We start from the raw sequence: 56,631 nt of genomic DNA, 5'->3' as shown, positions 1-56,631 counted from the left end.
TCGCGCAGGGCGGCGACGATGTCGGCCAGCTCCAGATCCCGGGCCTCGGCGGCGTCCTCCAGCAGGTGCCTGGCCCGGGTGGGCCGCAGGAGCGTCAGCGCCGACGTGGCGGCCTTCCGGTCCACCAGCGGCAGCGGGCACTGGAAGTGGTTGGAGTGGGTGATCAGCCCGTCCCGCGGCAGCAGCGTCCCGAACACGTCGGGCGCCACCTCCAGGTCGATCGCCTCGCCCCCGGCGTCCGCGATGAGCAGGTTGCCGGAGGAGATCCGCGGCACGTCCAGCGCCTTGCGGTGCGCCTGGCTCATCGTCCTGGACTGCAGGACGCCGCGCAGCAGGTAGTGGTACGGCACGCCGGGGCCGCCGGTGTCGCGGTCGGAGACCAGGAGGTTCGCGCACACGCCCAGGCCCGCCGAGTTGAGCCCCGACTTGGCCAGCATGCCCGCCTCGGCCAGCGTGAGCACCGCGAAGCCCTCGGTGTCCCTGGTCGCCAGCAGGAACGTGACCGGGCCCTGCTCGGGATGCCAGTCCCAGTTCTGGGCCAGCAGCGTGTGGCGCGTCCTGGTGTGCCTGGGCAGCACGGCGACCGAGGTGCAGCCCTCGTCGCGGTAGCCGGTGCCGTACAACATCTCGGTGCGGGCGTTCAGCGCGGTGATGTGCTCGACCGGCTGTCCGGCGCCCGCCGCGAGCCCTTCGAGCATGGCGGCGATGCTCGCGTCGTAGCCCCTGGCCACGTCGAGGTAGGTCGCGCCCCAGCGGCGCACGTCCGCGCCGGTCAGCCCGGCCTGGTCCCGGAAGCGGCGCAGGTACGTCTCCACGCTGCGTGCGACCAGCTCGCTCGTGCGGCGGCCCAGCTCGGCGCCCATCTCCTCGTACGTGCCCTCGACCGCGATCAGCATGTCGGTCCGCTCCTCTCTAGCCCAGGCTCCGGTGCGCGCTCTCCTTCATGCCGAGCAGCACCAGGAGCGTCACCGCCGCGGACACGATCGGCAGCAGGGCCGTCGCCATGCCCGAGCCGGTGAGCTGCACCAGGCCCGTGGCGACGAACGGGGCCGTGCCGCCGAAGGCCATGACCGCGAAGTTGTACCCGATGGACATCGTCGAATAGCGCAGCTTGGTGGGGAACAGCTCGGACAGCGCGGCCGGCCCCGGACCCGAGAACATCGCCAGGATCACCCCGATCACGATCTGCCCCAGGAACACCCCCGCCACCCCGCCGTTCTGGATCAGCGCCATGACGGGCCAGCTCAGCACCAGGAAGCCCACGGCGGCGGACAGCAGCAGCGGCTTGCGCCCGATCCGGTCCGACAGCGCGCCGAACGCCGCGATGCACACGGTCAGCGTCACGAGGCCGACGAGGTTCGAGGCGCGCGCCACGCCCGCGTCCACGCCCGCCACGTCGGTGAGCCAGGTGGGCAGGTAGGTGAGGAAGAAGAAGTACGCGACCGTCCACAACATCGTGAACCCGAAGCCGCGGGCGATGCCGGGGAACTGGGTGCGCAGGCCCTCGCGCAGCGGGCTCTTCGCGGTCGTGCCCTTGGCCCGCTCCTCGGTGAACGCCGGGGTCTCGGCCAGGCCGTACCTGAGCCAGAGCGCCGCCACCGCCGTCAGCGCCGACAGCAGGAACGGCACCCGCCAGGCCCAGTCGGTGACCTGCTGCTCGGTGAAGATCGTGTTGTTGAGCGCGACGACGCCCGACGCCAGCAGGAACCCGGCCGCCGTCGACACCTGGTTGAAGCTGCCGAAGAAGCCGCGCCTGCGCTCCGGGGCGTACTCGACCAGGAACGCCGCCGAGCCCGCCCACTCGCCGGCCACCGAGAAGCCCTGCACCATCCGCAGGATCACCAGCAGCAGCGGGGCCAGCACGCCGATGCTCTCGTACGTGGGCAGCAGGCCGATCAGGGTCGTGGCCGCGCCCATCAGCAGCACGCTGACGACCAGCGCGATCCGGCGGCCGAACTTGTCGCCGACGTGGCCGAACGTGATCGCGCCGAGCGGGCGCATGAGGAAGCCGACGGCGAACACGGCGAAGGTGTACAGGGTGCCGACGATGCCGTCCGACTCCGGGAAGAACAGTTTGCCCAGCGTGGCCGCCGTGTAGGCGTACACGAGGTTGTCGTAGTTCTCCATGACGTTGCCGAAGCTGCCCGCCACGACGGCGCGCAGGTTGGAGCTTCGGGGGGTGCTGACGGTGGATGCTGTGGCGCTGTCGCCGCTCATCGCGACCTCTCACTCATGGGGGGTTTCGGGGCATTCACGACGCGGTGTAGCCGCCGTCGACCGGCAGCAGCACGCCGGTCACGAACGACGCTTCGGGGGAGGCCAGGTAGGCGACGGCCGCGGCCACGTCGGCGGGGTCGCCGGGCCTGCCCATGGGGGCGCGCTCTATCCGCGGGCGCAGTTGCTCGCCGGACAGCTCCTGGAGCAGCGGGGTGACGAACACGCCCGGCAGCACGCTGTTGACCCGGATGCCCTTGGGGGCGAGCTCCACCGCCGCGGTCCTGGTCAGCATGTGCAGGCCGGCCTTGCTGACCTGGTAGGCGACCGAAGACGGGGGTGAGGGCGGCGGCGGGGGCGGGATGTGGCCGTAGATGGAGCCGATGTTGACGACGGAGGCGTGCGGGCTGCGGGTGAGGTCCTCGACGAACGTGCGGATGCCCGTCCAGGGGGCCCACAGGTTGGTGCGCAGGACGCGGTCCCAGTCGTCGTCCGTGGTGTCGAGCAGGTTCTTGCGGGCGCTCACGCCGGCGTTGTTGACGAGGATGTCGAGGCGGCCGTACGTGGTGCGGACCCGGGCCGCCAGGTCCTGCCAGGAATGCCGGTCACGGACGTCCAGCGGGTGGTGGAGCGTACGGTCCTGGGGGAACCCGGCGGATTCGGCGTCGCGGTCGCGCAGGTCGCCGTAGACGACGTGCGCGCCGCGGGAGGCCAGGCGGCCGACGATGGCGGCGCCGAGACCGGAGGCGCCGCCGGTGACGACGGCGACCAGCCCGTCCAGCTCCATGGACATCTCCTCTCGGGCCTGCCCTACCGGCGTAAGCGCTGGTAGAGCCCTTGAGGACCATCCTGGAACGGCGGGCCGGCCGCCACCTCCGTCAAATGACGGAGGCGCGCCTTACCGGAGGCGGTGTTCGGCGGCCTCCACGACGTTGGACAGGAGCAGAGCGCGGGTCATGGGCCCGACGCCACCCGGGTTGGGGGTGAGGTATCCGGCGACTTCCTCCACGTCCAGCGCCACGTCCCCCGCGATCTTGCCCTCGACGCGGGAGACCCCCACGTCGAGCACCGCCGCGCCCGGCTTGACCATGTCGCGGGTGATGAGCTCGGGCACGCCGGCCGCCGCCACCACGATGTCGGCGCGGCGCACGTGGGCGGCCAGGTCGTGGGTGCCGGTGTGGCAGAGGGTGACGGTGGCGTTCTCGCTGCGGCGGGTCAGCAGGAGGCCCAGCGAGCGGCCCACCGTGATGCCGCGACCCACCACGGCCACCTCGGCGCCCTTGATCGGCACGCCGTATTCCTGCAGGAGCAGCACGATGCCGTGCGGCGTGCACGGAAGGGGGGCGTCGACCATGTGGACGAGCCGCCCGAGGTTGACCGGGTGCAGGCCGTCGGCGTCCTTGGCCGGGTCGATGCGCTCGAGCAGGGCCATCGTGTCGAGGTGCTTGGGCAGCGGGAGCTGCACGATGTAGCCGGTGCACGCCGGGGAGGCGTTGAGCTCGTCGATGGCCGCCTCGACGTCGGTCTGGGTGGCGGTCGCCGGCAGGTCGACGCGGATGGAGGCGATGCCCACCTCGGCGCAGTCGCGGTGCTTGCCGGCGACGTAGATCTGGCTGCCCGGGTCGTCGCCCACGAGCACGGTGCCCAGGCCGGGCACGACCCCGCGTTCCTTGAGCGCGGCCACCCGCTTCTTGAGGTCTGCCTTGATCTTGGCGGCGGTCGCCTTGCCATCGAGTTTCACTGCGCTCATGCCGCAATCCTTCCATGCCTGCCCGGCAGGCCCGCCCACCACCCGCCGATCCCTTCCCGTCCCCCTTGACCGCCGATCCCCGGCACTCTTCCTCGGCCAGGATCGCGAAGTTATCCACAGACGCCAGGCAGTCAACCCGGGTTATCCACAGCCAGTCGTTGACATCGTTGTCATTGATCTTGGAAGGGCTTAGTGTTACGGGCGCCAGCAACAAGTGCACGGAGGTCCCCCTTGCCTTTCCGCCTGTTGTCCGCCGAGTCGACCGACCTCTTCGTGGGCTCGCGTGACGAGCCCCGCCAGGTCCTGCGCGTCACCGTCGCCGAGGGAGAGCACGAGTCGTCGCTGGAGCTGCGCGGCGACGGCGTGCGCCTGGCCGGCCCGGTCACCGTTCCCCCGGCCGCCGGAGTGCTCGAGGTCCCCTTGTCCGTGTCGGCGCCGCCGGGCACCACCGTGCCGTGCCTGCTCACCCTGGCCGGCGACGAGGGGTCCCTGGAGGTGGGCGTCACGGTCGAGGAGCCGGGCTGGACGATGTTCATGGTGTCCCACTTCCACTACGACCCGGTGTGGTGGAACACGCAGGCCGCCTACACCAGCCCGTGGGAGCTGCTCTCCGCCGACGCCACGACCAGGCCGCTCTGGGAGCGCAATGCGTTCGCGCTGGTCGAGGCGCACATCGAGCTGGCCCTGCGCGATCCCGACTACCGTTTCGTGCTGGCCGAGGTCGACTATCTCAAGCCGTTCTTCGACACCCACCCCGAGCGCCGCGCCGACCTGCGCGCCCTCATGGCCGAGGGCCGGGTCGAGCTGGTCGGCGGCACCTACAACGAGCCCAACACCAACCTGACCGGCGCCGAGACCACGATCCGCAACCTCGTCTACGGCATCGGCTACCAGCGCGACATCCTCGGCGGCGACCCGCGCACCGCGTGGCAGCTCGACGTGTTCGGCCACGATCCGCAGTTCCCGGGCTATCTCGCGGCGGCCGGGCTGACCGGCAGCGCGTGGGCGCGCGGGCCGTTCCACCAGTGGGGTCCGATCAGCAAGAACTTCAAGAAGGCCAAGAACGACGCGGCGCTGATGCAGTTCCCCAGCGAGTTCGAGTGGATCTCGCCGTCGGGGCAGGGCGTGCTGACCCACTACATGCCCGCCCACTACTCGGCCGGATGGTGGACGGACTCCTCGCCGTCCCTGGAGGAGGCGTGCCGGGCGGTCCACGACCTCTACCGCTCGCTCAAGCCCGTGGCCGCGACCAAGAACATCCTGCTCCCGGTCGGCACCGACTACACCCCGCCCAACAAGTGGGTGACCGACATCCACCGCACGTGGGCCTCCCGCTACGTCTGGCCCAGGTTCGTCTGTGCCACCCCACGAGACTTCCTCGATGCCGTACGCGCTGACATGTCGTCCTTCAGCCCCCAGACGCGCGACATGAACCCCGTCTACACCGGCAAGGACGTCTCCTACATCGACACCAAGCAGGCCCAGCGCGCCGCCGAGGTGGCCGCCCTCGACGCCGAACGCCTGTCGACGTTCGCGTCCGTGCTGGGCCTGGGCGGCTATCCGCACACGGCGCTCGACAAGGTGTGGCGGCAGCTCGCCTACGGCGCCCACCACGACGCCATCACCGGCTCGGAGTCCGACCAGGTCTACATCGACCTGCTCACCGGCTGGCGAGAGGCCTACGACCTGGCCACGGAGGCCCGCGACAACGCCCTCGCGGCGCTGACCACCCGGATCGCGCTCGACGGGCGAAGCGTCGTGGTCACCAACACCCTGCCCTTCGCCCGCGACGGCCTGGCCAAGATCGTGCTCCCGGCCGGCCACACCCTGGCCGACCCGGCCGGCAGCCCGGTCCCCGCCGTCGCGGAGGGCGGCACCCTCACGTTCCTCGCCCACGACGTCCCGTCCATGGGCTGGCGCACCTACCGGATCGTCCCCGGCGTCCCCGAGACCTGGCACCGCTCCCCCGCCCCGGAAGAGCCGGCCCCCGCCACGATCGACAACGACCGCTGGCAGATCACCGCCGACCCCTCACTCGGCGGCGCCCTGACCTCGATCCTCGACCGCGCCTCCGGCAGGGAGCTCCTCACCGGCCCGGGCAACGAGCTGCGCCTCTACGACGAATACCCGCAACACCCCGACATGGGCGAGGGCCCGTGGCATCTCATCCCCACCGGCCACGTCGTGGGCTCGGCCGAGACCCGCGCGGCGACCACGACCACGGAGACGAGCCCGATCGGCCGGCGGCTGACCGTCACCGGGCAGGTCGGCGAGATCACCTACGAGCAGACCGTCACGCTGCTGACCGGCTCCGACCGCATCGACTTCACCACCCGCGTCCTCGACCACACCGGCGCCGACCGCCTGCTGCGGGTCCGGTTCCCCGCCGGCGTCGAGGGAGCGCTGCCGGTGTCCGACGTCTCGGGCGCCGTCGTGGGGCGCGGCTTCGCGCTGCCCGACGTGGACACGGCCGAGCACCCGTGGACCCTGGACAACCCGGCCAACACCTGGTTCGGCCTGTCGGCCACCGCGAAGGTCGATCTCGGCGAGGCGGGCGCGCGGGCGCTGGGCGTGGCCGAGGTGGTGGTGCCCGCGCTGGAGGACGCCCCGCAGGCCCGCGACCTCGTGGTGGCGCTGGCCCGCGCCGGGGTCACCGCCACGACGTCCGCCGCCCACGGCACCCGGTACGGCTGGCTCGACGTCGACTCCAACCTTCCCGACGTACGCATCGTGCTGGGCGGCCCCGACACCAATCCGCTGGCCGCCGAGCTCCTCGCCCGCGCCGACGTGTCCTACCTGGAGGCCCTGAAGTCGGGCGCGACCCGGGTCTGGGTCCCCGCAGAGCGCCCGCTGCCGGAGGTCTGGCAGCCCAGCGCCGACCTGCGCGATCTGCGCGCCCTTCCGGCCCTGATCGTCACCGACCCCATCGCCGACCTGGTGGCCGACCTGTCCGACGCCACCATCGAGGCCGTCTGCCCCCTGGGCGCCGAACACCTGGAAAACCGCACGGTCGCCCTCCTCGCCTACGGCCTTCCCGGCTTCGCGGTCGACCCGTCCGGCGCGCTCCACCTGTCGCTCATGCGCTCGTGCACCGGCTGGCCCTCCGGCATCTGGCTGGACCCGCCCCACCGCACGACCCCTGACGGCTCGGGCTTCCAGCTCCAGCACTGGACCCACGAGTTCTCCTACTCCCTGGTGGCCGGCGAAGGCGACTGGCGCGCCCTGCGCCTGCCGTCCACGGCCCAGGAGCACATCACCCCGCTGCTCCCCCGCCTCGTGGAAACCCCGCAACCGGGCAACCTCCCCGAGGTCCACTCCCTCCTCACGATCGCCCCGGCCCGAGACGTCCTCCTGGGCACCCTGAAGTCCACCGGCAACCCCCACGCCCACGGCCGCACCGGCGACCACCCGTCCCAGCAGGACCCGGCGGTGACGATCCGCCTGGTCGAATCCACGGGGCTGGGCTCCAGAGCCGAGCTGACCTCACCCGTCCTCACCCTGCACACCCTGACCCGCTCCGACCTCCTGGAACGCCGCACCACCCCGCCCGCAGCCCCAACCGCACCCGCCTCCCTCGAAGGGGCCAACCCCGGCCTCGACCTCACCGGCTTCGAGATCGCCACCTACCTCGCCGCCGTCCCACCCTCACCTCCCCAGCCGGAGCTGGCCTCCACCACCGAGCCGGCCCAGCCCGTCTACAGCCGCTACTGGCTCCACAACAAGGGCCCCGCCCCTCTGGGCTACCTCCCGGTCTCCATCGCCATCACCCCAGGCCTGATCACTCACCAGGAGGGCCCCTTCGAGGCGGAGGTCGTGCTCTCCTCCCACCTCACGGACGAACCCCACGAGGGCGTGGTGGACCTCCTCGTCCCGGACGGCTGGACCGCCACCCCCGCCCAGCGCCCCTTCCGCCTCCCCCCGGGCGGCCACCTCCGCTTCCCGGTCACGGTGACGCCCGCCCCCTCACCGTCCGGGCCCGGGCTGCACTTCGTCTCCGCCCGCACCCTCGCAGCCGGCCAGCTCATCGAGGACATCACCACCGTGGCCATCGGCGACGCCCCCGAGCTCCCCGCCGACGGCCCACCGCCGCAGTCCGGCACCGCCGTCCGGGGCACCAAGTCGGCCGAGGCCCGCTCCACCGGCCTGGCCGTCGCCACGGTCGCGGACACCGTCTCCCTCCACCCCGGCGACCGCACGGCTCTCACGCTGAGACTCACCAACACCACGTCGGACGAGATCCGTGGCGAGGCCCAGCTGGCCTCCCCGTGGGGCACCTGGGCCATGCTGCCGCGGGTCATCCAGGGCTTCACCGTCCCGGCAGGCGAGACGATCGAGGTGTCCTTCGCCGTGGAGGTGCCGCAGGACCAGCCGACCGGCCATGCCTGGGCCCTGGCCAAGGTCATGTGGTTCGGCCGCTGCCAATACTCCCCGGCGATGCGCCTGGAGGTTGCCCGATGACCACCGCGATCGGCTGGATCGACGACCGTCCGGTCCCCCGCGAGCTCCTGGACCGGCGCATCGCCGACCTCCGCAACGGCCCGCTCAGCTCGGCCCTCCCGGTGCCGGGCAGCTCGGAGGACCGCCAGCTCGCCCGCTGGCTGACCCAGGTCATCCTCACCGAAGCCCTCTGCGAGTCCACCGCCACCACCCTCGGCCTGTCCCCCCACCAACCCGACCCATCCACCCCAGCCCGACCACACCCACCCACCTCACCCCGACCCCGACCAGACCGACCCTCACCGCACGAGACCACCGCCGGCAAAGCCCTCCCCGACCGGCCCGCCCCCGCTCCGACCGCCCTCAGCAGCACCCTCCCGAACCCCGCACCCCTCGATCGCCCCACCCCCGACCACGCCCCCCTCGAACCCAGCGCCCTCGACCAGACCGATGTCCGTCCAGAGGTGCTCGATCGGGTGGCCGCTGTGGAACTCGGCTCGATCAACGCCGCCGCCTACAACGGCAGCCCATGGGTTCGAGCCGTGTTCCAGCACGTCACCGCCGCGGTGACCGTTCCTCCGGAGTGGCGACGGCCGCCGTCCCCCGAGCGCACCCCTCGCCACCTCGTACGCCACCGCCTGTTCACCGACCCCGAACTGGCACGCGAGGCCACCGAAGCGGACCTGGAGCGGCTCGGCCCGGTCGAGCTCGACTCGTTGCCCGGCACGATCGCCGAAGCCCTCCGAAGCCACCCGTACGACACGCTCGTCGGCCCCGTCGAGGACGCCCTCGGCTGGCACGTCGCGGTCGCGACCCCCGAACCGGACCCCCAGCAGACCACCACCACGGCCTCCCGGCTGACGCCCACCCCCGGCGCGTACCAGCCGGCGCCCGCACCCGACCCCAGGACGTACGCACCAATGCCCACGCCCACCGTCCAACAGGCTCCACCCACCGACCCACGGACGCCCCCACCCGAGAGCGCCGGCCGGCAGGCGCCCGATCACAGACCACACGCCGACGAAACCCACGACCCCCACCTCGTCGCGGCAGCACGTCGGCAGGCCTTCGCGCGGTGGCTCGACGACATGCGCGCCAAGAAGGTAAGACTCGTCCCCGGCCTGGAGCACCCTGGCGATCCCCGCCAGCCCGACAACCACCACAAACACTGATGAACTGCGTACTTGCCATTGACATCGGAGGAACCAAGCTCGCCGCCGCACTGGTGGACGAGGCCGGTTCCATCCTGCGTTCCGCTACCCGGCCGACGCCTCGTACAGAGGTCATGTCCGCCCTCGCGGCCCTGATCGCGGAGGTCACGGACGGCGGCCCGCCGCCCCAAGCGGTCGGCATCGGCTGTGCCGGCCCGCTGGACCTCGCCTCGGGAACCGTGAGCCCGGTGAACATGCCGAGCTGGCGGGGGTTCCCGCTGCGGGAGGAGGTGCGGAGGCTGACCGGACTCCCCACCATGCTCGCGGGCGACGCGCAGTGCTTCGCACTCGGCGAGCACTGGCTGGGAGCAGGGCGCGGATGCACGTCGCTGCTCGGCGTGGTCGTGTCGACCGGAATCGGCGGCGGCCTGGTCATCGACGGCGCCCCGCTCCTGGGCCCCACCGGAAACGCCGGACATGTCGGCCACATGAGCATCGACCCCTACGGCGAACGTTGCGAGTGCGGCGGCCGTGGATGCGTGGAGCACTACTCCAGTGGTCCGAACATGGTCCGCTGGGCTCTCGAGAACGGCTGGTCCCCCACCACCGCTCCCCCCGATCAGGACACCACCGCCGACCACACCGGGGCACCGGCTGGCGCGGGCTCCGGACGAGCCCCCCTCACCGACGGCTCCGAGTCGCATGCCGCCGTACGCGTCACCGACCCGGCGGGCGGAGCACCCGGACCCGGCGGGCAGCTCGCCGACGGTGCGGGGCAGGCGACCGTTGCGCGCTCCGACGACGCGGCGAGCGGTGTGACGAGCGGACCTGCCGGAGCGGGGACGGTCCTTCGCGACGGCGACGGGGACGGGGACGGGGACGGCGATCCAGATGCTGGTGGTGGTGGTGCTGGTGCTGGTGCTGGTGCTGGTGCTGGTGCTGGTGCTGGTGCGATCAGTGAGGTCACAGTCCCTTCCAGGGAGGGGGTTGGGCTCCGGGTTCACGACGGCGCCGGAAGTGGTGGGGACGCGGTTGCGGGTTCGCGGGGAGGGACGGTGAATCGCGTTCAAGAGATGGCGGACGTCGGACATGGCGGTGGTGGCATCCCTGCTCAAGAGCAGGCTGACGTTGGCCGTACCGGTGAGAAGGGGAACGTCGACCGGACTGATGCAGTCCGTACGGGCGTCCGTGCTGGTGTGAAGGCGGATGCCGGTCGTATTGACGACGACGCGGACGCCGTCGGTACGGGTGTGAAGGCGGATGCGCGGGCGCTCGCGCGTGATGCCGCCGCCGGGCATCCGGTCGCGGTGGCGGCGTTCGAGCGCGGCGCCAGGGCGCTGGCCGCCATGGTTGCGTCCACGGCCGCTGTCGCCGAGGTCACGACCGTGGTGATCGGGGGCGGTGTGTCCGCGGCGGGCGCCGTCCTGTTCGACCCGCTGGAGCGGGCGCTCGACGACGTGGCCGGGCTCGCCTTCGTCAGGGCGGTCCAGGTGAAGCAGAGCACCCTGGTGGGACGCGCCGGGCTGGCGGGTGCGGCGAATCTGGCCTGGCAGGCTGTCCGCTCAACCGCCTGAGTCCTCGTTCGAGCCCCAGACGGTCGTTGGCCTCTGGGGCTCGTTCGCCCAAGGGCCCGGGAACCCGGCCACCAGACCCGGCCCCTGGCGGGCTGCGGCACCACTGCCTGGCACCACCGCCCCGGCACCACCGCCTCGGCACCACCTGAACCGCGCATCCGGGATGAGGTTGCGCAGGCACTCGGGGTTCCGCACGCACGCCCGACGCCACTGGGCGACGGCACCCCGCCGGAGCCCCGAACAACCTTGCACGGCGGCCTTCCCCGCACGCACGCCCGACGCCGCTGGGCGACGGCACCCCCGCCGGAGCCCCAGCCGACCTCGCACGGCGGCCTTCCCCGCACGCACGCCCGACGCCGCTGGGCGACAGCGCCCCCGCCGGGGTCCTGGACAAACCTCGCGCGGTGGCCTCCCCGCACGGACGCCGGACGACCCGGGCGGGGTGCGTCCTGGGAAGGAGTCGGCGGCCCGGGCGGGGTGCGTCCTGGGAAGGAGTTGGCGGGCCGGGGTGTCCTGAGGCCGTAGGAGGGGGTTCCGGTGTGGAGGGGTCAGGTGAGGTCGAGGCCGGGGTAGAGGGGGTGGGCGGTGAGGAGTTCGGCTGCGGCGGCGCGGGTCTTGGCGGCGGTGTCGGCGGGCAACGTGTAGGCGGCCTTGGAGGTGCGGCCGTCGGGCGCGGACGCGGGGGTGGTGGCGGAGAGGACGTCCACGATCAGTTCCGCGATCCGGTCGAACTCGTCGGCGCGGAAGCCGCGGGAGGTGAGCGCGGGCGTGCCGACGCGTACGCCCGAGGTGTACCAGGCGCCGTGGGGGTCGCGCGGGATCGCGTTGCGGTTGGTGACGATGCCGGAATCCAGCAGCGCCGACTCGGCCTGCCGGCCGGTCAGGCCGAAGCCGGTCACGTCCAGCAGGACCAGGTGGTTGTCGGTGCCGCCGGTGACCAGCCGGACTCCCCGTCGAAGCAGCCCTTCGGCCAGGGCGGACGCGTTGTCCACGACCGCGCGGGCATAGGCGGCGAAGGCGGGCTGGCGGGCCTCGGCGAGGGCGACGGCCTTGGCGGCCATCACGTTCCCCAGCGGGCCGCCCAGCACCATCGGGCAGCCGCGGTCGATCGCGTCGGCGAACTCCCGCCGGCACAGCACCAGGCCGCCGCGCGGACCGCGCAGCGACTTGTGCGTGGTGGTGGTCGTGATGTGGGCGTACGGCACCGGGTCGTGGTCGCCGGTGAAGACCTTGCCCGCGACCAGGCCGGCGAAGTGGGCCATGTCCACCAGGAGGGTGGCGCCGACCTCGTCGGCGATCTCCCGCAGGGCCGCGAAGTCCACGCGGCGCGGATAGGCCGAGTATCCGGCGATCAGGATCAGGGGCTTGAACTCGCGGGCCAGGTCGCGCAGCGCGGCGTAGTCGAGCAGGCCGGTTTCCGGGTCGGTGCCGTACGAGCGCTGCCGGAACATCTTGCCGGAGATGTTCGGCCGGAAGCCGTGGGTGAGATGCCCGCCCGCGTCCAGTGACATGCCCAGGGCCCGCTGGTCGCCGAGGGCCTTGCGCAGGTTCTCCCAGTCCTGCTCGGTCAGGTCGTTGACGTGACCCACGCCGATGCTGGCCAGGGCCGGAGCCTCCACGCGGTGCGCCAGTACGCCCCAGAACGCCACCAGGTTCGCGTCGATGCCCGAGTGCGGCTGGACGTAGGCGTGGTCGGCTCCGAACAGGGCCTTGGCGTGGTCGGCCGCGAGTTGCTCAACGGTGTCGATGTTCTGGCAGCCGGCGTAGAAGCGGCGCCCGATGGTGCCCTCGGCGTACTTGTCGGACATCCAGGTGCCCATCGTGAGCAGCACCGCCGGGGACGCGTAGTTCTCGCTGGCGATGAGCTTCAACGACGTGCGCTGGTCGGACAGCTCCGTACGGATGGCCTCCGCGACGTGCGGCTCGACGGCGGCGATCACGTCCAGGGCACTGCGGTAGGCCGCGGTCACCGCGGTGGCGTCGTACATCTGCGGCTGGTGCACGGCATCTCCTGTTCGTCGCGTTGAGATGCCCAGGCGCGCGGCAGTACTGCGGAGCCGCTCCCCGGTGGTCATCCACCTTCAGGTCACGCCAGTAACGACCCGAGAGCGACGTTACGGCGACGCAGGATCGCGTGCAACGCCTTTCGAGGGTCCGGCGGGAGGGATGTCAGACCGCTGAGCCGGCCGCCCGTCGCCGCTTCGCGGGGATCAGGGGACGGTGATGGCTGGGTGGCGGCCGGCCGGGCGCGCGGGGGTCGGCGCGCCCCCTGGTGGTCAGGCGGGGAGGGCGATGGGCCGGTCCCAGTCGATGCGGTGCTCGTAGATCCAGCGGCTCGGGTCCGTACCGGTCCTGGCGGCGTGCTTCATGGCCAGGCTCATGATCAGGTCGCGCGGCACGCGCGCCAGCGGATTGAGCGCCTTCCAGCCGCCCGTACGGTTGCCCTGCGCCACGACCCGCTCGACCCGCCCCCGCCGCAGCACCTCGTACGCCCTGAACGCGGCCTCGATGCCCGGGCTGTCGCGCAGGCACTTGGCCAGGACGACGGCGTCCTCGATGGCCATGGCGGCGCCCTGCCCGATCGACGGCGCGGTGGCGTGGGCGGCGTCGCCGATGACGATCATCCGGTCGCGGTGCCAGACCGGGACGCGGGGCACGTCGTAGGAGCTCCAGCCGGCGAAGATCTCCCCGGTCGCGGCGATGATGTCGAGCGCGGGGCCGTGGTCGTGCCGGAACAGGTCGCTCAGCCGGGTCCGCCACTCCTGCTGGGTGATCGCCGCCATCTCGGCCGGTGTGAGCTCGGTGGCCTGGGCGGGGTTCGCGGCCCACCACACCTCGCCGTCCGGGTGCGCCGTGTAGACGAAGAAGCAGCGCTTGCCGAAGACGGCCTGCATCATGCCCGGTTCGGAGCCGGTCGCGACGCCGCGCGCGTAGCCACCGGTGTTGAGCAGGCCGGTGTAGCGGGTGCCGGGCGCCGCCGGGTCGATGATGCGCCGGGTGGCCGAACGCAGGCCGTCGGCGCCGATCAGCAGGTCGCCCTCGGCGGTGCTGCCGTCGGAGAACGTCGCCCGCACCCCGTCGCCGGTCGCCACGGCACCGGTGAGGCGCTTGCCGTACTCCAGGTGGAGGTCCTGATCGCGGAGGTACCGGTAGAGGTCGGCGCGCTTGACCGTCCTGCTCACCACGTCGCCCAGGCGGTAGGCCAGCTCGCCGAGCCGCCGGCCGGAGCCGCTGGTGATCGTGATGCCCGGGGTGTCGAAGCCGAGGCCGCCGACGTCCAGGTCGAGAGCGCGTAAGGCGTCGAGCGCGTTGGGCGCCAGCGTGAGGAAGGCGCCCGCCTTGTCGGCCGTACGGTCGTAGGCCTCGTACACCACCGCGTCCATCCCCGCCTTGCGCAGGGCGACGGCGCTCGCCGTGCCCGCGATCCCGCCACCCACGACCAGAGCTGTGTATGTCATACACCGAGTGTATGACATACACTCGTGTTTGATGGAAGACAATCTCTGGGAACGGCTCGCGAAGCCCGCGCCGGAGCCCAAGACCGGGCTGAGCCTCGGCCGCATCGCGCGGGCGGCGGTGGAGCTGGCCGACGCGGGCGGCCTCGACGCGGTCTCGATGGCCCGGGTCGCCGAGCGGCTGGGCTTCACCACGATGTCGCTCTACCGGCACGTCAAGAACAAGAACGAGCTGCTGCTCCTGATGCTGGACTCGGTCGCGGCCGTCCCCGCCGCGCTCGACGAGCCCTGCGCAGGCTGGCGGCCGGGCCTGCGGCGCTGGTGCGGCGCGCAGTGGGAGATGTTGCGGGCCCACTCCTGGATCGTGCAGCTGCCCATCACCGGGCCGCCCGTCACGCCCAATCAGCTCGCGTGGACCGACCGCGCCCTGGCGGCGCTGGCGGGCACCGGGCTCGACGAGCGCGCCAAGGCGGGCGTCGTGCTGCTGATCGCCACGTACATGCACGCCACCGCGCGGCTGAGCGCGGACCTCGGCAGCGCCGCGTCGGGCGCCGCGATCGCCGGCCACAGCGCGCTGCTCGGCTCGCTGGTGGACGCGCGGCGCCTGCCCGCGCTGCGCGCGGCGGTCGAGGCGGGAGCCTTCGACTACCCGCAGGACATGCCCGAGGAGGAGCGGCGCCTCGACTACGAGTTCGGCCTGGACCGGATCCTGGACGGGGTGGAGGTCATGATCGAGACCGGCCGCCCCGGAGACACGGCCTAGTCGCGCTCAGCCGCCTGGGCCTCGCGGCGCTCGATGATGCGGCGGGTGAAGGGGATGACCTCTACGACGCGGCTGCCGAGGTAGGCGCCGATGAAGGCGAGCACCAGGAGCACGAAGGGGCTGGTGGCCAGGCCGTTCATGGTGACGAATGCCTGCAGGATCGCGTCGAGCGCCATAGGGGTACTCCCGGGGGACGGGGATGCGGGGAGGAGTTCAGGGTAGCCGCACCCGGCCAGTGCTCGCCGCAAAATGGGATGAAGGGCGACATGATCTACCATGCCGCCCTTTAGGTGATGATCAGTGGAAGAAGTGGCGGGTGCCGGTGAAGTAGAGGGTGATGCCGGCCTTCTTGGCCGCCTCGATGACCAGCTCGTCGCGGACGGAACCGCCCGGCTCGACGATGGCGCGTACGCCCGCCTCGGTCAGCACCTCCAGCCCGTCGGGGAACGGGAAGAACGCGTCGGAGGCCGCCACTGAACCGGCCACCCGCTCCCCGGCCCTGGTGACCGCGAGGCGGCACGAATCGACCCGGTTCACCTGGCCCATGCCCACGCCCACGGTCGCCCCGCCGCTGGCCAGCAGGATGGCGTTGGACTTCACCGAGCGGGCGGCCCGCCAGGCGAACTCCAGGTCGGCCAGCACGTCCGGCGAGGCGGGCTCGCCGGTCTTGAGCTCCCACTGCGCCGCCGAGTCGCCGGAGGCGTCCACGCGGTCCACGGTCTGCACGAGCAGGCCACCGTTGATCTTGCGGAACTCGGTCGGCTCCGCCGGGCCCTCCGGGCAGCGCAGCAGGCGCAGGCTCTTCTTGCCGCGCAGCACCTCCAGCGCCTCGTCGTCGTACGCCGGAGCGACGACGACCTCGGTGAACACGTCGAAGATCTGCCTGGCCAGCTCCGCCGTGACCGGCCGGTTGACGGCGATCACGCCGCCGTACGCCGACACCGGGTCGCACGCGTGCGCCTTGCGGTGCGCGTCGGCCACGTCGGTGCCGACGGCGATGCCGCACGGGTTCTGGTGCTTGATGATGGCCACGCAGGGCTCGGCGAAGTCCCAGGCGGCCCGCCAGGCGGCGTCGGCGTCGAGGTAGTTGTTGTACGACATCTCCTTGCCGTGCAACTGCTCGGCGTTGGCCAGCCCGCCGCTCCCCGCCGTGCCGCCGGTGTAGAGGGCGGCGCGCTGGTGCGGGTTCTCGCCGTAGCGCAGGGTGGCCTTGCGCTGGTACGCCGCGCCCGCGAACTCGGGGAACTCACCCTCCTCGGACGTGCCGGCGAACCAGTTGGCCACGGCCACGTCGTACGAGGCCGTGTGCGCGTACGCGATGCCCGCCAGCTTCCTGCGCTCGGTCAGCGTGAAGCCGCCCTCGGCCAGCGCGTCGACCACGTCTCCGTAGGCGCCGGGGTTCACCACGACCGCGCAGGTGTTGTGGTTCTTCGCGGCGCCCCGGATCATGGCCGGCCCGCCGATGTCGATCTGCTCGACGCACTCCTCGTCGGACGCCCCGGAGGCCACCGTCTCCTGGAACGGATAGAGGTTCACCACCACGAGCTGGAACGGGTCGATCTCCAGCTCCTCCAGCTGCGCCACGTGGTGGGGCTTGGTGACGTCGGCCAGCAGCCCGGCGTGCACGCGCGGGTGCAGCGTCTTGACCCGCCCGTCCAGGCACTCGGGGAACCCGGTGAGCTGCTCCACCTTCGTCACCGGGATCCCGTAGGACGAGATCGCGGCGGCCGTGCCGCCGGTCGAGACGATCTCCACTCCGGCGCCGTCGAGGGCTCTGGCCAGCTCCTCGAGCCCGGACTTGTCATATACAGCGATCAACGCGCGCCGGATGGCGATGCGAGTCACGTGGTTTCCCCTCCTGTGTGGTTGCCGATGCGGACGTTGCGTCCGCTGACCGTCCAGCCCTCGCGGGCCATCCGGCCGACGGTCTCGACGAGCAGGCGGCGCTCGACCGTCTTGATGCGCTCGTGCAGGACCGCCTCGTCGTCGCCCGGAAGCACGGGCACCGCCTCCTGGGCCACGATCGGCCCCGTGTCGACACCCTCGTCGGCCAGCATCACCGTGCAGCCGGTCACCTTGACCCCATGGGCCAGCGCGTCACGCACGCCGTGGGCGCCGGGGAACGACGGAAGCAGGGCCGGATGGGTGTTCAGCACCGGGAAGGCGTCGAGTGTCGGCGTACCCAAAATTTTCATGAAGCCGGCGGACACGACCAGGTCGGGTTCGTACGCTGCGATCTTGGCGGCGATGGCGGCGTCCCATTCACCTCGCGTCGCATAATCGCCCAATTTTTCAACAAAAGTCGGAACGTTAGCCTTCGAGGCCCTGGCCAGCCCTTCGATCCCCTCCCTGTCGGCACCGACGGCTACCACGCGAGCGCCGTACGACGGATCGGCGGAAGCGTCCAGCAGGGCCTGTAGGTTGGTTCCAGAGCCGGAGACGAGGACGACGAGCCGCCCAGCCTTAGACACGCGCACTCCAAAAGAGGAAACAGGGTGGGGGTCACAGGGTATCTGTTCATCGCCCGGCGACGCAGAGGAGGTCAGGTGTCGACACCGGTGAAGGCACCGGCAGGCCAGCAGCCCGCGGAGTCAGCGGGCCGCCGAGCGATCTGGTTGTCCATCGCAGCGCTGGCCATGACGTTCATGTTGCCGCTCGCCGGCCTGGTCATGGCGTTGTTCGCGCTGATGGCCGGGGTGCGGGCGCTGCCACTGCTGAAAGGCGAGGGCAGGCCCACCGGCGTCGCGGTGGGTGGCATCACGGTCTCCTCGATAGCGCTGACCCTGTCGGCCCTGGCCACGGGGATGCAGCTCTACCTCATGGACGAATACTCCGCCTACCAGGAGTGCATGAAGGGCGCCGGCACGGTCTCGGCGCAGGGCGAGTGCTTCACGCAGTTCAGGGACGCGGCGCAGCGCAAGCTCCCGGCCGACGTGCTGGAGATGCTCGGCGCCATGCAGCCCTGACGGACGAGGCCACGAGACGCTAGTCGCGGTCCCAGGCGTACGGGTCGACGTAGATGACGTGACCGCCGCGGTCGTCCGACTCGTCCACGATGTCCTTGCGCGGCGGCCGGGCTTCGGCCTCCGGCTCCGGCGCGCGCGGTCGGGCCTGGGCCAGCGTCTCCGCCTCCGCCGAGGCGTGCTCGTCCTGCCAGTCGTCCCTGATGACCGGGATCTCCTGGGTGTCGGCCTCCGTGGCGTCCATCCAGTGACCGGGCAGCGGGCGCGGGTCCGACTCGGCCAGGCCCACCTTGCTCGCCGCCTTGGCGATCGCGGCGCCGGCCTTGCGCACGGGGGCCGCCGCCTTGTCGAGCGGCGCCCGGGCGCGCTTGTTGAGCAGCAGCAGGTTGGTCACGCCCGCCGAGATGCCGGCGGCCACCCCGACCTCGATCGCCACCGACAGCGCCACCTCCCAGGGCGAGGGGCCGACCGTGGCCAGCCGCCCGCCGCCGATGGGCCCGCCGGACAGCGCCGCCAGCAGCCCGGCCACGACCCCGGTGGAGACCCCGCTGAGGAACCCCCACAGCGGCGCGGCCTCGTACGACGGCGACGGCGAGATCCTGGCCACCATCACGCCCGCCACGGCCCCGGCCGCGAACGGCAGCGCGATCACCGCCATCATCCACGCCGGCACCGGCCCGCTCTCCGGCAGCGCCCCCAGCAGCGGCAGGCTGGGCACCGTGCCGAGTTGCACGCCGGTGGGCGCGACCAGGGTGTCGGCGCCGATGGCGAACCCGGGGCCGGCGATGTAGGAGAAGGCCCAGATGACGGCGTTCAGCAGGTAGAGCAGCTGCATCAGGATCAGCAGCACCCCGCCCACGAACCCGGGCGACAGCACCTCCGACAGCTCCCTGACCTGCCCGAAGTTCAGCACGACGGCGACCAGCACCAGCGCGCACCCGGCCACGAGCAGCACCGCCGTGGCGACCGCGGTGCCGACCGTCAGGGCGCGCACGCGCTCGGGCAGCAGCCGCAGCATCACCCGCCACGGCCCGATCATGCGCGCCGTGGCCAGCGCGCCCGCCAGGAAGGCCAGCACGAAGTGGCTGAGCAGCGCCTCGCCGATGAACGGCTGCGTGATCTCGTTGCTCGCCACGAGCGCGATCAGGCCGGCGAGCAGCGCGTACGGGGCCGCCAGCGAGACGCCCGCCTGCGCCACCAGGACGAGCTGGGCGCGGCGGCGGGCCCCGGCCTGCTCCTTGGGGCTGTTCTTCGGCAGCCGGGCGGGAAGGCGCAGCCGCAGGTCGGCGTCGCGGGCCATCCACCGGCCCGCGCGGTAGAGCAGCACGGCCGGCAGGATCGTCAGCCCGAGCGGCAGCAGCCCGACGCGCCCGCCGGGGATGGCGAAACCGGCGTGGTGGGCGGCCAGCCAGAGCTGCGCCGCCGTACGGAACACTCCCGGGAGCCCCGCGCCCAGCGTGCCGCGCGGCGCGGCGATCCAGCCGACCAGGGTGAGCGTGGTGAGGGCGGCCAGTCCGACGCCGAGCGTGGCGGCGGCGGCCAGCATTCCCGACACCGGCAGTGGCCGCCGGTTCTCGTCGTCATCGCTCGAGACCCCGGGGAGCTTGCCGAGCACCGACCGGGGGGCAGTGCGCAACTGGTCGAGAATCGCCGTCACAGTAGGCGATTTTCTCAAGGTTTCCCGACCGAAGCTTGGTTGACGCGCCGCCCGGTATCCACTTTGTGCTCCGATCCATCCCCGGACGTGTCCGAACTCCTCGATCCTGCCCCCGTTCCCGCCGCGCGCCCCTCTCCCATCCCGTTCTTTACGGCTGCGCGGGCTTGCCCCACCCGCCGTCGCGGGCCGGCGCCTGTCCAGGGAGACGCTTTCTGACCCGGTCAGTGGCGCGCCGCCGCTACGACGCGCTGTGGGCCGGGTTCCGTGGTGACCTGTGGGCCACCACGTCCGGGCATGCGAAAGCCCCGCGCGGGCGCCGCCGCACGGGGCTCACGCGACCGGCGACTAGCGGGCCTGCATGATCTCGCGCATGAGGCGGGCGGTCTCGGAGGGGGTCTTGCCGACGCGGACGCCGACCTTCTCCAGGGCCTCCTTCTTGGCCTGGGCGGTGCCGGCCGAGCCGGACACGATGGCGCCGGCGTGGCCCATCGTCTTGCCCTCGGGGGCGGTGAAGCCCGCCACGTAGGCCACGACCGGCTTGGTGACGTGCTGCTCGATGTAGGCGGCCGCCCGCTCCTCGGCGTCGCCGCCGATCTCACCGATCATCACGATCGCGTCGGTGCCCGGGTCCTCCTGGAACGCCTGCAGCGCGTCGATGTGCGTGGTGCCGATGACGGGGTCGCCGCCGATGCCCACGGCGGTCGAGAAGCCGAAGTCGCGCAGCTCGTACATCAGCTGGTAGGTCAGCGTGCCCGACTTCGAGACCAGGCCGATGCGACCGGCGGTGGTGATGTCGGCGGGGATGATGCCGGCGTTGGAGGCGCCGGGCGAGGCGATGCCGGGGCAGTTGGGGCCGATGATGCGGGTCTTGCCGCCCTTGGCCACCGCGTACGCCCAGAACTCCGTGGAGTCGTGCACCGGCACGCCCTCGGTGATCACCACGCACAGCGGCATCTCGGCGTCGATGGCCTCCTTGACCGCGTCCTTGGTGAACGCCGGGGGCACGAACACGACCGACACGTCGGCGCCGGTCTGCTCCATCGCCTCCTTGACCGTCCCGAACACGGGCAGGCCCTCGTGCGTGGTGCCGGCCTTGCGGGCGTTCACGCCGCCGACGACGCGGGCGCCGGAGGCGAGCATGCGGCGGGTGTGCTTGGTGCCCTCACCGCCGGTCATGCCCTGAACGATGATCTTGCTGTTCTCAGTCAACCAGATGGCCATGGGTCACGCACCTACCGCAGCGAGCTCGGCGGCCCGCTTGGCCGCGTCGTCCATCGTGTCTACCAGCTCGACCCGCGGGAGCGCGGCGTCGGCCAGGATCTGCCGCCCGAGCAGGGCGTTGTTGCCGTCGAGGCGGACCACCAGCGGGTGGGTCACGGCCTCGCCGCGGCTCTCCAGCAGCTTGAACGCCGAGACGATGCCGTTGGCGACGGCGTCGCAGGCGGTGATGCCGCCGAAGACGTTCACGAAGATCGACTTGACGCTCGGGTCGGAGAGGATGATCTCCAGGCCCGCGGCCATGACCTCGGCCGAGGCGCCGCCGCCGATGTCGAGGAAGTTGGCGGGGGACGGCTTGCCGGGGAAGGCCTCGCCGGCGTAGGCGACCACGTCGAGGGTGGACATGACCAGGCCCGCGCCGTTGCCGATGATGCCGACGTTGCCGTCGAGCTTGACGTAGTTGAGGTCCTTCTCCTTGGCCTTGGCCTCGAGCGGGTCCTCGGCCGCCTTGTCGGCCAGCGCCTCGTGGTCGGCCTGGCGGAACCCGGCGTTGTCGTCGAGCGTGACCTTGCCGTCGAGGGCCTTCACCTGGCCGTCGGCCGACAGGATCATCGGGTTGACCTCGACGAGCGTGGCGTCCTCGTCGACGAAGCAGCACCAGAGCTTCTCGATGAGCTCGGCGGCGCCGTCGAGCGCCTTCTCCGGCAGGCCGCCGGCCACCGCGATCTCGCGAGCCGTGGCGCGGTCGATGCCGTTCAGCGCCGAGACGGGCACCTTGGCGACCTTCTCCGGCGAGGTGTGGGCGACCTCTTCGATGTCCATGCCGCCCGCGGCGGAGCAGATGGCAAGGAAGGTACGGTTCGCGCGGTCGAGCAGGAAGGAGAAGTAGTATTCCTCCGCGATCGCGCTGGCCTCCTCCACCAGCACCTTGTGGACCGTGTGGCCCTTGATGTCCATGCCGAGGATGGCCTCGGCCTTGGCGACGGCGTCGGCGGCGTCGTCGGCCACCTTCACGCCACCGGCCTTGCCCCGGCCACCGGTCTTGACCTGGGCCTTGACGACAACTCGGCCGGTCAGCTCCGTCGCGGCCGACCGCACCTCCTCCACGGTGTGGGCGACGATGCCGCGTGGCACCGGGATGCCGTAGTCAGCGAAGAGCTCCTTCGCCTGATGTTCGAACAGGTCCACGAGGGTCCGTCCTTGCTTATCCGACTGATGTTCGACGGCCCGGGCAGCTGTGCTGGCCGTCGCGTCCGCTCGCCGCTCGTGGTCGTGCCTCGCTCTCTCACGGCGAGCTCCTACGCTCAGGGGTGCGTGCCGGGCGTTTCCGCCAGTGAAGCCTAGCCCGAAGCTTGACCTGACCAGGTCATCGGGTCGCCGTTCTCCCGCTATGTGACGCTGATCTCACTTCTCCAGGACGACCTCTGCACGAAAATTGCACGGATTAGACGTCGTATGCCCTGTCACTCGATATATGGTCGTGATCTTCAAATGGCAGGCTTGCCACCCGCTCTCCCCGTAATGCCGAAGGAAACCGAATGAAGCGAATTCTCGCGGGTCTCGCGCTGGCCTCGTCGGCCGCGCTCATGACCACCGCGCCCGCGCACGCGGCAGCGCCCGCCGACCCGGTGAAAGCGCTCAAGAAGCAGTACGTGGCCGGTCACGGAGTGCGCGTGTCGGAGACGGCCCGTACGTCGGCGGACGGCAAGAACACCTCTGTCATGACGACGAACGGCACTTTCGGGTTCGGCAAGTCGGGCGTGGTCGCGGCGGACCTGCGTACCCGGGTAAAGGGTGGAGCGGCGACCGGGCTGTTTCCGCCGCGAGTGGTCACCGTGGGCAAGCACACATATGCCCAGGGTGGATTGTTCAGCGAGGAATTGCCCGAAGGCAAGAAGTGGGTTCGCTATGCGAATCAGGCGAGCCCGAGGACCGGTAGCCAGCTGCTCGACATCTTCGAACCCAAGGTGCTGAAGGCGCTCGTCTCACGGGCGAAGAGCGTCAAAAATGCGACGTACCGGGGCTCGGTCACCTATGGCGACCTCAGCAAGATCTACGGCGAACCGGTCCCGGACACCCTGAAGAAGGTCAAGGTCGATTACGCGCTCGACCTGAACTCCAAGGGCCTGGTCACGGGGATCCGCAGCGAATTCACGCTGGACTTCGGCATCCTCGGGAAGACCACCACCACCGTCAGCACCCGTTTCACGGGCTGGGGCGCCAAGATCTCGATCAAGGCCCCGCCCGCCGACGAGGTGATCGACATCAGCGAGCTCGGATCCGACACCCAGGTGCCGCAGACGATCCCGAACGGCTCGCTGAACTCGCTCGGCAGGATCCAGTAGTCGTCCTGTCTCCGAGCCGCTCCACGAGGCCGGCTCCGGCCTCGAGCAACATCCCCCCTCAACACCCAAGGAATCCCGCATGAAGCGAATCCTGACGGGCGTGGCGTTAGCCACGACCGCAGCACTGGTGACCGCCACGCCGGCACTGGCCGCCGCGCCCAAGGACCCGGTGGTCGCCGTCAAGAAGCAGCTCCGGCCCGGCAAGGGCGTGAAGTTCACCGAGCGCACCACCATCATCGACGGTGGCGCGCGGGAGGTGTTCGTCCGGCGCTCCGGCACCCTGCAGTTCAGCAAGTCGGGCATCGCGGCCTCGGACATCACCGGCAAGTTCAACATCTCCCTGAGCGACCTGGGCGAGCTGCCCGAGGGCGAGACCGGGGAGCTGCTCAAGGCGATGGCCGCCAAGGAGCGCACGATCCGGATCGGCACCACGTCGTACCTGTCCGGTGGCATCTGGTCGAGCATGCTGCCCGAGGGCGAGACCTGGTTCAAGGCGGCCAAGGGCCCGACCGGTGGCGTCACCGGCATGTTCGGCCAGCCCCTGAACCTGGCCGAGCCCGCCACGATCAAGACCCTGATGAAGGGCGCCAAGCCGGCCGGCGGCGGCTTCGCGGGCAAGACCAAGGTGGGCGACCTGTGGAACGCCTCCGCCTGGCTGCGGGCCACCTGGCTGTCCGCGCCGTCCGCCAAGGCGAAGAAGAGCTCGATCTCCTGGCGGATCACGGTGAACTCGGCGGGCGTGCCGACCCGGCTGGTGACCACGTTCCCCGGCTCCGTCATCGGGGGCGAGGGCACCGTGAGCGTGGACACGAGGTACACCGGCTGGGGTGGCTCCGTGTCGATCAAGGCGCCCAAGGACGAGGTCGCGGACAAGTTCGAGAACGGTGAGGACGACCTCTCCAACCTGAACATCCCGCTGGGTAGCCTGGCCGGCTGATCCGGTCATCCGAGCCCTCTCCCGCCGGTCCTGGCGGGAGAGGGCTTCTCTCTTCCTGAGGATGCACATGAAGCGAGTTCTGGCGGCGGCGGTGGCCGCCGTCGTGACGGGCGCTGTCCTGCTCGGCGCCGCACCGGCGCAGGCGGCCGCGCCCGACCCGGTGAAGGCCGTGAAGAGCAAGTTCGCCCCTGGGCACGGGGTGAAGATCTCCGAGGTCATGATGATGTGGTCAATGGGCAAGAAGTCGGTGTTCATCGAGATCACGGGAACCTATGGGTTCGGCAGGTCGGGGGTCGTCGCCTCCGACCTGACCCTCCGGTCCGTGCTCGCCAAGGGTGCCACCACGCGCCTCCGCACGGTGGGGACGCGCGCCTACATGAGCGGTGACGAGCTCGAGAAGAGCCTGCCCGAGGGCAAGACGTGGGTGCGCATGGACGACCTCGATGCCGGCCGGACCCCATCCTCGCAGCCCGTCGACATCTTCCGGCTCCCCCAGCTCAAAGGCCTGCTCTCGCACGCCTCGTCCGTGCAGAACGGCGTCTACCGTGGTGAGCTCTCCCGCAAGCAGGCGAACGCGCTCGGCGGTGGCGCCACGTTCGGTTATCGGCTGAGCACCGACTCGGCCGGCCTGCCCACCCGCCTGTACACCGTGCAGGAGCCGCTGTTCGGGGGTGGCGGGGACTCCACCGACACCCGGTACACCGCCTGGGGTCACGAGGTCAGCATCGTGGACCCGCCCGACCACGAGGTGATCACCGCGGACGCCCTCACGGATGCCGCCCGCGACAAACTGCTGGAGGAGATCCAGGAGATCCCCGACGAGGCACTCGGCTCCGCCGGTCGATGAGTCCACTCGGACTCGCCCGGCCGGGACCCACCTGGATTCGCCGGCCGGACCGCGGGCCCGGCCGGGTCGCGGATCGCGGGGCCCGGCCGGGTCGCGGATCGCGGGGCCCGGTCGAGCCGGGCGGGCTCGTGGGCCGCTGAGTCCCGGCCGGGACTCAGCGGGTCGCTCAGCTCAGGCGGGAGTCGCGCAGGCTCGCCCATTCCAGCGAGTGCCTGATCCCCTCCTCGACCGAGTAGCGGGCCCGCCAGCCCAGCAGGCGGTGGGCGCGGTCGCTGCGGGTGTAGGCGCCGGCCACGTCACCGGGGCGGGCGGGGGCCTCGACGACCTCGATCGGGCGGTCGACGACGCGGTTGAACGCGTCGACCAGCTCGCGGACGGTGGTGCCCGCGCCGGTGCCCAGGTTGATCACGTCGGCCTCCAGCGCGTCGAACCGTTCCAGGGCGGCGACGTGGGCGGTGGCCAGGTCCCAGACGTGCACGTAGTCGCGGATGCCCGTGCCGTCGCCGGTCGGGTAGTCGGTGCCGGTGATCTGGAACGGGACCCCCTCTTCGTACGCCTCGATCATCTTGCCCAGGGCGTGGCTGGGGCGGCGGAGTTGCAGGCCCGTGCGCATCCGGGGGTCGGCGCCGATCGGGTTGAAGTAGCGCAGGGAGAGGATCCTGATGGGCCGGCCTGCGGCGATGTCGGCGAACATGCCCTCGCAGACGGCCTTGGTGCGCGCGTAAGGGCTCTGGGGGTCGAGCGGGGACTCCTCGGTGACCGTGTGGTCGTCACCCGTGCGGTAGATCGACGCCGAGGAGCTGAAGATCATCCGCGTGCAGCCGTTGCGGACCAGGTGGTCGACGAACTCCAGGCTCTTGGCGACGTTCGCGCGGTAGTAGCCGATGGGGTCGGCCACCGAGTCGGGGACCACGATGAGTGCCGCGCAGTGGATGACGGCCTCGATATCCGGATTTTCGGCGAATATCTTGTCAATCAGCGGGCCGTCGCTGATATCACCCTCATAGAACACCCGTCCCTCGGCGAACTCCCGTCGCCCGGTCACGAGGCTGTCCAGAATCACGGGGGCGATCCCGGCGTCCAGGCACGCCGATGCGATGGTGCTCCCGATATATCCGGCCCCGCCGGTAATCAAAACGCGCATCCCTGAACCCTAACCATGCGCGGCTCCATGCGTGAGCGGGCCTGTGGACAACTTCCGTCGAGCGGTACGGCGGCGCGTACCGGACGCCACTCCCGACTTCCGTTGCGTCCGTGCTCTGGTGCAGTCGGCTTTGGCGTGCGACATTTCCTGATATGGGCAGGGACGTGCCAGTCGTCGTGTTCAGCAGGGACGATCGCCGGAAATATCGGGAAAAGGTGCGTCGATGTCTCGACGTCTTCGCCCAGATGCTGCGTGAATCGCGGTTCGAGTTCGACCGGCCCCTGGCCGGTCTGGAGATCGAGCTCAACATCGTCGACGCGCACGGCGAGGCGGCCATGCGCAACGCCCAGGTGCTCGACGCCATCGCGCAGCCGGACTGGGCGACGGAGCTGGGCCAGTTCAACGTCGAGATCAACATCGAGCCCCAGGAGCTGGCCGGCGACGGGGCCCGCCGCCTGGAGGACGACGTCCGGGCCCGGCTCAACCACGCCGAGGAACGCGCCCGCTCCGAGGGCGGTCACCTGGTCCTGATCGGCATCCTGCCCACGCTGCGCGAGCAGGACATCGGCGAGGGCACGCTCTCCGCGAACCCGCGCTACCGCCTGCTCAACGAGCAGATCTTCGCGGCCCGCGGCGAGGACCTGCACCTTGCCATCGAGGGCGTCGAACGCCTTGACACGCATGCCGACAGCGTCGCCCCCGAGGCCGCGTGCACCAGCGTGCAACTCCATCTCCAGGTCAGCCCCGAGACGTTCGCCGCGAACTGGAACGCGGCCCAGGTCATCGCCGGGCCCCAGGTCGCGGTGGCGGCCAATTCGCCGTACCTGTTCGGCCGGGAACTGCACCGGGAGACCAGGATCGCGCTGTTCGAGCAGGCCACGGACACGCGGCCGGCGGAGCTGAAGGCACAGGGCGTACGGCCGCGGGTGTGGTTCGGGGAACGGTGGATCACCAGCGTGTTCGACCTGTTCGAGGAGAACGTCAGCTACTACCCGGCCCTGCTCCCCCTCTGCGAGGACGAGGACCCGCGCACCGAGCTCGAACGGGGCCATATCCCCCACCTTCACGAGCTGACCCTGCACAACGGCACGATCTACCGGTGGAACCGGCCGGTGTACGCCGTGGTGAACGGGGTACCACACCTCCGCGTGGAGAACCGTGTGCTGCCGGCCGGGCCTTCCGTGGTCGACATAGCGGCAAATGCCGCGTTCTACTACGGGTTGATGCGTGTCATGCCGTACGACGAGCGGCCGATCTGGAGCCAGATGTCATTCCGGGCGGCGGAGGACAATCTCGGCGCCGCGGCCCGGCACGGGCTGGACGCGCGGCTCTACTGGCCGGGGATGGGCGAGGTGCCCGCGGCCGAGCTGATCCTGCGGCGGCTGCTGCCCATGGCCCACGACGGGCTGGTCAAGTGGGGGGTGCACGGACCCGTCGCGGATCGGCTGCTGTCCGTCATCGAGGGGCGCTGCCTGTCCGGGCGTACGGGTGCGACGTGGCAGGTGGACCGGGTACGCGCGCAGGGCGGCGACCGGCACGAGGCCCTGCGGGCCATGACCCTGGAGTACATCGAGCGCATGCACACCAACGAACCCGTACACACCTGGGATGTGTGAAGGCCGTGCTCCGCGTCCCACCCCGCACCGTCCCCGCCCTTGCCTCCGCCCGCCCCTCCACCCGCCATTCCGTCCTGCTCTTCGTCCTACTCTTTGTCCTGCTCGTCACCGCATGTGGTGACATCGTCAGGCCGTCGTCCATGGACAGGGCGGGCACCGACACGTTCGAGGGCGACGTGCGGGCGGCGCGCACGCTGACGGAGGAGTTCTGGAGGCGGCAGTTCCAGCAGTCGGGGGAGACTTATCGGCCTATCGCCGACTTCATCCCCTACTCGGGCAACTCCGGCCCGAGCTGCGGCGGCCAGCCTTCCGTACCGAACAACGCCTTCTACTGCCCGATCGGCCACTTCATCGCCTTCGACCAGGACTGGATGGAGGCGCTGTGGAACGACATGGGGGACGGTTCGGTCTATGTCATCATTCCGCATGAGTTCGGCCACGCCGTCCAGGCGCAGCTCCGTACCGACTTCGAACTGAACGTCCAGATGGAGCTCCAGGCTGACTGCTACGCGGGCGCCACCCTGTCCGCCCTGGTCGGCTCGGGCGTGCTGACGGCGGATGAAGGGGACGAGAACGAGCTGTTCCTGAGCCTGGCCGCGGCCGGCGACCCGACGGACGACTGGCTCAACCCGGCCGCCCACGGAACGGCGGAGCAGCGGCAGAGCTCGTACGTGACCGGGTACCAGGGTGGGGTGGGGGCCTGCTGAGGGCGTACGCGCGGGACCCGATCGGACCTGGGGATGTATCGACGTGTCAACCCACAGGATGATGTGACCGATCATCCCCACGCTCTACCGTTGACCCATGCCATTGGAGGAGATCAGCTGGCTGCGCAGGGGGGCGTGCAGATCCAGCGACCCAGACCTCTTCTTCCCCCTGGCCCCCACCCCCTTGCAGGAGGCCCGCGCCAAGGCGGTCTGCGCGAGCTGCCAGGTCATGCAGGAGTGCCGTGCGTACGCCTTACGCGCCGGCGAGTCGGAGGGGATCTGGGGCGGCCTCACCCCGGAGGAGCGCCGCCGCGCCCGCTTCCCAACAGGCTGGCGCCGCCCAGCCGCCTCCTGACCACCACTTCCGCCGGCAGACTGGGAGCCGAGGCACGGCCGAAGCCGAAGAACCGCGCCCCGGACGTCAGCCTGAGCCGGAGGCCGGTCGGAGCCGAACGCCCCTCGGGGCTGGAGGCCGGTCAGAGCTGGAGGCCGACCTGGGCTGGAGCCGGTCGGAGCCGAAGGCCCCTTGGAACTGGAGGCCCGTCGGAACTGCAGGCCCGCCTGAGCTGGAGGCGGGTTTGAGCTGGAAGTCAGCCAGGACCGAAGGGGGCGAGGCCAGGGCTGCGGGTTGGCCGGCGCCGGAGGGCGGCCGGAACGGTGCGAGCGCGAGAGCGGAGCCGACGCGAGAGCGAAGTCGGCGTGGGTGGGTGGGTGGGTGGGTGGACACGGGTGCGAGGCGCAGAGGGCGCGGGTCGGCGGGGCGCGAGAGAGCGGGGCGAGCGCAGGTCGGTGGTGGGCTCGGGTGCGAGGCGCAGGGGCGTGGGTCGGGGGCCGACGCAAGCAAGGAGCTGGGTGGGCGCAGGTGGGTGGGGTGGACGTAGCCTGCAAGGGTGCTGCTCCGCTCGATTGCCGTTCTCGCCGCCGCCAACATCCTCAACAACAAGATCGCCCCCCGCCTGGGACCCCTTACGTCCACGGTCGCGACGGCTGCGCTGGTCGCGATGGCTCGTAGGTCCGGGCTGTCTTGGCAGGAGCTCGGGTTCGAGCACGGGCGGCGCGGCGCCGTGGCGGGGGGTGCCTTAGCGGCTGCGGTCGCCACCGTCTACACGGTCGGCATCGCCTCGCCCCGCACCCGGCCGCTCTTTCTCGACGAGCGTGCCCTGTCGCTCTCGCGTGCCCGCGTCGTGGAGGAGGCCCTTCTCCAGGTGCCCCTCGGCACGGTCCTGCTGGAGGAGATGGGTTTCCGGGGCGCCCTGTACGCCATGGTGCGCCAACGTCGCGGTACGGTCGCCGCCACGGCGATCTCCTCCGCCCTGTTCGGGCTGTGGCACATCCTGCCGGCCATCGACATGGCCCGCGCCAACCCCGCCCTCGGCGCGCTGACGGCGGGCGAGTCTCCTGGCCGCCTGGACACGGCGCGGGTGGTTGCGGGCAGCGTGGTGTCCACGGCGGCGGCCGGGGTGCTGTTCTGCGAGTTGCGCCGCCACCGCGGCCTTCTGACCCCGGCCATGCTCCATTTGTCCACCAACTCACTCGGCTACCTCTTCGCCCGCATCGCCGCCAAGCTGAAGCCCGTCCCCGGTACGAGGGAACCTGCCGTCTCCGGTACGAGGGAACCTGCTCTCCCCGGTGCGGGTGATCCTGTCGGCGGCGGTGCTGGGTAAGTTCCGTCGACCGGTGCTGGGTAGTCCCGTCAACCGGTGCTGGGCTGTCCCGTCGACGTGCCGGGTAGTCCCGTCGATGGTCCCGCGTAGTCCCGTCGACGTGCCGGGTGTCCCGGCGGTGCTCCGGGCGGGCCCACTTCCCCATGACCGGTGGTTGATCCCTCCGGGGTGGCCGGAAGCGCCCGGCCGGTGGTGGCCCAGAGGGTGGGTGCTGGGAGTGGGGTGATCGGCGCCGGTGGGGTGATCGGCGGCGGTGGGATGGGGCGTGTTAGAGATGGGCGGTACGCCCCGGGCTGCTAGGAATTGTGGTTACGGAACGTGAGTTGGCCGGCCGTCACGGGTGGATCATCGACTCGCGCAGGATGAAGGTTTTCACCTCCCGGCAGTGTTTTCTCCCCCGCCCGCCGAACCGCCCTGTGGCCAGGGCTTGTCCAGGCTTTAACGTCTCCGAGGCACTCCACCTCAAGGCGGTCCCAAGGCGGCCGTCTTGAGAGGCGTGCGCGTAGCCGAGATCACGACAAACTCATGAACGCCGGAGGTACGGAGGTGGTGTTGCATGCGTACGGTAATCGACATCGACAAGGAGCTCCTGGAAGCGGCCCAGCAGACGCTTGGTACGCCGACCATGAGAGAAACGGTCCACGCCGCGCTGCGAGCGGTCGTCGACCGGGACGCGGAAAGGGCGGGTGCGATCAGGGCGTTCGAGTTCTGGCGCACGGAGGGGAGCCCGGACCTGCTGGATCCGGAGATCACGAAGCATGCGTGGCGACGACAGGACTGATGTATCTCCTCGACAAGAGCGCCCTGGCCCGCATCCGCGGCAGCGACGTGATCGCCAAGGCCCTCCAGCCGCTCTACGCGGCACGGGCCGTGGCGACCTGCAGCGTCATCGATCTCGAGGTGCTCTACAGCGCCCGGGACCACGCCCACTACCAGCGCATCCTGCACGCCCAGCGCCAGTGCATCCTGCTCCCGGTGGACCAGGAGGTGCAGGCGCGGGCCATGGCCGTGCAGCGGCAGCTCGTCGAGATCTCGCAGCACCGGGGCATCGGGCCGAACGAGCTGCTGATCGCCGCCTGTGCCGAGGTGCACGGGGCGACGATCCTGCACTACGGGCACGCCTTCGACATCATCTCGGAGGTGACGGGCCAGCCCTCGCTCTGGGTGGTGCCGCCCGGCTCGGTCCCTTGAAGCCGGCGCGGTCTCCTCAAGCCGGCTCAATCCCCCGGAGCCGGCGCGGTCCCCTCAAAAGCCATGCCGCCCCTGAAAGCCGGTTCAGGCGGTGGAGACCACCTGGAAGCCCTCCGCGTAGTGGTCCTCGCCGAACCCGGCCTGCTCCGCCCAGGCGGCGAAGCGGCTCCGGACGAAGTCGGTGAAGCCTTCCACGTGTGAAACCTGGCTCACATGCGACTGCAAGGCCGCGAGCTTGCGGTCCATGGCCTCGGTGATGTCCACCCAGTGGTTGGGGGTGGAGCCGCCGTTCAGCCACACCTCACGTACGGTCCACGCCTCCAGCCCCTCTTCCTCGATCAGCTCCGGGAACGCGTACGGATTGCGCGCGTCCGGATAGACCGCGTCCAGGGCCGCCCCGCCCACGGCGCGGTGGTCAGGATGGCTGGGGGCGATGAACTGGTAGTTGCGGTCGGGGTGGTGGGTGATGAGCAGGTCGGGCCGGACCTGGCGGATCACCCTGGTGATGGCCCGCCGGAGCTCCAGCGAGGGCACCACCTGACCGTCGGGATGGCCGAGGAAGCGTACGTCGGTCACGCCGACCGCCTTGGCGGCCGCCAGCTGCTCGGACCTGCGCAGCTCCGCCATGCCGGAGTTGTCCAGCTCACGCTCGTTGCCACCCGCGTCGCCGTCCGTGACGAGCAGGTAGGTGACCTCCACGCCCCGATCCACGAACAGCGCCACGCTGCCCGCCGAGCCGAAGTCGGCGTCGTCCGGGTGGGCGGTCACGACGAGTACGCGATTGATCTCGTTCTCCGGCAGCATGACTCCCCTTTCAAGACCTTCGTGAACGACAACCGGAACCCCCTCAAAGGCATTCCGGGCACCGTTTGTCGGTGGAGCGTCTTAACCTAGGTGGGTGCCGACCCAAGTCTCTGTTGACCACCCTTTGCTCGATGGCCTCAACCCGCAGCAGCGGGAGGCCGTGATCCATCATGGCAGTCCGCTGCTCATCGTGGCGGGGGCGGGTTCCGGGAAGACGCGGGTGCTCACACACCGCATCGCCTATCTGCTGGCCGAGCGCGAGGTGCATCCGGGCGAGATCCTGGCGATCACCTTCACCAACAAGGCCGCCAAGGAGATGAAGGAGCGCATCGACAAGCTGGTCGGGCCGCGTTCCAAGGCGATGTGGGTGATGACGTTCCACAGCGCCTGCATGCGCATCCTGCGGCGCGAGGCCAAGCGGCTGGGGTTCCCGTCGAGCTTCTCGATCTACGACCAGGCCGACTCGCAGCGGCTCATGGCGATGGTCTGCCGGGAGATGGAGCTCGACCCGAAGCGCTACCCGCCGCGTTCGTTCTCGGCGCAGGTCAGCAACTTCAAGAACGAGCTGATCGACTACGAGACGGCGATCGACCGGGCGGGCTCGCACCTGGAGAAGACGCTCGCGCAGGCATACAAGGCCTACCAGCTCAAGCTGACCGAGGCCGGCGCGATGGACTTCGACGACATCATCATGAACACGGTGACGTTGTTCCAGCTCTTCCCGGACGTGGCGGAGCACTACCGGATGCGGTTCAGGCACGTGCTGGTGGACGAATACCAGGACACCAACCACGCCCAATACATCCTGATCAGGGAGCTCGTCGGGCATCCCGAGCTGCGAACGAACGACGGCGAGCTGGTGCGCTCGGGCGCCAACATGTCCGAGTTGTGCGTGGTGGGCGACGCCGACCAGTCCATCTACGCCTTCCGGGGCGCGACGATCCGCAACATCCTGGAGTTCGAGCGCGACTACCCGGACGCCCGCACGATCCTCCTGGAGCAGAACTACCGCTCCACCCAGAACATCCTGGCCGCCGCCAACGCCGTGATCGCGCGCAACGAGTCGCGCAAGCCGAAGAACCTCTGGTCCGACCAGGGCGACGGGCCCCTGATCGTGGGCTACGTGGCCGACAACGAGCACGACGAGGCCATGTTCGTGGCCCAGGAGGTCGACCGGCTCAGCGACGAGGAGGACGTCAAGCCGAGCGACGTCGCGGTCTTCTACCGGACCAACGCGGCCTCCCGCGTGTTCGAGGAGATCTTCATCCGCACCGGCCTGCCCTACAAGGTGGTCGGGGGCGTGCGCTTCTACGAGCGCAAGGAGGTCAAGGACCTGCTGGCCTACCTGCGGGTGCTGGCCAACCCGGCCGACGTGGTGTCCATGCGGCGCATTCTCAACGTGCCCAAGCGCGGCATCGGCGACCGGGCCGAGGCGATGATCGAGGCGCTGTCGTCGCGCGAGGGCATCACGTTCTGGGACGCGCTGCGGCGGGCCGACGAGGCGTACGGCATGGCCACCCGCTCGCTCAACGCGGTCCGCGAGTTCGTCGCCATGATCGACGAGCTGATCGCCAAGGCCGAGGGCGTGCCGCCGTCCACGCTGGCCGAGGAGATCCTCGTGGCCACCGGCTACCGCGCCGAACTGGAGGCCTCGGAGGACCCGCAGGACGAGTCGCGCCTGGAAAACCTCAACGAGCTCGTCTCCGTCGCCTCCGAGTTCGAGGAGGCCAACCCGGAGGGGACGCTGGTGGAGTTCCTGGAGCAGGTGTCGCTGGTGGCCGACGCCGACCAGATCCCCGACGCCGAGGGCGGGCAGGGAGTCGTCACGCTGATGACCCTGCACACCGCCAAGGGCCTGGAGTTCCCGGTCGTGTTCCTGACGGCCATGGAGGACGGCGTGTTCCCGCACATCCGGTCCCTGGGCGAGCCCAAGGAGCTGGAGGAGGAGCGGCGGCTGGCCTACGTCGGCATCACCAGGGCGCAGCAGCGCCTCTACCTCACCCGGGCGGCCGTCCGCAGTTCCTGGGGGGCGCCGTCGTTCAATCCCGCCTCGCGGTTCGTCAACGAGGTGCCGGGGCAGCTCATCGACTGGCGCACCGATCCGGAGAAGTCCGCCTGGAGCGCGGCCACGCGCCGCGAGCCGGCCGCGCGGCAGGCGCCGGCGGCGAAGAGCGCGGGCGGGCGCAAGGTGCCCTCCCTGACGCCCGGCGACCGGGTCACGCACGACGCGTTCGGCCTGGGCACGGTGGTGTCCGTGGACGGGGTGGCGGAGAAGACCAAGGTCAAGATCGACTTCGGGAGCGGCGGGGAGAAGACTCTGCTGCTGGCGTACGCGCCGCTGGAGAAGCTCTGAGCGGAAAAGAAAGGGGGCCGCTCCCCCTCCTCAGGTGAGCGGCCCCGGTTCCGGAACGGTCGGCGCCTCAGGCCGCCGTTCCTGGAGGGTCAGCTCTTCAGGGCGCTGCCCTTCTGCCACTGGGTCCAGTTGAGCTGCCAGTAGCTCCAGCCGTTGTTCCACTGGAGCTTGCGCTTGGTGCCGGTGATCTTCACGACGTCACCGCGCTGGGCGATCGTGTAGAACCACTTGGCCCCGGCGGGGGTGGCGCGGACGCAGCCGTGGCTCTGGTTGGAGCGGCCGAGATACTGGTAGTAGCCGGCGCTCTGGTGGACGTACTCACCGCTGTCGGAGATGCGCACCGCCCACGGGATCTCCTCCTTGTAGTAGCGCGGGTCCTTCGGATCCGTCACGCCCATCCAGGAGGAGGTCATGGTCTCGACGGCCTTCTTGCCCATGGTGAGGTGGGTGCCGCTGGTGGTGAGGTAGACGTCCACGCCGTTCCTGATCAGCCCGCCCTTGCCGGCGCTGATCGGGATCTTCTTGGCCAGCTTGCCGTTGCGGTAGACCTTCATCGTGTGCTTGCGCGTGTCGACCACGGAGATGTGCTTCGCGCCGACGGCGAACCTGCGGGAGACGTTCTTGGCGGCCGTGTTCCCGGGCAGCTCGGACAGCCGCGCGGTGAAGAGCACCTTCTGGTACGGCTTCCAGTACGTCTTCGTCCGGTAGATGACCTTGCGCTTCGACACCCAGCGCCAGGCGCCCTCGACCGGCTCCTCCGGCTCGACCTCCAGCAGCGCCTCGACGGCGGCCTTGTCTTTGACGTCACGGTCGAACGTGACGATGATCGGGAACCCGACGCCCACCTTCTCGGTCTTCTCCCCCATGGGGGTGATGTCGGCGATGCCGAGCTTGACCTTCTTCGCCGGGGCGGCGACGGCGGCGGCAAGAGGTGCGGCGGCCTGGCTGGTCGCGGGGGCGGCCTGAGCTCGCGGGACGGGTACGCTCTCCGCCGCGCAGGCCGTTGCGGCGAGCAGTGCGACCAGTGCCGGAAGCATCCGGGTGACGCGCTTCAAAGGGGTTACTCCTGGACTTAGTGCTTCGACTACCTCCTTGTGTGACTATTGGGGCCGATGATTCGTGGGCCAAATGCCCATAACTATCTTGTAACGGTCCAAATTCGCCCGAATACGGGCAGCGCACACCCGCCGAACCCCGCGGGTGACGGCGTCAGACCAGACGGCGGGCGGTGGCCCAGCGGGACAGCTCGTGCCGGTTGGAGAGCTGGAGCTTGCGCAGCACCGACGACACGTGGGTCTCGACGGTCTTGACCGAGATGAACAGCTCCTTGGCGATCTCCTTGTACGCGTACCCGCGCGCGATCAGCCGCAGCACCTCCCGCTCCCGCTGGGTCAGCGAGTCGAGCTCGGGGTCGATCGACGGCGCCTCCGACGAGGCGAACGCGTCCAGCACGAACCCCGCCAGCCGCGGCGAGAAGACCGCGTCCCCGTCGGCCACCCGGCGGATGGCGTCGGTCAGCTCCTTGCCGCTGATGTTCTTGGTCACGTAGCCGCGGGCGCCGCCCCTGATCACGCCGATGACGTCCTCGGCGGCGTCGGAGACCGACAGTGCCAGGAAGCGGACCTGGGAGCCGGCGCCCAGGACGCGGCGCAGCACCTCCTGGCCGCCGCCCCCGGGCATGTGCACGTCCAGCAGGACCACGTCGGGCTGGTGCTCGGCGATCGCCTTGACCGCCGTCTCCACGTCCTCGGCCTCGCCCACCACCTCGATCGAGTCGCCGAGCTCGGCGCGCACGCCCGAGCGGAACAGCCGGTGATCATCGACGATCAGTACGCGCGTCATGCCTTCTCCACCTTCATCGTCAACATCACTTCCGTGCCCTCGCCCGGCTCGGTGCGTACGCGGGCCGTGCCTCCGTGACGTTCCATTCTCCCGATGATGGACTCCCTGATCCCCATCCGGTCGAGCGGCACCGCCTCGAAGTCGAAGCCCTTACCCCGATCCTTCACGAAAATCGTGACCTCTTCACCCTCAACTTCGGCGTACACGGAAATAGACGGACTTTCAGAGTATTTGGCTGCGTTGACCATCGCCTGCCTGGACGCCTTCAGCATGGCCGCCAGCTTGCCCGCCGCGTCGAGGGGGATGTCGCCGACGCAGACGACCTCGATCGGCACCCCGTGCGCATCCTCCTCCTCGGCCGCGATCCGGCGTACGGCGGCCGCCACCGTCGCGTCGGCGTCCTGGGCCGGCTGGTAGAGCCAGTTGCGCAGCTCGCGCTCCTGGGAGCGGGCCAGGCGGGCGACCTCGCGCGGGTCGTGGGCGACCCGCTGGATCAGCGTGAGGGTGTGCAGCACCGAGTCGTGCACCATGGCGGCCACCTCGGCCCGCTCCTCCTGCCTGATGCGCTCGCGCCGCTCCAGCTGCAGCTCTTTCCACAGGCCGGCCAGCCAGGGGGCGGCGATGACGGCCAGGCCGCCGACCACCACGATGGTGAACAGCAGCCCCGGCCGGGCCTGGGCCAGCTCGCCCTGGGAGTAGAGGAAGCCGACCGCCCCGATCACGACGAGGACGACGCCGAGCAGCGTACGGACCCGGTTCTTCCGCATGCCGAACGCCGCGCCGCTCATCCAGCTCCTGCGGCGCTCCGGATCGGCCTGTTGCCAGAGGATCAGCGCACCGATCCCGCCCACCGCGAACGGCAACATGCCGATCCCGCCCTTGGAGGCCCCCGTCAGCCAGCCGAAGGCGAGCAGCGCCACCCCGATCGCGCTGAACGCGGCGAGCTGGCTCCAGTCCCGCTGCGGCGGCGGCCCCTGGTACGGCTGCCGCGGCGTCAGCATCCACAACACCGCGTACGCCACCACGCCGATCCCGTCGACGACGGTGAGCAGCACGAACATGAGCCTGATCACCACCGGATCAAGCTTGAGCTGCGTCGCCAGCCCCTGGGCGACACCGCCGAGCAGGCGCCCCTCAATGGGGCGCATCATCCGGCGGTAGGGCCTGTCGCCGCTCTGTTCGGCGAGTGTCTTCTGGTCAGCCATAACATGGCCATAGTCACACGTCGGGGGCGTCACGGGCATCAGGGAACAACCCCCGGGTCGGGTCAGGGGTGTCCCGGATGCGAGCACACCACGCGTAGGTCCACGATGGTACGCATGACAGAAGTTCCGCCCAGGCAACCGGCCGCTCCTCCGCGCGTGCTGCGCCGCAGCAGCGAGGGGCGCTTCCTCATGGGAGTGTGCGCGGGCCTCGGGCGGCACACCGGCATCGACCCGGTGGTGTTCCGCGTGGGCTTCGCGGTGCTGCTGCTCGGCTCCGGCATCGGGCTGTTCCTCTACCTGGCGGCGTTCCTGCTGATGAAGGAGCCGAACGGGCGCCCGGGGATCATCGAGCAGTGGACACGGCGCGACTTCGACGCCGAGGCCGTGATGGCGCTGCTGACGGCGGTGCTGGCGTTCGGGCTGGCGATCAACCTGGCGTCCGTGTGGCTCGACACGGGGACGCTGGTGGTGGGGGTGTTCCTGGCCGTGTCGCTGCTGGCCGCGCACTCCAACGGGGTGGACCTGCTCGGGGTGGCCAGGTCGATGCCCGAGCGGCTGAGCCGGCGGCGGGGCGAGGAGCCCTCGATGGCCTTCTACGAGACCGCGGAGCCGGCTCCGCCCGTACGCGCCCCGGCCCCGCCGGCGGCCGGCCCGGCGACCGTGCCGCCCATGCGCGAGCCCGCCCCGGCCAGGACCGGCGAGCCGGTCGACGCGCCCCTGCGGCACGCGGAGACGCCCGCCCCGCAGGCGGCGGCTCCCGTCGAGGAGGCCGCACCGGTCGAGGAGCGGGCGCCGGTCCAGGACGCCACACCCCTCCAGGAGGCCGCGCCGGTCCAGGAGGTTGCACCCCTCCAGGAGGAGCGGGTGTCGCCGGAGGCGGTGACCGCGGAGCACGCGGTGCCACCGCACCGCCGGCCCGCCTCCTACCGCCCCGAGCCCCCGACTGCCGTCGACTACTCCAGCTATGGCGAGCCCTTCGCGCCGAACGGCCCCTACCAGCCGCTCGACCCCGCCAGAAGGGCCGGCTACCCGTCCTACGACCCCGTCCTGTACGGCCTCCCGGTCACCAGGCGGGAGCGCCGGCCCAAGTCGTACATCGGCGCCATCACCATCCTGCTGGCAATCATCATTGGAGGGATCGTCGTGGCCGTCCAAGCCAGGTCGGCCACCGGAGTGAGCCCGACCATCGTCGGCGGCGCCATGCTCATCACCATCGGCGCCGGCCTGCTCGTCGCCGCCTGGTGGGGACGCGGCGCCGGTCTGGTGGCCGCGGGCACCGCGGTCGCGGTGATCGTCGCCGTGGGGCTGATGCTCGGTGGCCTGCCCAAGAACATCGGTCCGGCCGAATGGGCCCCGACCAGCCCCGCCGAGGCCGGCCGGCTCTACGACGTGGGGCTCGGCGACGGCCTGCTGGACCTGTCGGAGCTGGAGCTGACAGCGGGATCGAGGGTGACGTTCAACGCCGCGGTCTCGGCGGGCGAGCTCGTGGTGATCGTGCCGCCGGAGGCGAGGGTCGAGGTGCACGCCACCAACAAGATCGGCGACATCACGCTCGACCGGTCGCTCAAGGGCGGCGTGGACGTGCGCTTCGACAAGGTGCTGGAGCCCGAGGTGAAGCCGGAGGGCAAGGTCACGACCATTGTGCTGAACCTGAGGGGCGGCCTCGGCGACATGGAGGTGCGGCGTGCCGCGTGACGTCGAGCGACCCCGGCCCCGGCGCCTGCACAGGACGGACTGGATGGCCCTGCTGAGCGGCGCGCTCTTCATCGTTCTGGGCATTCTGGTAGTGACCCGCGCGATCACGGATCCCCTGGTCCTGGTCGGTGTCATGGTGCTGGGACTGGCCTTCGCGGGGCTGGTGGCGATCATCGCGCGGGTGGTCCGCGGTAAGTAACCCGCGACGCAACCCTTGACCGGGAAAAACACCGGCGTACGTTCGGAGTGTCCGCCTTTCCCCCTGCTCCTGAGGGAGGACGTATGCCCCGAATCACCGTCACCGTCGACGGGATCAAGTATGAGGAGGACGTCGAGCCGCGACTCCTTCTCGTCCACCTACTAAGAGAACGGCTGGGCAGGACCGGCACCCCCGTCGGTTGTGACACCAGCAACTGCGGCGCCTGCACGGTCATGCTCGACGGAAAGAGCGTCAAGAGCTGCTCGGTGCTCGCGGTGCAGGCCGACGGCTGCGACGTCGTCACGATCGAGGGCCTGGGCGCCAACGGGTCGATGCACCCGATGCAGCAGGCCTTCCACGAAGAGCACGCGCTGCAGTGCGGCTACTGCACGCCCGGCATGGTCATGGCCGCGATAGATCTGCTCAGGGACGATCCGGATCCGTCGGAGGAGACGATCAGGCAGGGTCTGGAGGGCAACCTCTGCCGCTGCACCGGATACTGCAACATCGTGCGCGCCGTACGCAGGGGCGCGCAGGAGATGGGTCAGGCGGTGAGCACCTCATGACCGTCCAGGAGGTGGGCCGGCCGCGCAGGCGCAAGGAGGACGCCAGGCTGCTCACGGGGCGCACGCAGTGGACGGACAACCTTTCGCGGCCGGGCATGCTGCACGTGATGTTCCTGCGCAGCCCGATGGCGCACGCCAGGATCACCGGGGTCGACGTGTCGGGGGCGCGCGGCCTGCCGGGGGTGGTGGCGGCCTTCAGCGGCCAGGACTTCGCCGCCGAGCAGGGCAGCCTGCCGTGCGCGTGGCCGGTGAGCGAGGACATCGTCATCCCGGACCACCCGCCGATGGCCGTCTCCGAGGTGCGGTACGTGGGCGAGGCCGTGGCCTGCGTGATCGCGACCGACCGCTACCGCGCGGCCGACGCGCTGGAGGCCATCGAGGTCGACTACGAGCCGCTGCCCGCGGTCCTCGACATGAACGCGGCGCTGTCCCAGGACAGCCCGAAGGTGCACGAGGCCGGCAACAAGGCCTACAGCGCCACGATCACCTCGGGTGACATCGAGGCCGCGTTCAGGGACGCGCCCGTCGTCATCGACCGGACCTACATCCAGCAGCGGCTCATCCCCAGCGCGATGGAGCCGCGGGCGGTCCTGGCCGACACGGACGGCGAGTCGTTCACGATGTGGACGTCCACGCAGATCCCGCACGTGCTGCGGGTCATGCTGGCCGTGGTGACCGGCATCCCCGAGCACCACATCCGGGTGATCGCGCCCGACGTGGGCGGCGGGTTCGGTTCGAAGCTGCAGGTCACCGCGGAGGAGGTGCTCTGCCTGCTGATCGCCCGCAAGCTCGGCAGGCCGGTCAAGTGGACCGAGACCCGCTCCGAGGGCAACCTGACCGTGCACCACGGCCGCGACCAGATCCAGCACATCCGGCTGGCCGCCGACGCCGACGGCCGGATCCGGGGGCTCCAGGTGAACCTGCTGGCCGACATGGGCGCCTACCTCATGCTGGTCACGCCGGGCATCCCGCTGCTGGGCGCGCAGATGTTCAACGCGATCTACAAGATGGACGCGTACGAGTTCGGCTGCACGGGTGTGTTCACCACCAAGATGCCCACGGACGCCTACCGGGGCGCGGGCCGTCCCGAGGCCACGTTCGGCATCGAGCGGGTGATGGACGAGCTGGCCGCCGAGCTGAAGATGGATCCGGTGGAGGTGCGCAGGCGCAACTGGATCAAGCACGAGGAGTTCCCGTACACCACGATCTCCGGGCTGACGTACGACTCGGGCAACTACGAGGCGGCCACCGAGCGGGCGCTGTCGATGTTCGGCTACGACAAGCTGCGCGCGGAACAGGCCGACCGGCGTGACAGGGGCGACCCGGTGCAGCTCGGGATCGGCGTCAGCACGTACACGGAGATGTGCGGCCTGGCGCCGTCCAGGATGCTCGGCGAGGCCAACTACGGCGCGGGCGGCTGGGAGCACGGCGCGGTGCGCATGCTGCCGACGGGCAAGGTCGAGGTCATCACCGGCACCTCGCCGCACGGGCAGGGCCATGTGACGGCGTGGAGCCAGATCGTGGCCGACGCGCTGGGCGTGCCGTTCGAGGACATCACGGTGCTGCACGGCGACACGGCGATCGCGCACAAGGGCATGGACACCTATGGCTCGCGCTCGCTGGTCGTCGGCGGCATCGCGGTGCTGAAGGCGTGCGACAAGGTCAAGGACAAGGCCCGCAGGCTGGCCGCGCACGTGCTGGAGTGCTCGCCCGACGACCTGGAGTTCGAGGCCGGGGCGTTCAAGGTGCGCGGCACGGACTCGCAGAAGACCATCCAGGAGCTGGCCTACGCCGCGTTCACGGCGCACGACCTGCCCGAGGGCGTGGAGGCGAGGCTCGACTCCGACGCCACGTTCGACCCGGAGAACTACTCCTTCCCGCACGGCACCCACCTGTGCGCGGTGGAGGTGGACACCGAGACGGGCATGGTGAAGATCCGCTCGTACGTGGCGGTGGACGACATCGGCAAGGTCGTCAACCCGCTGATCGTGGAGGGCCAGCTGCACGGCGGCATCGCGCAGGGCATCGCGCAGGCGCTGTTCGAGGAGGCCGTCTACGACGCCGACGGCAACCTGCTGACCGCCACGATGGCCGACTACCTGCTGCCGTCGGCCGCCGACCTGCCGGGGTTCAGCCTCGACAGGACCGAGTCCCCGGCGACCAGCAACCCGCTGGGCGTCAAGGGCGTCGGCGAGGCGGGCACGATCGCCTCCACCCCGGCCGTGGTGAACGCCATCGTGGACGCCCTGCGCCGGCACGGCATCCACGACGTCCAGATGCCGTGCACGCCCGAACGCATCTGGCGCGCCCTGGCGGAGCAGGAAGGAGTGCGGCAATGATCCCCGCGCAGTTCGACTACGTGCGCCCGGACTCGATCGCCGAGGCGTGCCAGGCGCTGGCCTCCGACGAGGACGCCAAGGTCCTGGCCGGCGGGCAGTCGCTGATGCCGCTGCTGCGGATGCGGCTGACGTACCCGTCGAAGCTGGTCGATGTCGGCCGGCTGGCCGAGCTGAAGGGCGTGCACGACCGCGGCGACCACGTCTACATCGGCGCGATGGCCACGCACGACGAGGTCATGCGCTCCCCGGTGGTGACCTCCGGCTGCCCGCTGGTGGCGCTGGCCGCGGCGCACGTGGCCGATCCGGCCATCAGGCACCGGGGCACGTTCGGCGGTTCGCTGGCCCACGCGGATCCGGCGGGTGACCTGCCCGCCGTGGCGCTGGCGCTGGATGCCGTGCTCGTGGCCGCCTCGGCGCGGGGCGAGCGCGAGATCCCGGCCGCCGAGTTCTTCGTCGACTACCTGGAGACGTCGCTGGAGCAGGGCGAGATCCTGGCCGGGGTGAAGATCCCGAAGCTGGGCGCGGGCTGGGGCTTCCACTACGAGAAGTTCCGCAGGACCGCGCAGGCGTGGGCCATCGTCGGGGTGGCGGCGGCCGTCAGGCGCTCCAACGGCTCGATCGCCGAGGCCCGGATCGGGCTGACGAACATGGCGCCGACGCCGGTGCGCGCCCGCGCCACCGAGTCCGCCCTGACGGGCGTGGAGCTGGGCGACCAGGTACGGCAGGCGTGCGACGAGGCGGCGGAGGGTACCTCCCCGTCCGCCGACCTGAACGCGCAGCCGGACTACCGCCGGCATCTGGCCAGGGTCCTGACCCACCGCGCGGTACGCACGGCGGCCGGATCCCCCTGAGGTCGGTGGGGGCGCCTCTTCCGGGGCGCCCCCACCCCGGCATAGGGTCACAGGCATCGGGTAAAGGAGCGAATCGATGGCGATGCGGTTCGAGCACGAGTTCACTGTTCCCGTTCCGATCGAGCAGGCCTGGGCCGTGTTGCTCGACGTCGAGCGGGTCGCGCCATGCCTGCCCGGGGCGACGCTGGACATCTTCGAGGGCGACGAGTTCACCGGGCGGATGAAGGTCAAGGTCGGCCCGATCACGGTCACCTATCGCGGCTCGGCCAGGTTCGAGGACGTGGACAAGGACTCCTACTCGCTGGCCATCCAGGCGTCGGGCAAGGAGGCCCGGGGCTCGGGCACGGTCTCCGCCACGGTCAGGGCGCGCATGCAGCCGCGCGACGAGGCCACGCTGGTGACCGTGGAGACGACGTTCAACGTCACCGGCCGGCCCGCCCAGTTCGGCAGGGGCGTGATGGCCGAGGTGGGCGGCAAGCTCATCGAGAGGTTCGCCGGCAACCTGGCCGATCTGCTCTCCGAGCCCACGGTCGAGGCGGTCGCCCCGCAGGAGGGCGCGCCGGCGCAGGAGGAGGAGCGGCACCTGAGCGCGGTGCCGGCGCCCGAGCAGGAGGGGCGGCCCGCGGGCACGCAGCGCACGTCGCGCACGCCCGACGAGGAGGCGCTCGACCTGCTGGAGATCGCCGGGCAGCCGCTGCTCAAGCGGCTGGCGCCGATCGCGGGCGCGGTCGTGGCGCTGCTGTTCATCGCCTGGGTGATTCGTCGGCTTATGCGGTGATTTTCGGCAAATAGTCAATCAAGTCCGGACACTTCCCCCGACCTGGGGGAAGTGCCATTCCCGCGGATAGGTCTATCTACGGGGGACTTGTGATGCCGGACTGCACCGTTGTCGTCATCACGTATAACGACGCGGCCCGCCTGCCCAGGGCCGTACGTTCCGTGCTCCGGCAGTCGCTGCGCGACCTCGAAGTGATCATCGCCGACGACGCCAGCACGGACGGCACGCCGGAGGTGGCCAGGCGGCTCGCGCAGGCCGATCCGCGGGTGCGCTACCTGCGCAGGCCGGTCAACAGCGGCGGCTGCGGGGCGCCGCGCAACGACGGGATCGACGCCGCCGCCGCGCCGTACATCATGTTCCTGGACAGCGACGACGAGCTGCCCAGGCACGCGTGCAAGAGCCTGCTCGCCGAGATCGAGCGGACCGGGGCCGAGTTCGTGTCGGGGCAGATCTCGCGGCTGTTCGAGTCGAACGGGCGGCTGCAGCCGTACTACCCGTCGTTGTTCGCCAGGCGGCGTGTGGTCGAGGGCATCCGGGAGGAGCCGGAGCTGTTCCTCGACTGCTTCAGCACCAACAAGCTCTACGACGTGGGCTGGCTGCGGGCCCGCGCGCTGCGCTTCCCCGAGGACATCCACTACGAGGACCACGTCTTCGCCGCCGAGCTGTACGCGGTGGCGCGCAGGTTCGCGATCGTGCCGTGGACGGTCTACCACTGGCACCGGGCGCGCACGAACGAGTCGATCTCGCTGAGCATCGACGACCTGGAGAACGTGCGGCAGCGGGTGATCGCGGCCCGGCTGAGCGACGACATCCTGCGCGACTACGGCGCCGCCGACCTGGTGCCGCACCGGCAGTACCGGTTCGTCCGCCAGGACCTGCGCGTCTACCTCAACCCGCTGCCTCTGCGGGACCTGGTGTGGACCAAGGAGTTCGCCTCAGTGGTGCGGCCGTACCTGGAGGAGATCCCCGACGAGGTGTTCGAGCGGATCGACCCGCTGGACCGGGTCTGCTGCCGGCTCATCCTGGACGACCGGATCGAGGACCTGCGGGTGGCGGCGGGCTCGCTGACCGGACCGCGGGCCGCGCCGCGCGCGGCCGTGCAGCTCGACGGCCGGACGTACTGGGGCACGTCGGCCTCCCCCGGCCTGGACATCACGAAGCTGCGGCTGGCCGAGCTGCCCTTCACCGCCTCCCGGCTGCGGCACGAGGTGGCGAGCCTGTCCTCCGACGGCGAGCGGGTGCGGATGACCGTGCGCACCTACGACCCGTTCGGCGCGCTGCCGCCGGAGTGGACGGCGTTCCTGCAGCTCGGCAAGGAGCGGATCCCCATCGAGCCGGAGCCGTCGAACGGGGGCGGATACCTCAGCGAGGTCACGTTCAGGCCCTCGGGCAAGTGCGACCCGCGCATCGGCTTCACCCGGACCTCCGACGGGCACACCACGACCGACCGGATCATCGTCGATCCCCGCACCGAGCCGATCGAGCTGCCCGGGTGCACGCTCAAGGCCGAGGGGTACACGGCGTACCTGTGCGTGCGTCCCGACTCCATCCCGCAGTCGGTGTGGCGGCGGGTCAGGCGGCGGCTGATGAGGCACTTGAACACGCCGGCGAACAAGCTGCGGGCGTACAAGGTGATGATCAGGGTGCTGCCGCGCCGCCCGGACCTCGCGCTGTTCGAGTCGGACGTCGGCAAGGGCTACAGCGGCAGCCCGCGGGCCATCTACGAGGAGGTGCGGCGGCGCGGCCTGCCGATCGAGGCGGTCTGGTCGGTGGCCAAGGGCCGCCGGAACTTCCCCTCCGACGTCCGCCTCGTCCGCCGGGGCAGCTGGCGCTACATCTACACGATGGCCAGGGCCGGCATCTGGGTGGACAGCCACGGCTTCCCGCTGGACTATCCCAAGCCCCGCGGCACCCGATACCTGCAGACGTGGCACGGGCAGGGGATCAAGTCGATCGGGTTCGACGCGCCCGACCTGCGCGGCGACTTCGACAAGCCGCGGGCGCAGTGGCGGGCCGCGGTCGCCCGGTGGGACGCGCTGGTCTCGCCGAGCGCGGAGTTCTCGCGGGTGTTCCTGCCGTCGAACGGCTACTCGGGCAAGGTGTACAGGTGCGGGACGCCCCGGTGCGACGCGCTCGTGCGGGCCGAGCCGTCGGGCGAGGTGCGCAGGCGGCTGGAGATCCCGCCCGGGCGGCAGGTCCTGCTCTACGCGCCCACGTACCGGGACCGGGTGAAGGGCAGCGGCCAGTCCGTACGGGTGGACCTGGAGCTCATGGCCGACGAACTGGCCGACGACTGGGTGGTGATCCTGCGTACGCACCCGGTCGAGCGCTACAGCCCGCCCGAGCACCTCAGGCACTTCGTCCGCTCCGCCGCGTCGTACCCGGAGATCAACGACCTGATGCTGGCCTCGGACGCGCTGCTGACCGACTACTCCTCCGTCATGTGCGACTACGCACTGACCGGCAAGCCGATGCTGTTCTTCGTCGACGACTGGGACGACTACCGCCTCTCGGAGCGCGGCGTCTACCACGACCTGCCCGCCATCGCCCCGGGCCCGTGCCTCTCGACGACCGGGGACCTGATCGCCGCGCTGCGCGAGCTGCCGGCCGTGCACGAGTCCTACGCCGAGCGGTACGCGGCCTTCCGCGACCTGTGGTGCGCCGACGAGCGCGGCGACGCGGCGGCCAGGATCGTGGCCGACTTCTTCGAGGAGACCCGATGACCGTCGTCTTCACCTGCCTGGACGCCGACAGGCTCGGCGGCGTCCAGCAGGTCACCCACACCCTGGCCCAGGGCCTGGCCCGGCGCGGGCACGACGTGCACGTGATCGGGCTGCAACGCGCCGCCGCCCCGTTCAGGTACGTCGAGCGCCCCCTCTACCGCCGGCACGTCATCAGCCGCCGGCCCGCGCGGGGCACGCTCGCCCGCAGGCGGGCCGACCGGCGGCTGCAGGAGCTGCTCGGCGCCGTCGGGCCGGGTTACGCGATCATGACCTCGCCGTCCGTGGTGGCCCGGCTGTCGGGGCTGCTGCCGGACACGCTGCGGCCAATCGGGCAGTACCACGGCTCGTACGACCACGCCCGCGGCTGCTGGCACCTGGCCTCGATCCGGCGCCACTACCCCGGCCTCGAACAGTCCGTCTTCCTCAGCGAGGACGACGCCTGGCTGTTCTCCGAGCACGCGCTGCTGCCCAACGCGGGCGCGCTGCCGAACCCGCTGGCGGACTGGCCGGAGGAGATGTCGGCGCTGGAGTCGCCGCGCGTGCTCGGCGTGGGCCGGCTGGAGGGGGTCAAGCGGTTCGACCGGCTGATCAGCGCGTTCGCCCGCTCGGGCGCGCCCCCGCCGTGGGAGCTGCACCTCATCGGGGACGGCGGCGAGCTGGAGCGGCTGCGCGCGCACGCGGACCGGGAGGGCGTGGGCGGCCGCGTGGTGTTCAGGGGGCTGGTGCCCGCCGCGCGGATGCCGGCCGAGTACCTCGCGGCCTCGGTCCTGGGGCTGACCAGCGAGCACGAGGGCCTGCCGATCGTGCTGCTGGAGTCGGGGGCGCACGGGGTGCCGGCGGTGGCGTTCGACGTGTCGGGAGGCGTGCGCTCGGCCGGGCCGGTGCTGGTGCCGCCGGGCGACGTGGACGCGTTCGGGGCGGAGCTGGCGCGGCTGATCGGGGACGAGGAGGAGCGGCGGCGCCTGGGGGCCGACGCCCGGGCACGGGCCGAGGCGTTCCGCCTCGACCACGTGCTGGACCGATGGGAGTCGATGTTCGCCCACATCGAGCGCTAGACGTCCCTGGCTAGACGGGTTCCGTCAGCTCCTTGCGCTGCTGCGGCACCCCGGCCAGCGAGCGCTGGCGCGTGGTGAGCATGGCGGCCACGGGGCTCGGCTCGCGCAGCCGGTTCAGCCGGTCGCGCATGCTCTTGCGCATCCGGCTGGCCTTGCGCTTCTGCATCGTCTTCTGGCAGGCCACGATGTGCTCCTTGGCCGGCTTGAGGGCGCCGCTCAGCTCGTACCCCATGGACTCCAGGCGGTCGCCGAGCATGTGCTCGCACAGCGACACCTCCCAGTCGTCCAGCCGGTTCGCCCAGCTCCCGACCCGGCTGCGGGTGACCTCGCGGTGCGTGTTGCTGTGCCAGACCTTGTGCTGCGGCACCGCCACGCTGGCCGCCTCGCGCGGCGAGATCATCGCCGGCGAGAAGTCCTCCTCCAGGAAGTGGCAGAGCTTCTTCAGCTCGGTCATCGGGTCGTCGGTGAGGTCCTCGTAGCGCAGCTCGTAGTACGTGTCCTCGGCCAGCGTGCGCTTCAGCCGACCGCCCGCGTCGATGGCCTCGGCCCAGGTGGAGACGGCGTGGAAGGAGTCGAGGGTGTACCAGGGCATCTCCTTCAGCGAGGCCACGCAGTCGCGGCCGTCCCTGATGAGGTGGATGAACTGGGCGTCGGGGAAGAGCCGCAGCAGCAGGTCCACCTGCTTGACGTAGCTCGGCCGCTTGTCGCCCCAGCGGGCCTTGTCGAACCGGTCGGCGTACATGCGGAACGCCGTGCCGATCACCGAGCCGAGCGAGCCGGGGCCCGCCACGGCCTGCCTGACGAACTCGTCCTTGTCGATCTTGAGTTCGCGGAACTTCGTGCTGCGGTCGGTCGCGATCCACTGCGCCAGAGCCCGGCGGCGCTGGTCGATCCGCAGGTCGCCCCATGTGCGGCGGCGGTAATAAGCGGGAATGAGGAAGCGCGTCTCCGGAGGCACCGCCATACGGGGGTGCGAGTGGAGCATGAGCTGGAGCATCGTGGTGCCGGACCGCGGGCATCCGATGACGAAGACTGGTCGGTCTGACATGTCGTACTAACCCCCGAAAACTTAGACGAGAACGTGCTCTCGGCTCTCCTGAGACGAGCCCACGCCGTGCCTGCGCGTGAAGAGCCACATCCGGTAGACAAGGAAGACCTCGTTGGCCAGCAGCAGAACCCCCGACGCCACGGCGAGCGGGATCAGCGCCCATGCCCCCGCTATGGGCGCGATCACGAACACCGCCGCGTGGAACTCGATGCCGCTGACCAGGTGCGAGCGGACGCGATGCCGGGCCAGGAACCTGTTGAGCCGCCTGAAGAGCCGGAAGAACCAACGCGGCCGGGGCGCCCGCCCCAGCGGCTCGGCCGGCTCCGGCACGAGGGGATCCGGCGACAGGGGGTCCAGGTCGATCTCGGGTTCCTGGCGCTCCTCCCTGATGGCCTCGCGTACGCGCTTCATCTGCGGCGCGTTGACGTACCTGAACAGGTCCAGCACGGCCACCGCCGCGCCGAGGACGACGTAGCTCACATCGCCGGTCAGCGCGTACTGCCCGTATGCCAGCCCCCCGGCACACAGGACCACCCTGATCCGGTCCCCCACGTAGTCGAGCCAGAGGCCGAAGGGCGTCCCCGTACCCTTGAGCCTGGCTATTTTGCCGTCCACGCAGTCGATCATGAAGCTCAGATAGAAGAAGACTGCGCCCGCTATGAGCTGATTCATTGCGAAACCGACGGCCGACCCCAGGCCGAGGACCAGCGAGAACACGGTGAGCCCGTTGGGCGTCAGCCGGGTGCGATTGGCGACGGGAAGGGCGACCCGGCAGGCGACCGGGTCCACGAAATACACGGTCCACCAGGAATCTCTCCGCTTGCGTGTCTCGTAGACGTCATCGAGCGAATAGGTCCTCATGGATCCCAGCATGACCACGCGACGCGCCGGAACGATTACTGTCTGGAACTACTGGGGCATGTCCATGCCGCTTCTTGACCAACCCGGCACCGAAAACCGCCACGCGGTGTTGGCCTCGCCGTCCCGGCACCAGCCTTTCAGCACCAAACCGCGCATTTCAGCCCGAACCTGGAGCCGCCAGGGTCCGCCGCCTTCGAGGCGCTCGGGGTCGATGGCGGCCACGACGCCGTAGCGGCCCTTGCGCCGCGTCTCCAGGGGGATCCGGCGGCGTCCGTCGCTGAGCCACAGGCCGACCTTGGGGATCTTGCGGTCGACGCGGTGGATGGCCACGTGGCCGCGCAGGCGGTACGCGGCGCCGGCCCGCTCGCACGAATCGACCCTGGCGATCAGCTTGAGCTCGTCGCGGGCGTCGAACACCTCGTCGGGGATGCGCAGGCGGCGGTCGCGGAAGAAGGGGTAGTCGCCGTACCAGTTGGCGACCCGGCGGCCGCGCGGCACCACGCGGGTGACGTCCTCGCGCCCGCGCCGGAACTCGCGCACGGTGCGCAGCTCGTCGACCAGGCCGCGCCCGAGCAGGTGCAGCTCCAGGCGGCGCAGCGACGGCGCGGTGGCCAGCACGTGCGGGCCCAGCTCGGCCTGCCAGGCGCGGCCCAGCTCCAGCAGCGGCTCCGGGTCCTCCTCGCACCGCTCCAGCGCCTGGAACAGGAAGAGGGTGTCCTTCTCCAGCACGAGGGCGTCGAAGCCGTCGAGCAGCTCGGGCGCCCGCTCGTCGAGGAAGGCGCGCACCGCGCGGATGGCCGCCAGCCGCTCCTGCAGGTTGGGCAGCTCGGAGCGGCGCTGGGTGATCGAGGTGCCGCCCTCCTCGCGCTTGCGCCAGTGGTAGACCACCTCGCCCACCATGTCCACGCTGGTCGCCAGCACGTGGGCCTGCATGGCGACGGGCACGTCCTCGTAGATGCCGGCCGGGAAGCGCAGGCCGCAACGCTCCCAGAAGTCGCGCCGGTAGACCTTGTTCCACACGGTGCGGTCCCTGATCAGCACCTGCTTGTCGGTGATGTGGGTGCACAGCTGGGGGCGCCTGAACACCTTCTCGTGCAGGATCGACTCCTCCAGCTCGCCGTCCACGAGCCGCCTGACCGCGCCGCACGCCATGTCGGAGCCGGTCTCGGCGAGCTTGCCGACGAGCCGCTCGTACGCCTCCGGCGGCACGACGTCATCGCTGTCGGCGAAGGCCAGGTAGGTGCCGCGGGCCTGCCTGATCCCCTGGTTGCGGGCCGGGCCCGGCCCGAGGTTGCGCTGGCCGATCAGCACGAAACGCTCGTCCCTGGCGACGAAGTCCTCGGCGACGCGCCGGCTGCCGTCCACGGAGCCGTCGTCCACGAGGATCACCTCGAGGTCGTCGAGGGTCTGGGCGGCCAGCGATTTGAGGCACTCGGTGATGTACGGCTCCACGTTGTAGAACGGGACGACGACGCTGAGCAGGGGGATCATGCCGAATTCGCTCCTTGGCTCGGTACGGGGGGTCGAGGGCAGCATGCCCCGGCGGCCCAGCTGATTCCGTGTCCGATGCCCGTCCCTGATGAGCTCTTTACCGGACGCGGAATCCGCTACGTTGTGCAATGGAACGAACACAGATAGTAGGGGGAGTAGGGGGAGCGGTGCTGAGAGACGTCCGGGACGACGATCTGCCGGTGATGCGCCGGTGGCGCAACCACCCTCGGGTGCGCGCCGCCAGCTTCACCACGCACGAGATCGCGGAGGACGAGCACGCCCGCTGGTGGGCGGCCACCCGCGCCGACGCGGGCCGGCGCGTGCTGATCTACGACCACGAGGGCACCGCCGCGGGCGTGGTGACCTACGCCGGCCTCTCGCCCGAGAGCGCCGACTGGGGCTACTACCTCGATCTCGACGGCCTGGAGCGGTCGGGGACGCTGCTGCGGGCCTGGGCCGGGCTGGAGCGGGCGGCCATCGAGCACGCCTTCGGGCCGCTCGGGCTGACGACGCTGCGGGGTGAGGTGCTGGCCGGCAACGAGCCGGTCAGGCGGCTGCACCGGCGGTTCGGGTTCGTCGAGGTGGGCGCCTACCTGCGGGAGGTGGACGGGGTGCCGCGCGACGTCGTGGCCATCGAGCTCAGGAAGGAACACGCATGATCTCCATCGGGGGGCGGGCGATCGGGGCCGGCCATCCGCCGTTCGTCGTGGCGGAGCTGTCGGGCAACCACAACGGCAGCCTGGAGCGGGCGCTGGCCATCGTGGACGCGGTGGCCGAGGCCGGGGCGCACGCGCTGAAGCTGCAGACGTACCTGCCGGACACGCTGACCATCGACTGCGACGGGCCCGCGTTCCGCGTGGGCGACGAGCACGAGCTGTGGGGTGGCGAGAACCTCTACCGGCTCTTCGAACGCGCCCACACGCCGTGGGAGTGGCACGAGCCGATTTTCCGGCGGGCGCGCGAGCGCGGGCTGATCGCGTTCTCGGCTCCCTTTGACCCCACGGCGGTCGAGCTCCTGGAGAAGCTGGGCGTGCCGGCGTACAAGATCGCTTCGTCGGAGATCGTGGACCTGCCGCTGATCCGGCTGGCGGCCGCCACGGGCAAGCCGCTGATCATCTCCACGGGGATGGCCGGCATCTCCGAGATCGACGCCGCGGTGTCGGCCGCCCGCGAGGCCGGGTGCGCCCAGCTCGCCGTGCTGTCGTGCACGGCCTCCTACCCGGCCGCGCCCTCGGAGAGCAACCTGCGCTCGCTGCCGCTGCTGGCCGCGCTCACGGGCGAGGTGGTGGGCCTGTCCGACCACACCCCCGGGATCGGGGCCGCGCTGGCGTCCGTGGCGCTGGGGGCGTGCCTGATCGAGAAGCACGTCACCATGTCGCGGGCCGAGGGCGGGGTGGACGCGGCGTTCTCGCTGGAGCCGGCCGAGCTGGCGGCGCTGGTGGTGGAGAGCGAGCGGGCCTGGCAGTCGCTGGGCGACGTGACGATCGGGCCACGCCCCTCGGAGCGCGAGGGGCTGCGCTTCCGGCGCTCGCTGTACGTGGTGCGCGACGTGAGCGCGGGCGAGCCGGTGACGCCGGACAACGTACGCTCGATCCGGCCCGCGGGCGGTCTGCCCCCCGACTCGGCCGGGCAGGTGATGGGCCGCCGCTTCACCCGGGACGTGCCCTTCGGCACCCCGCTCACCTGGGACCTGATCTAGCCGATCGCGAGCAGGGCGTCGGCGACCCGCTCCCGGCCCCTGCCGTCCACCAGGCCGCGGCCCCGCCCGCCCAGCTCCTCGCGGGCGGCGGGGTCGCCGAGCAGGCGGGCCAGCACGCCGACGGCCTCCGCGCCCGCCTCACCCCCCAGGCCCGCCGCCGCGCCCCGGCCCACGAGCTCCTCGTAGCCGATGAGCTGGTTGTCCGCCACCCAGCTCAACGCCGTGGGCACGCCGAGGTAGAGCAGCTCCCAGACGGCCGAGCCGGCCGCGGTGAGCACGAGGTCGGCCCCGGCCATCAGCTCGGGCAGGCGGTCCGTCGGCGGGATCACGGTGATCGGCCCGCCCGCCTCGAACGGCGCCGGGCTGACGACCGTGCCGTGGAAGGGCCGCCCGGTCGCCCTGAGGGCCCGCGCCCAGGCCGGTGCCACGCCCGCGCTGTCGGTGCCGCCGAAGAAGCACAACACCCGTGGGACGTCGCCCCCGCCGGGTGCCCGCGTACGCCGCCGCACGCTGTCGCGCAGCAGCACGTACGGGGCTCCCGCGAGGCGCCGGGCCCGCCGCGGGAAGGGCCGCCGCTCGGCACCGAGGTTCTGGTCGAGGTAGAGGTCGGCCTCCTGGCCCAGCGGGTCGCCGTCCACGATCGCCAGCACCGCGAGCCCGGCCTCCCTGAGCACCGCGCCCGTCTTGTCCGGCAGGTCGTAGGAGTCGAGCACCACGGCGTCCAGGCCCAGGCCGCGGGCCAGGGCGGCCAGCCGTACCGGATCCTGGGGCGCGGGCACCAGCCGGAACCCGCGCTCGCGAAGCTGCGCCCGCGCCCAGTCCGAGCCGCGCACCTCCCCCAGGAAGGCCACCTCGACGCCCCGGGCGCACAGCTCCTCCGCCAGCGCCACGCACCGCACCAGGTGGCCGACCCCGCTCCGGACCCCGGCGTCGCAGCGGAAACCCACCCGGCCGCCCGGGCGACCGGGGCCTGCTCCGCCCGTCATGCGTCCTGCAGGGCCTTCTGCCGGACGTGGGCGTTGAGCCCGCACACCTCGGGCCGCTCGCGCAGCCAGCCCACCAGCGTCCGGGCCGGCAGGCAGCGGTCGCCCAGCTCGGCCACCACCGTGGAGATCAGCCGCCAGTCGTCCTCGGTGTCGAGCGTGACCCGCAGGTCGTCGGCGGCGGGCCGGTAGGCCAGCCCGAGCAGCCGGGCGTCGCCGGGGTGCTCGTAGACGTAGGAGGTCACGTGGGTGCGGTGGAAGCCGGTGGCCTCCTCGTCGGCCCGCCGGAGCGCGGCCCGGCCGGCGATCTCCACGTCGAGCCCGCGCGGCAGCGTGCGCGCCAGGCTCGTGCTCAGGTAGTCGAGCCCCGGGACGGCGCGGAAGACCAGCGCCGCCTCCCTGATCACGGCCGGGTCCAGCAGCGGGCAGTCGGCCGTGAACCGCATCATGGCGTCCCACCGCCGCCCCGCCAGCGCCTGCGCGAACCGGGTCAGCACGTCGTCCACCGGCCCCCGGTGCCAGGCCACGCCGAGCCGGCGGCACTCGTCGACCACCGCGTCGTCGGCCGGCTCGGTCGTGGTGGCGACGAGGAGGTCGTCGAGCGCGCCCGCCTCCCGCGCGGCGCGGACCACCCACCCCAGCACGGAGCGGCCCCCCAGCTCCCGCAGCACCTTCCCCGGCAGGCGGGTCGAGCCCATGCGAGCCTGAACTATTCCGACAATACGCACCGAAGCCCCATTCCCCCGTGTGACTCTGTGTCGCTGTCCGATCGCGCTATGCTACCGCCTGCCACGACGACTACAGCGCGTAAGCGCGACTCCAGGGGGCCACGTGAGCATTCTCAGTGGATCGTCGATTCTGATCACCGGAGGAACGGGGTCCTTCGGCAAGGCGTTCATCCGTCACGCGCTCGACTCGCTCGGGGTCCGCCGCCTGGTGGTCTTCTCCCGCGACGAGCTCAAGCAGTACGAGACCAGGCAGCTCTTCGACGACGACGAGCGGCTGCGCTGGTTCATCGGCGACGTCCGCGACCGCGACCGCCTGACCCGCGCCATGCACGGCGTCGAATACGTGGTCCACGCCGCCGCGCTCAAGCAGGTCGACACCGCCGAGTACAACCCGTTCGAGTACGTCCGCACCAACGTCGCCGGCTCGCAGAACGTCGTGGAGGCCGCCATCGACTGCGGCGTGCGCAAGGTCGTCGCGCTCTCCACCGACAAGGCCTCCAGCCCGATCAACCTGTACGGCGCCACGAAGCTGGTCGCCGACAAGCTGTTCGTCTCGGCCAACCACTACGCCGCCGCCCACGAGACCCGCTTCGCCGTGGTCCGCTACGGCAACGTCGTCGGCAGCCGGGGCTCGGTGATCCCGCTCTTCCAGCGGCTGGCCGAGCAGGGCGGCAGCCTGCCGATCACCGACAAGCGCATGACCAGGTTCTGGATCACGCTGGAGCAGGCGGTCAGGTTCGTGGTGGACTCGTTCGACCTGATGCAGGGCGGCGAGCTGTACGTACCGCGCATCCCCAGCATGCGCATCACCGACCTGGCCGAGGCCCTGGCCCCGAACAGCCCGATCTACGAGATCGGCGTGCGCCCGGGCGAGAAGCTGCACGAGGAGATGATCGGCCCCGACGACGGCCGCAGGACGCTGCGCCTGTCCGACCGCTACGTGGTCCAGCCAACGATCGCGACCTGGGGTTACGTGCCGCCGAAGACCGGCGAGCAGCTGCCCGAGGGCTTCGCCTACCGCTCCGACAGCAACGAGCAGTGGCTGTCGGTCGACGACCTGCGCGGCATGGTGACCGGCTGATGCTGCCCTACGGACGCCAGTCGATCGAGGAGTCCGACGTCGCGGCGGTCGCCGAGGTGCTGCGCGGCGACTGGCTGACGACCGGGCCCGCGGTCGGCGAGTTCGAGGCGGAGCTGGCCCGCTGGACGGGCGGCGTGCCATGCGTGTCGGTCACGTCGGGCACCGCGGCGCTGCACGTCGCCTACGTGGCGGCCGGGGTGCGGGCGGGCGACGAGGTGGTCACCTCGCCGCTGACGTTCGTGGCCACGGCCCCCACGGCCGCGCTGCTGGGCGCGCGGGTGGTCTTCGCCGACGTGCGGCCCGACACGGGCAACCTCGACCCCGACGCCGCGGCCGCGCTGGTCACCGGCCGGACGCGGGCGATCACGGCGGTGGACTACGCCGGCCATCCGGCCGACTACGACGAGCTGCGGGAGGTCGCCGACCGGGCCGGGGCGGTGCTGGTGAGCGACGCGGCGCACTCGATCGGGGCGGCGTACAAGGACCGGCCGGTGGGGGCGCTGGCGGATCTGACCACGTTCTCGTTCTTCCCGACCAAGACCGTGACGACGGCGGAGGGCGGGGCCGTGGCGGCGGCCGACCCCGAGCTGTTCCGGCGGGCCGCCCGCTTCCGGAACCACGGCCTGGTCAGGGACCCCGCCGAGCAGCGCACTCCCGGCGAGGGCGGCTGGCACCAGGAGGTGCACGAGTTCGGGCT

The 56,631-nt window shown here is 71.0% G+C and carries 49 protein-coding genes and 1 riboswitch (2 of these 50 only partly in view); of the genes, 27 read left to right on the top strand and 22 right to left on the bottom strand.

Annotation, left to right across the window (positions count from 1 at the left end; translation table 11 throughout):
• The 4 genes from ACBJ59_RS47850 to ACBJ59_RS47835 all read right to left on the bottom strand — a co-directional run.
• Positions 1 to 896, bottom strand: partial view of a C45 family autoproteolytic acyltransferase/hydolase gene (locus ACBJ59_RS47850; RefSeq protein WP_375116689.1) — the 5' portion only. Its footprint begins 229 nt before the window's first position; 896 of the gene's 1,125 nt are visible here — the first part of the coding sequence; it begins with the start codon at positions 894 to 896; the stop codon falls past the left edge of the window.
• A gap of 16 nt (positions 897 to 912) precedes the next feature.
• Positions 913 to 2,217: an MFS transporter gene (locus ACBJ59_RS47845; protein ID WP_375116688.1), complete on the bottom strand. Its 1,305-nt coding sequence runs from the start codon at positions 2,215 to 2,217 to the stop codon at positions 913 to 915.
• Between the two features lie 34 nt (positions 2,218 to 2,251).
• The gene (locus ACBJ59_RS47840; protein WP_375116687.1) at positions 2,252 to 3,001 is read right to left on the bottom strand and encodes an SDR family NAD(P)-dependent oxidoreductase; all 750 of its coding nucleotides are present in this window, start codon (positions 2,999 to 3,001) and stop codon (positions 2,252 to 2,254) included.
• 111 nt (positions 3,002 to 3,112) lie between these two features.
• Positions 3,113 to 3,964: a bifunctional methylenetetrahydrofolate dehydrogenase/methenyltetrahydrofolate cyclohydrolase gene (locus tag ACBJ59_RS47835; RefSeq protein WP_375116686.1), complete on the bottom strand. Its 852-nt coding sequence runs from the start codon at positions 3,962 to 3,964 to the stop codon at positions 3,113 to 3,115.
• A 231-nt stretch (positions 3,965 to 4,195) separates the two neighbouring features.
• Here ACBJ59_RS47835 and ACBJ59_RS47830 point away from each other — a divergent pair, with 231 nt between their 5' ends.
• The 3 genes from ACBJ59_RS47830 to ACBJ59_RS47820 are packed head-to-tail and all read left to right on the top strand — an operon-like array spanning position 4,196 to position 11,126.
• Positions 4,196 to 8,422: an NEW3 domain-containing protein gene (locus tag ACBJ59_RS47830; RefSeq protein WP_375116685.1), complete on the top strand. Its 4,227-nt coding sequence runs from the start codon at positions 4,196 to 4,198 to the stop codon at positions 8,420 to 8,422.
• The gene (locus ACBJ59_RS47825) at positions 8,419 to 9,573 is read left to right on the top strand and encodes a hypothetical protein (protein WP_375116684.1); all 1,155 of its coding nucleotides are present in this window, start codon (positions 8,419 to 8,421) and stop codon (positions 9,571 to 9,573) included. The genes ACBJ59_RS47830 and ACBJ59_RS47825 overlap by 4 nt, the downstream gene beginning before the upstream one ends.
• Positions 9,573 to 11,126 (top strand): ROK family protein, encoded by a 1,554-nt coding sequence (locus ACBJ59_RS47820; protein ID WP_375116683.1) that lies wholly within the window; start codon positions 9,573 to 9,575, stop codon positions 11,124 to 11,126. The genes ACBJ59_RS47825 and ACBJ59_RS47820 overlap by 1 nt, the downstream gene beginning before the upstream one ends.
• 548 nt (positions 11,127 to 11,674) lie before the next feature.
• Here ACBJ59_RS47820 and ACBJ59_RS47815 read toward each other — a convergent pair.
• Positions 11,675 to 13,114: a glycine hydroxymethyltransferase gene (locus tag ACBJ59_RS47815; protein WP_375116728.1), complete on the bottom strand. Its 1,440-nt coding sequence runs from the start codon at positions 13,112 to 13,114 to the stop codon at positions 11,675 to 11,677.
• A 35-nt stretch (positions 13,115 to 13,149) separates the two neighbouring features.
• Positions 13,150 to 13,235: riboswitch (ZMP/ZTP riboswitch) on the bottom strand.
• A 167-nt stretch (positions 13,236 to 13,402) separates the two neighbouring features.
• Complete coding sequence (locus tag ACBJ59_RS47810) at positions 13,403 to 14,584, bottom strand: FAD-dependent oxidoreductase (RefSeq protein WP_375116682.1); 1,182 nt, start codon at positions 14,582 to 14,584, stop codon at positions 13,403 to 13,405.
• Positions 14,585 to 14,615: 31 nt separating this feature from the next.
• Here ACBJ59_RS47810 and ACBJ59_RS47805 point away from each other — a divergent pair, with 31 nt between their 5' ends.
• Positions 14,616 to 15,344 carry a TetR/AcrR family transcriptional regulator gene (locus ACBJ59_RS47805; RefSeq protein ID WP_375116681.1) on the top strand — a complete coding sequence of 243 codons (729 nt, stop codon included), beginning with the start codon at positions 14,616 to 14,618 and terminating at the stop codon, positions 15,342 to 15,344.
• On the opposite strand, the gene ACBJ59_RS47800 is transcribed toward ACBJ59_RS47805, so the two are convergent.
• From ACBJ59_RS47800 to purN, 3 genes are all read right to left on the bottom strand, one after another.
• Positions 15,341 to 15,520: a hypothetical protein gene (locus tag ACBJ59_RS47800; RefSeq protein WP_364112719.1), complete on the bottom strand. Its 180-nt coding sequence runs from the start codon at positions 15,518 to 15,520 to the stop codon at positions 15,341 to 15,343. The two genes, ACBJ59_RS47805 and ACBJ59_RS47800, sit on opposite strands and share 4 nt — an antisense overlap.
• 121 nt (positions 15,521 to 15,641) lie before the next feature.
• The gene (gene purH, locus ACBJ59_RS47795; protein ID WP_375116680.1) at positions 15,642 to 17,189 is read right to left on the bottom strand and encodes a bifunctional phosphoribosylaminoimidazolecarboxamide formyltransferase/IMP cyclohydrolase; all 1,548 of its coding nucleotides are present in this window, start codon (positions 17,187 to 17,189) and stop codon (positions 15,642 to 15,644) included.
• The gene (gene purN, locus ACBJ59_RS47790; RefSeq protein ID WP_375116679.1) at positions 17,186 to 17,815 is read right to left on the bottom strand and encodes a phosphoribosylglycinamide formyltransferase; all 630 of its coding nucleotides are present in this window, start codon (positions 17,813 to 17,815) and stop codon (positions 17,186 to 17,188) included. The genes purH and purN overlap by 4 nt, the downstream gene beginning before the upstream one ends.
• A gap of 75 nt (positions 17,816 to 17,890) precedes the next feature.
• Here purN and ACBJ59_RS47785 point away from each other — a divergent pair, with 75 nt between their 5' ends.
• A complete protein-coding gene (locus tag ACBJ59_RS47785; protein WP_375116678.1) occupies positions 17,891 to 18,310 on the top strand; it encodes a hypothetical protein in 420 nt (139 codons plus the stop codon).
• A gap of 19 nt (positions 18,311 to 18,329) precedes the next feature.
• On the opposite strand, the gene ACBJ59_RS47780 is transcribed toward ACBJ59_RS47785, so the two are convergent.
• From ACBJ59_RS47780 to sucC, 3 genes are all read right to left on the bottom strand, one after another.
• Positions 18,330 to 19,964 (bottom strand): DUF6350 family protein, encoded by a 1,635-nt coding sequence (locus ACBJ59_RS47780; protein WP_375116677.1) that lies wholly within the window; start codon positions 19,962 to 19,964, stop codon positions 18,330 to 18,332.
• Positions 19,965 to 20,309: 345 nt separating this feature from the next.
• Positions 20,310 to 21,185, bottom strand: coding sequence for a succinate--CoA ligase subunit alpha (gene sucD, locus ACBJ59_RS47775; RefSeq protein WP_364112729.1), 876 nt, complete (start codon positions 21,183 to 21,185; stop codon positions 20,310 to 20,312).
• A 3-nt stretch (positions 21,186 to 21,188) separates the two neighbouring features.
• A complete protein-coding gene (gene sucC, locus ACBJ59_RS47770) occupies positions 21,189 to 22,370 on the bottom strand; it encodes an ADP-forming succinate--CoA ligase subunit beta (protein WP_364112731.1) in 1,182 nt (393 codons plus the stop codon).
• Positions 22,371 to 22,720: 350 nt separating this feature from the next.
• Here sucC and ACBJ59_RS47765 point away from each other — a divergent pair, with 350 nt between their 5' ends.
• The 3 genes from ACBJ59_RS47765 to ACBJ59_RS47755 all read left to right on the top strand — a co-directional run bounded on the left by ACBJ59_RS47765 (position 22,721) and on the right by ACBJ59_RS47755 (position 25,311).
• The gene (locus ACBJ59_RS47765) at positions 22,721 to 23,527 is read left to right on the top strand and encodes a hypothetical protein (protein ID WP_375116676.1); all 807 of its coding nucleotides are present in this window, start codon (positions 22,721 to 22,723) and stop codon (positions 23,525 to 23,527) included.
• A gap of 79 nt (positions 23,528 to 23,606) precedes the next feature.
• A complete protein-coding gene (locus ACBJ59_RS47760) occupies positions 23,607 to 24,464 on the top strand; it encodes a hypothetical protein (RefSeq protein ID WP_375116675.1) in 858 nt (285 codons plus the stop codon).
• A gap of 67 nt (positions 24,465 to 24,531) precedes the next feature.
• Positions 24,532 to 25,311 carry a hypothetical protein gene (locus ACBJ59_RS47755; RefSeq protein WP_375116674.1) on the top strand — a complete coding sequence of 260 codons (780 nt, stop codon included), beginning with the start codon at positions 24,532 to 24,534 and terminating at the stop codon, positions 25,309 to 25,311.
• Between the two features lie 166 nt (positions 25,312 to 25,477).
• On the opposite strand, the gene galE is transcribed toward ACBJ59_RS47755, so the two are convergent.
• Positions 25,478 to 26,455, bottom strand: coding sequence for a UDP-glucose 4-epimerase GalE (gene galE / locus ACBJ59_RS47750; protein ID WP_375116673.1), 978 nt, complete (start codon positions 26,453 to 26,455; stop codon positions 25,478 to 25,480).
• 152 nt (positions 26,456 to 26,607) lie between these two features.
• On the opposite strand from galE, the gene ACBJ59_RS47745 reads away from it, so the two are divergent.
• The 6 genes from ACBJ59_RS47745 to ACBJ59_RS47720 all read left to right on the top strand — a co-directional run bounded on the left by ACBJ59_RS47745 (position 26,608) and on the right by ACBJ59_RS47720 (position 31,633).
• Positions 26,608 to 28,071, top strand: a complete 1,464-nt coding sequence (locus ACBJ59_RS47745; protein ID WP_375116672.1) for a glutamate--cysteine ligase — start codon at positions 26,608 to 26,610, stop codon at positions 28,069 to 28,071.
• On the top strand, positions 28,068 to 28,778 hold the full coding sequence (locus ACBJ59_RS47740; RefSeq protein ID WP_375116671.1) for a neutral zinc metallopeptidase: 711 nt from the start codon (positions 28,068 to 28,070) through the stop codon (positions 28,776 to 28,778). The genes ACBJ59_RS47745 and ACBJ59_RS47740 overlap by 4 nt, the downstream gene beginning before the upstream one ends.
• A gap of 97 nt (positions 28,779 to 28,875) precedes the next feature.
• Positions 28,876 to 29,133: a WhiB family transcriptional regulator gene (locus tag ACBJ59_RS47735; protein WP_375116670.1), complete on the top strand. Its 258-nt coding sequence runs from the start codon at positions 28,876 to 28,878 to the stop codon at positions 29,131 to 29,133.
• A gap of 535 nt (positions 29,134 to 29,668) precedes the next feature.
• Positions 29,669 to 30,442: a lysostaphin resistance A-like protein gene (locus tag ACBJ59_RS47730; RefSeq protein ID WP_375116669.1), complete on the top strand. Its 774-nt coding sequence runs from the start codon at positions 29,669 to 29,671 to the stop codon at positions 30,440 to 30,442.
• 556 nt (positions 30,443 to 30,998) lie between these two features.
• Entirely contained in the window at positions 30,999 to 31,223 is a 225-nt protein-coding gene (locus ACBJ59_RS47725; RefSeq protein ID WP_375116668.1) for a type II toxin-antitoxin system VapB family antitoxin, read from the top strand.
• Entirely contained in the window at positions 31,205 to 31,633 is a 429-nt protein-coding gene (locus tag ACBJ59_RS47720) for a PIN domain-containing protein (protein ID WP_364112751.1), read from the top strand. The genes ACBJ59_RS47725 and ACBJ59_RS47720 overlap by 19 nt, the downstream gene beginning before the upstream one ends.
• An 84-nt stretch (positions 31,634 to 31,717) precedes the next feature.
• On the opposite strand, the gene ACBJ59_RS47715 is transcribed toward ACBJ59_RS47720, so the two are convergent.
• Entirely contained in the window at positions 31,718 to 32,437 is a 720-nt protein-coding gene (locus tag ACBJ59_RS47715; protein ID WP_375116667.1) for a PIG-L deacetylase family protein, read from the bottom strand.
• Positions 32,438 to 32,561: 124 nt separating this feature from the next.
• Between ACBJ59_RS47715 and pcrA the strand changes: the two genes are divergently transcribed.
• A complete protein-coding gene (gene pcrA, locus ACBJ59_RS47710; protein WP_375116727.1) occupies positions 32,562 to 34,790 on the top strand; it encodes a DNA helicase PcrA in 2,229 nt (742 codons plus the stop codon).
• Positions 34,791 to 34,879: 89 nt separating this feature from the next.
• On the opposite strand, the gene ACBJ59_RS47705 is transcribed toward pcrA, so the two are convergent.
• From ACBJ59_RS47705 to ACBJ59_RS47695, 3 genes are all read right to left on the bottom strand, one after another.
• A complete protein-coding gene (locus tag ACBJ59_RS47705) occupies positions 34,880 to 35,845 on the bottom strand; it encodes a L,D-transpeptidase (RefSeq protein ID WP_375116666.1) in 966 nt (321 codons plus the stop codon).
• Positions 35,846 to 35,999: 154 nt separating this feature from the next.
• The gene (locus ACBJ59_RS47700) at positions 36,000 to 36,632 is read right to left on the bottom strand and encodes a response regulator transcription factor (RefSeq protein ID WP_103960783.1); all 633 of its coding nucleotides are present in this window, start codon (positions 36,630 to 36,632) and stop codon (positions 36,000 to 36,002) included.
• On the bottom strand, positions 36,629 to 37,837 hold the full coding sequence (locus ACBJ59_RS47695) for a PspC domain-containing protein (RefSeq protein ID WP_375116665.1): 1,209 nt from the start codon (positions 37,835 to 37,837) through the stop codon (positions 36,629 to 36,631). The genes ACBJ59_RS47700 and ACBJ59_RS47695 overlap by 4 nt, the downstream gene beginning before the upstream one ends.
• Positions 37,838 to 37,951: 114 nt before the next feature.
• Between ACBJ59_RS47695 and ACBJ59_RS47690 the strand changes: the two genes are divergently transcribed.
• The 8 genes from ACBJ59_RS47690 (at position 37,952) to ACBJ59_RS47655 (ending at position 48,043) form a co-directional block, all read left to right on the top strand.
• Positions 37,952 to 39,532, top strand: a complete 1,581-nt coding sequence (locus ACBJ59_RS47690; protein ID WP_375116664.1) for a PspC domain-containing protein — start codon at positions 37,952 to 37,954, stop codon at positions 39,530 to 39,532.
• On the top strand, positions 39,522 to 39,731 hold the full coding sequence (locus tag ACBJ59_RS47685; protein ID WP_375116663.1) for a hypothetical protein: 210 nt from the start codon (positions 39,522 to 39,524) through the stop codon (positions 39,729 to 39,731). The genes ACBJ59_RS47690 and ACBJ59_RS47685 overlap by 11 nt, the downstream gene beginning before the upstream one ends.
• 83 nt (positions 39,732 to 39,814) lie before the next feature.
• On the top strand, positions 39,815 to 40,297 hold the full coding sequence (locus ACBJ59_RS47680) for a (2Fe-2S)-binding protein (RefSeq protein ID WP_364112765.1): 483 nt from the start codon (positions 39,815 to 39,817) through the stop codon (positions 40,295 to 40,297).
• Positions 40,294 to 42,636: a xanthine dehydrogenase family protein molybdopterin-binding subunit gene (locus ACBJ59_RS47675; RefSeq protein ID WP_375116662.1), complete on the top strand. Its 2,343-nt coding sequence runs from the start codon at positions 40,294 to 40,296 to the stop codon at positions 42,634 to 42,636. Before ACBJ59_RS47680 ends, ACBJ59_RS47675 begins: the two co-directional genes overlap by 4 nt.
• Positions 42,633 to 43,487, top strand: coding sequence for an FAD binding domain-containing protein (locus ACBJ59_RS47670; protein ID WP_375116661.1), 855 nt, complete (start codon positions 42,633 to 42,635; stop codon positions 43,485 to 43,487). The genes ACBJ59_RS47675 and ACBJ59_RS47670 overlap by 4 nt, the downstream gene beginning before the upstream one ends.
• 76 nt (positions 43,488 to 43,563) lie before the next feature.
• Positions 43,564 to 44,265 (top strand): SRPBCC family protein, encoded by a 702-nt coding sequence (locus ACBJ59_RS47665; RefSeq protein WP_375116660.1) that lies wholly within the window; start codon positions 43,564 to 43,566, stop codon positions 44,263 to 44,265.
• A gap of 92 nt (positions 44,266 to 44,357) precedes the next feature.
• Positions 44,358 to 46,988: a CDP-glycerol:glycerophosphate glycerophosphotransferase gene (locus ACBJ59_RS47660; RefSeq protein ID WP_375116659.1), complete on the top strand. Its 2,631-nt coding sequence runs from the start codon at positions 44,358 to 44,360 to the stop codon at positions 46,986 to 46,988.
• Positions 46,985 to 48,043 carry a glycosyltransferase gene (locus ACBJ59_RS47655; RefSeq protein WP_375116658.1) on the top strand — a complete coding sequence of 353 codons (1,059 nt, stop codon included), beginning with the start codon at positions 46,985 to 46,987 and terminating at the stop codon, positions 48,041 to 48,043. The genes ACBJ59_RS47660 and ACBJ59_RS47655 overlap by 4 nt, the downstream gene beginning before the upstream one ends.
• A 10-nt stretch (positions 48,044 to 48,053) precedes the next feature.
• On the opposite strand, the gene ACBJ59_RS47650 is transcribed toward ACBJ59_RS47655, so the two are convergent.
• From ACBJ59_RS47650 to ACBJ59_RS47640, 3 genes are read right to left on the bottom strand one after another with little or no spacing between them, the layout of a single operon-like run.
• Positions 48,054 to 49,091 (bottom strand): sulfotransferase, encoded by a 1,038-nt coding sequence (locus ACBJ59_RS47650; protein ID WP_375116657.1) that lies wholly within the window; start codon positions 49,089 to 49,091, stop codon positions 48,054 to 48,056.
• A gap of 21 nt (positions 49,092 to 49,112) precedes the next feature.
• Positions 49,113 to 49,952 (bottom strand): CDP-alcohol phosphatidyltransferase family protein, encoded by an 840-nt coding sequence (locus ACBJ59_RS47645; RefSeq protein ID WP_375116656.1) that lies wholly within the window; start codon positions 49,950 to 49,952, stop codon positions 49,113 to 49,115.
• 48 nt (positions 49,953 to 50,000) lie between these two features.
• Positions 50,001 to 51,443 (bottom strand): glycosyltransferase family 2 protein, encoded by a 1,443-nt coding sequence (locus ACBJ59_RS47640; protein ID WP_375116655.1) that lies wholly within the window; start codon positions 51,441 to 51,443, stop codon positions 50,001 to 50,003.
• A 167-nt stretch (positions 51,444 to 51,610) separates the two neighbouring features.
• Between ACBJ59_RS47640 and ACBJ59_RS47635 the strand changes: the two genes are divergently transcribed.
• Entirely contained in the window at positions 51,611 to 52,102 is a 492-nt protein-coding gene (locus ACBJ59_RS47635) for a GNAT family N-acetyltransferase (RefSeq protein ID WP_364112783.1), read from the top strand.
• Positions 52,099 to 53,142: a pseudaminic acid synthase gene (pseI, locus tag ACBJ59_RS47630; RefSeq protein ID WP_375116654.1), complete on the top strand. Its 1,044-nt coding sequence runs from the start codon at positions 52,099 to 52,101 to the stop codon at positions 53,140 to 53,142. Before ACBJ59_RS47635 ends, pseI begins: the two co-directional genes overlap by 4 nt.
• Here the strand turns inward: pseI and ACBJ59_RS47625 are convergent.
• Positions 53,139 to 54,128: a PseG/SpsG family protein gene (locus tag ACBJ59_RS47625; protein WP_375116653.1), complete on the bottom strand. Its 990-nt coding sequence runs from the start codon at positions 54,126 to 54,128 to the stop codon at positions 53,139 to 53,141. The two genes, pseI and ACBJ59_RS47625, sit on opposite strands and share 4 nt — an antisense overlap.
• Entirely contained in the window at positions 54,125 to 54,853 is a 729-nt protein-coding gene (locus ACBJ59_RS47620; RefSeq protein ID WP_375116652.1) for a cytidylyltransferase domain-containing protein, read from the bottom strand. The genes ACBJ59_RS47625 and ACBJ59_RS47620 overlap by 4 nt, the downstream gene beginning before the upstream one ends.
• A gap of 103 nt (positions 54,854 to 54,956) precedes the next feature.
• Between ACBJ59_RS47620 and pseB the strand changes: the two genes are divergently transcribed.
• Together pseB and ACBJ59_RS47610 are read left to right on the top strand one after the other, a co-directional pair.
• Entirely contained in the window at positions 54,957 to 55,934 is a 978-nt protein-coding gene (gene pseB / locus ACBJ59_RS47615; RefSeq protein ID WP_375116651.1) for a UDP-N-acetylglucosamine 4,6-dehydratase (inverting), read from the top strand.
• Positions 55,934 to 56,631: the 5' portion of a DegT/DnrJ/EryC1/StrS family aminotransferase gene (locus tag ACBJ59_RS47610; RefSeq protein WP_375116650.1), read on the top strand. The gene runs 427 nt beyond the window's last position; only the first 698 of its 1,125 coding nucleotides appear in the window; it begins with the start codon at positions 55,934 to 55,936; its stop codon lies off the right edge, out of view. Before pseB ends, ACBJ59_RS47610 begins: the two co-directional genes overlap by 1 nt.

It is taken from the genome of Nonomuraea sp. MTCD27 (assembly GCF_041950495.1).
In the GTDB taxonomy this organism is placed as follows: Bacteria; Actinomycetota; Actinomycetes; order Streptosporangiales; family Streptosporangiaceae; genus Nonomuraea.
The sequence above is the reverse complement of the archived record's forward strand: the minus strand, read 5'-3'. Positions and strand labels throughout refer to the sequence as shown.

Excerpts from the sequence above, each read along its gene's own strand:
- ACBJ59_RS47845 (WP_375116688.1), bottom strand. The coding sequence starts at position 2,217 with ATGAGCGGCGACAGCGCCACAGCATCCACCGTCAGCACCCCCCGAAGC.
- ACBJ59_RS47840 (WP_375116687.1), bottom strand. The coding sequence starts at position 3,001 with ATGGAGCTGGACGGGCTGGTCGCCGTCGTCACCGGCGGCGCCTCCGGT.
- ACBJ59_RS47835 (WP_375116686.1), bottom strand. The coding sequence starts at position 3,964 with ATGAGCGCAGTGAAACTCGATGGCAAGGCGACCGCCGCCAAGATCAAG.
- ACBJ59_RS47825 (WP_375116684.1), top strand. The coding sequence starts at position 8,419 with ATGACCACCGCGATCGGCTGGATCGACGACCGTCCGGTCCCCCGCGAG.
- ACBJ59_RS47820 (WP_375116683.1), top strand. The coding sequence starts at position 9,573 with ATGAACTGCGTACTTGCCATTGACATCGGAGGAACCAAGCTCGCCGCC.
- ACBJ59_RS47815 (WP_375116728.1), bottom strand. The coding sequence starts at position 13,114 with ATGTACGACGCCACCGCGGTGACCGCGGCCTACCGCAGTGCCCTGGAC.
- ACBJ59_RS47810 (WP_375116682.1), bottom strand. The coding sequence starts at position 14,584 with ATGACATACACAGCTCTGGTCGTGGGTGGCGGGATCGCGGGCACGGCG.
- ACBJ59_RS47805 (WP_375116681.1), top strand. The coding sequence starts at position 14,616 with ATGGAAGACAATCTCTGGGAACGGCTCGCGAAGCCCGCGCCGGAGCCC.
- ACBJ59_RS47800 (WP_364112719.1), bottom strand. The coding sequence starts at position 15,520 with ATGGCGCTCGACGCGATCCTGCAGGCATTCGTCACCATGAACGGCCTG.
- sucD (WP_364112729.1), bottom strand. The coding sequence starts at position 21,185 with ATGGCCATCTGGTTGACTGAGAACAGCAAGATCATCGTTCAGGGCATG.
- ACBJ59_RS47765 (WP_375116676.1), top strand. The coding sequence starts at position 22,721 with ATGAAGCGAATTCTCGCGGGTCTCGCGCTGGCCTCGTCGGCCGCGCTC.
- ACBJ59_RS47760 (WP_375116675.1), top strand. The coding sequence starts at position 23,607 with ATGAAGCGAATCCTGACGGGCGTGGCGTTAGCCACGACCGCAGCACTG.
- ACBJ59_RS47755 (WP_375116674.1), top strand. The coding sequence starts at position 24,532 with ATGAAGCGAGTTCTGGCGGCGGCGGTGGCCGCCGTCGTGACGGGCGCT.
- galE (WP_375116673.1), bottom strand. The coding sequence starts at position 26,455 with ATGCGCGTTTTGATTACCGGCGGGGCCGGATATATCGGGAGCACCATC.
- ACBJ59_RS47745 (WP_375116672.1), top strand. The coding sequence starts at position 26,608 with ATGGGCAGGGACGTGCCAGTCGTCGTGTTCAGCAGGGACGATCGCCGG.
- ACBJ59_RS47735 (WP_375116670.1), top strand. The coding sequence starts at position 28,876 with ATGCCATTGGAGGAGATCAGCTGGCTGCGCAGGGGGGCGTGCAGATCC.
- ACBJ59_RS47725 (WP_375116668.1), top strand. The coding sequence starts at position 30,999 with ATGCGTACGGTAATCGACATCGACAAGGAGCTCCTGGAAGCGGCCCAG.
- ACBJ59_RS47715 (WP_375116667.1), bottom strand. The coding sequence starts at position 32,437 with ATGCTGCCGGAGAACGAGATCAATCGCGTACTCGTCGTGACCGCCCAC.
- ACBJ59_RS47700 (WP_103960783.1), bottom strand. The coding sequence starts at position 36,632 with ATGACGCGCGTACTGATCGTCGATGATCACCGGCTGTTCCGCTCGGGC.
- ACBJ59_RS47695 (WP_375116665.1), bottom strand. The coding sequence starts at position 37,837 with ATGGCTGACCAGAAGACACTCGCCGAACAGAGCGGCGACAGGCCCTAC.
- ACBJ59_RS47690 (WP_375116664.1), top strand. The coding sequence starts at position 37,952 with ATGACAGAAGTTCCGCCCAGGCAACCGGCCGCTCCTCCGCGCGTGCTG.
- ACBJ59_RS47680 (WP_364112765.1), top strand. The coding sequence starts at position 39,815 with ATGCCCCGAATCACCGTCACCGTCGACGGGATCAAGTATGAGGAGGAC.
- ACBJ59_RS47675 (WP_375116662.1), top strand. The coding sequence starts at position 40,294 with ATGACCGTCCAGGAGGTGGGCCGGCCGCGCAGGCGCAAGGAGGACGCC.
- ACBJ59_RS47670 (WP_375116661.1), top strand. The coding sequence starts at position 42,633 with ATGATCCCCGCGCAGTTCGACTACGTGCGCCCGGACTCGATCGCCGAG.
- ACBJ59_RS47665 (WP_375116660.1), top strand. The coding sequence starts at position 43,564 with ATGGCGATGCGGTTCGAGCACGAGTTCACTGTTCCCGTTCCGATCGAG.
- ACBJ59_RS47660 (WP_375116659.1), top strand. The coding sequence starts at position 44,358 with ATGCCGGACTGCACCGTTGTCGTCATCACGTATAACGACGCGGCCCGC.
- ACBJ59_RS47655 (WP_375116658.1), top strand. The coding sequence starts at position 46,985 with ATGACCGTCGTCTTCACCTGCCTGGACGCCGACAGGCTCGGCGGCGTC.
- ACBJ59_RS47650 (WP_375116657.1), bottom strand. The coding sequence starts at position 49,091 with ATGTCAGACCGACCAGTCTTCGTCATCGGATGCCCGCGGTCCGGCACC.
- ACBJ59_RS47645 (WP_375116656.1), bottom strand. The coding sequence starts at position 49,952 with ATGAGGACCTATTCGCTCGATGACGTCTACGAGACACGCAAGCGGAGA.
- ACBJ59_RS47640 (WP_375116655.1), bottom strand. The coding sequence starts at position 51,443 with ATGATCCCCCTGCTCAGCGTCGTCGTCCCGTTCTACAACGTGGAGCCG.
- pseI (WP_375116654.1), top strand. The coding sequence starts at position 52,099 with ATGATCTCCATCGGGGGGCGGGCGATCGGGGCCGGCCATCCGCCGTTC.
- ACBJ59_RS47625 (WP_375116653.1), bottom strand. The coding sequence starts at position 54,128 with ATGACGGGCGGAGCAGGCCCCGGTCGCCCGGGCGGCCGGGTGGGTTTC.